General features: G+C 64.9%; 45 protein-coding genes (2 of these 45 only partly in view). 15 read left to right on the plus strand and 30 right to left on the minus strand.

The window, feature by feature from the left end; translation table 11 throughout:
• The 3 genes from ABX298_RS13450 to ABX298_RS13460 all read right to left on the minus strand — a co-directional run.
• A protein-coding gene (locus ABX298_RS13450) for an ethanolamine ammonia-lyase subunit EutB (protein ID WP_367393214.1) crosses the window boundary here: on the minus strand, window positions 1-770 show its 5' portion. The gene continues 625 nt to the left of window position 1, outside the view; the window shows 770 of its 1,395 coding nt (coding positions 1-770); the start codon lies at window positions 768-770; its stop codon lies off the left edge, out of view.
• A 46-nt stretch (window positions 771-816) separates the two neighbouring features.
• Window positions 817-2,265: an ethanolamine permease gene (gene eat, locus ABX298_RS13455; RefSeq protein ID WP_013970695.1), complete on the minus strand. Its 1,449-nt coding sequence runs from the start codon at window positions 2,263-2,265 to the stop codon at window positions 817-819.
• 234 nt (window positions 2,266-2,499) lie between these two features.
• On the minus strand, window positions 2,500-4,020 hold the full coding sequence (locus tag ABX298_RS13460) for an aldehyde dehydrogenase family protein (RefSeq protein ID WP_025337551.1): 1,521 nt from the start codon (window positions 4,018-4,020) through the stop codon (window positions 2,500-2,502).
• Window positions 4,021-4,275: 255 nt separating this feature from the next.
• Between ABX298_RS13460 and ABX298_RS13465 the strand changes: the two genes are divergently transcribed.
• From ABX298_RS13465 to ABX298_RS13480, 4 genes are all read left to right on the plus strand, one after another.
• Window positions 4,276-6,345, plus strand: a complete 2,070-nt coding sequence (locus ABX298_RS13465; RefSeq protein WP_317410096.1) for a sigma-54-dependent Fis family transcriptional regulator — start codon at window positions 4,276-4,278, stop codon at window positions 6,343-6,345.
• A gap of 66 nt (window positions 6,346-6,411) precedes the next feature.
• Complete coding sequence (mpl, locus tag ABX298_RS13470) at window positions 6,412-7,761, plus strand: UDP-N-acetylmuramate:L-alanyl-gamma-D-glutamyl-meso-diaminopimelate ligase (RefSeq protein ID WP_075044477.1); 1,350 nt, start codon at window positions 6,412-6,414, stop codon at window positions 7,759-7,761.
• Window positions 7,758-8,387 carry a flavin prenyltransferase UbiX gene (ubiX, locus tag ABX298_RS13475; protein WP_013970698.1) on the plus strand — a complete coding sequence of 210 codons (630 nt, stop codon included), beginning with the start codon at window positions 7,758-7,760 and terminating at the stop codon, window positions 8,385-8,387. Before mpl ends, ubiX begins: the two co-directional genes overlap by 4 nt.
• Window positions 8,384-8,671: a YceK/YidQ family lipoprotein gene (locus ABX298_RS13480; protein ID WP_025337554.1), complete on the plus strand. Its 288-nt coding sequence runs from the start codon at window positions 8,384-8,386 to the stop codon at window positions 8,669-8,671. Before ubiX ends, ABX298_RS13480 begins: the two co-directional genes overlap by 4 nt.
• Window positions 8,672-8,781: 110 nt before the next feature.
• Here the strand turns inward: ABX298_RS13480 and ABX298_RS13485 are convergent, their stop codons facing one another.
• The 7 genes from ABX298_RS13485 to ABX298_RS13515 form a co-directional block, all read right to left on the minus strand.
• Entirely contained in the window at window positions 8,782-9,426 is a 645-nt protein-coding gene (locus tag ABX298_RS13485) for an oxidoreductase (RefSeq protein WP_367393215.1), read from the minus strand.
• A gap of 27 nt (window positions 9,427-9,453) precedes the next feature.
• Window positions 9,454-11,187 (minus strand): C13 family peptidase, encoded by a 1,734-nt coding sequence (locus ABX298_RS13490; protein WP_367393216.1) that lies wholly within the window; start codon window positions 11,185-11,187, stop codon window positions 9,454-9,456.
• Window positions 11,188-11,891: 704 nt separating this feature from the next.
• Window positions 11,892-12,956: a 2,3-butanediol dehydrogenase gene (locus tag ABX298_RS13495; RefSeq protein WP_286101856.1), complete on the minus strand. Its 1,065-nt coding sequence runs from the start codon at window positions 12,954-12,956 to the stop codon at window positions 11,892-11,894.
• A 52-nt stretch (window positions 12,957-13,008) separates the two neighbouring features.
• Complete coding sequence (locus tag ABX298_RS13500; protein ID WP_075044483.1) at window positions 13,009-14,115, minus strand: acetoin dehydrogenase dihydrolipoyllysine-residue acetyltransferase subunit; 1,107 nt, start codon at window positions 14,113-14,115, stop codon at window positions 13,009-13,011.
• The gene (locus tag ABX298_RS13505; RefSeq protein WP_013970705.1) at window positions 14,112-15,134 is read right to left on the minus strand and encodes an alpha-ketoacid dehydrogenase subunit beta; all 1,023 of its coding nucleotides are present in this window, start codon (window positions 15,132-15,134) and stop codon (window positions 14,112-14,114) included. The genes ABX298_RS13500 and ABX298_RS13505 overlap by 4 nt, the downstream gene beginning before the upstream one ends.
• 33 nt (window positions 15,135-15,167) lie before the next feature.
• Complete coding sequence (locus ABX298_RS13510) at window positions 15,168-16,145, minus strand: thiamine pyrophosphate-dependent dehydrogenase E1 component subunit alpha (RefSeq protein ID WP_085592049.1); 978 nt, start codon at window positions 16,143-16,145, stop codon at window positions 15,168-15,170.
• 22 nt (window positions 16,146-16,167) lie between these two features.
• The gene (locus tag ABX298_RS13515; protein ID WP_286100966.1) at window positions 16,168-17,223 is read right to left on the minus strand and encodes an ATP-NAD kinase family protein; all 1,056 of its coding nucleotides are present in this window, start codon (window positions 17,221-17,223) and stop codon (window positions 16,168-16,170) included.
• 283 nt (window positions 17,224-17,506) lie between these two features.
• Between ABX298_RS13515 and ABX298_RS13520 the strand changes: the two genes are divergently transcribed.
• Window positions 17,507-19,360, plus strand: coding sequence for a sigma-54-dependent Fis family transcriptional regulator (locus ABX298_RS13520; RefSeq protein WP_367393217.1), 1,854 nt, complete (start codon window positions 17,507-17,509; stop codon window positions 19,358-19,360).
• 173 nt (window positions 19,361-19,533) lie between these two features.
• Here the strand turns inward: ABX298_RS13520 and accC are convergent, their stop codons facing one another.
• The 6 genes from accC to ABX298_RS13550 all read right to left on the minus strand — a co-directional run bounded on the left by accC (window position 19,534) and on the right by ABX298_RS13550 (window position 27,754).
• On the minus strand, window positions 19,534-20,889 hold the full coding sequence (accC, locus tag ABX298_RS13525) for an acetyl-CoA carboxylase biotin carboxylase subunit (RefSeq protein ID WP_003257054.1): 1,356 nt from the start codon (window positions 20,887-20,889) through the stop codon (window positions 19,534-19,536).
• A gap of 17 nt (window positions 20,890-20,906) precedes the next feature.
• Window positions 20,907-21,368 (minus strand): acetyl-CoA carboxylase biotin carboxyl carrier protein, encoded by a 462-nt coding sequence (gene accB / locus ABX298_RS13530; protein WP_075044486.1) that lies wholly within the window; start codon window positions 21,366-21,368, stop codon window positions 20,907-20,909.
• A gap of 100 nt (window positions 21,369-21,468) precedes the next feature.
• Window positions 21,469-21,924, minus strand: coding sequence for a type II 3-dehydroquinate dehydratase (gene aroQ / locus ABX298_RS13535; protein ID WP_367393218.1), 456 nt, complete (start codon window positions 21,922-21,924; stop codon window positions 21,469-21,471).
• 179 nt (window positions 21,925-22,103) lie between these two features.
• The gene (locus ABX298_RS13540; protein WP_367393219.1) at window positions 22,104-23,876 is read right to left on the minus strand and encodes a protein-disulfide reductase DsbD; all 1,773 of its coding nucleotides are present in this window, start codon (window positions 23,874-23,876) and stop codon (window positions 22,104-22,106) included.
• A gap of 313 nt (window positions 23,877-24,189) precedes the next feature.
• On the minus strand, window positions 24,190-26,151 hold the full coding sequence (locus ABX298_RS13545) for a methyl-accepting chemotaxis protein (protein ID WP_317410198.1): 1,962 nt from the start codon (window positions 26,149-26,151) through the stop codon (window positions 24,190-24,192).
• Window positions 26,152-26,395: 244 nt separating this feature from the next.
• A complete protein-coding gene (locus ABX298_RS13550) occupies window positions 26,396-27,754 on the minus strand; it encodes a diguanylate cyclase (protein WP_367393220.1) in 1,359 nt (452 codons plus the stop codon).
• A 248-nt stretch (window positions 27,755-28,002) separates the two neighbouring features.
• On the opposite strand from ABX298_RS13550, the gene ABX298_RS13555 reads away from it, so the two are divergent.
• From ABX298_RS13555 to ABX298_RS13575, 5 genes are all read left to right on the plus strand, one after another.
• Entirely contained in the window at window positions 28,003-29,070 is a 1,068-nt protein-coding gene (locus ABX298_RS13555) for a DUF2333 family protein (RefSeq protein WP_013970713.1), read from the plus strand.
• Window positions 29,071-29,072: 2 nt separating this feature from the next.
• Window positions 29,073-29,609 (plus strand): NUDIX hydrolase, encoded by a 537-nt coding sequence (locus ABX298_RS13560; protein WP_367393221.1) that lies wholly within the window; start codon window positions 29,073-29,075, stop codon window positions 29,607-29,609.
• Between the two features lie 288 nt (window positions 29,610-29,897).
• On the plus strand, window positions 29,898-30,269 hold the full coding sequence (locus ABX298_RS13565) for a translation initiation factor Sui1 (protein WP_003257057.1): 372 nt from the start codon (window positions 29,898-29,900) through the stop codon (window positions 30,267-30,269).
• Window positions 30,270-30,421: 152 nt separating this feature from the next.
• Window positions 30,422-32,335, plus strand: a complete 1,914-nt coding sequence (gene speA, locus ABX298_RS13570; protein ID WP_025337567.1) for an arginine decarboxylase — start codon at window positions 30,422-30,424, stop codon at window positions 32,333-32,335.
• Between the two features lie 150 nt (window positions 32,336-32,485).
• Window positions 32,486-32,941, plus strand: a complete 456-nt coding sequence (locus ABX298_RS13575; protein WP_023662678.1) for a transposase — start codon at window positions 32,486-32,488, stop codon at window positions 32,939-32,941.
• A gap of 93 nt (window positions 32,942-33,034) precedes the next feature.
• Here ABX298_RS13575 and ABX298_RS13580 read toward each other — a convergent pair whose 3' ends face one another.
• Window positions 33,035-34,372, minus strand: coding sequence for an MATE family efflux transporter (locus tag ABX298_RS13580; RefSeq protein ID WP_367393222.1), 1,338 nt, complete (start codon window positions 34,370-34,372; stop codon window positions 33,035-33,037).
• A 248-nt stretch (window positions 34,373-34,620) separates the two neighbouring features.
• Here ABX298_RS13580 and ABX298_RS13585 point away from each other — a divergent pair, with 248 nt between their 5' ends.
• The gene (locus ABX298_RS13585; RefSeq protein ID WP_367393223.1) at window positions 34,621-39,522 is read left to right on the plus strand and encodes an alpha-2-macroglobulin; all 4,902 of its coding nucleotides are present in this window, start codon (window positions 34,621-34,623) and stop codon (window positions 39,520-39,522) included.
• A gap of 133 nt (window positions 39,523-39,655) precedes the next feature.
• Here ABX298_RS13585 and ABX298_RS13590 read toward each other — a convergent pair whose 3' ends face one another.
• Window positions 39,656-39,949 (minus strand): hypothetical protein, encoded by a 294-nt coding sequence (locus ABX298_RS13590; protein WP_025337571.1) that lies wholly within the window; start codon window positions 39,947-39,949, stop codon window positions 39,656-39,658.
• A 77-nt stretch (window positions 39,950-40,026) separates the two neighbouring features.
• On the opposite strand from ABX298_RS13590, the gene pbpC reads away from it, so the two are divergent.
• Window positions 40,027-42,381, plus strand: a complete 2,355-nt coding sequence (gene pbpC / locus ABX298_RS13595; protein ID WP_367393224.1) for a peptidoglycan glycosyltransferase PbpC — start codon at window positions 40,027-40,029, stop codon at window positions 42,379-42,381.
• A 213-nt stretch (window positions 42,382-42,594) separates the two neighbouring features.
• Window positions 42,595-44,259, plus strand: a complete 1,665-nt coding sequence (locus ABX298_RS13600; protein ID WP_367393225.1) for a ShlB/FhaC/HecB family hemolysin secretion/activation protein — start codon at window positions 42,595-42,597, stop codon at window positions 44,257-44,259.
• Window positions 44,260-44,394: 135 nt separating this feature from the next.
• On the opposite strand, the gene ABX298_RS13605 is transcribed toward ABX298_RS13600, so the two are convergent.
• The 8 genes from ABX298_RS13605 to ABX298_RS13640 form a co-directional block, all read right to left on the minus strand.
• Entirely contained in the window at window positions 44,395-45,171 is a 777-nt protein-coding gene (locus ABX298_RS13605) for a response regulator transcription factor (protein WP_286100977.1), read from the minus strand.
• A gap of 119 nt (window positions 45,172-45,290) precedes the next feature.
• Entirely contained in the window at window positions 45,291-45,761 is a 471-nt protein-coding gene (locus ABX298_RS13610; protein WP_075044498.1) for a prepilin peptidase, read from the minus strand.
• A gap of 279 nt (window positions 45,762-46,040) precedes the next feature.
• Window positions 46,041-46,610 carry a DUF4136 domain-containing protein gene (locus tag ABX298_RS13615; RefSeq protein ID WP_075044499.1) on the minus strand — a complete coding sequence of 190 codons (570 nt, stop codon included), beginning with the start codon at window positions 46,608-46,610 and terminating at the stop codon, window positions 46,041-46,043.
• A gap of 19 nt (window positions 46,611-46,629) precedes the next feature.
• Window positions 46,630-47,265 carry a DUF4136 domain-containing protein gene (locus ABX298_RS13620; RefSeq protein WP_367393226.1) on the minus strand — a complete coding sequence of 212 codons (636 nt, stop codon included), beginning with the start codon at window positions 47,263-47,265 and terminating at the stop codon, window positions 46,630-46,632.
• A gap of 21 nt (window positions 47,266-47,286) precedes the next feature.
• Complete coding sequence (locus ABX298_RS13625) at window positions 47,287-48,036, minus strand: methyltransferase domain-containing protein (protein ID WP_015268825.1); 750 nt, start codon at window positions 48,034-48,036, stop codon at window positions 47,287-47,289.
• Window positions 48,033-48,338 carry a MazG-like family protein gene (locus tag ABX298_RS13630; protein ID WP_013970728.1) on the minus strand — a complete coding sequence of 102 codons (306 nt, stop codon included), beginning with the start codon at window positions 48,336-48,338 and terminating at the stop codon, window positions 48,033-48,035. The genes ABX298_RS13625 and ABX298_RS13630 overlap by 4 nt, the downstream gene beginning before the upstream one ends.
• Window positions 48,339-48,495: 157 nt before the next feature.
• Window positions 48,496-49,347 (minus strand): MaoC family dehydratase, encoded by an 852-nt coding sequence (locus ABX298_RS13635; RefSeq protein WP_367393227.1) that lies wholly within the window; start codon window positions 49,345-49,347, stop codon window positions 48,496-48,498.
• A 2-nt stretch (window positions 49,348-49,349) separates the two neighbouring features.
• Window positions 49,350-50,702 carry a 3-oxoacyl-ACP reductase gene (locus ABX298_RS13640; RefSeq protein ID WP_367393228.1) on the minus strand — a complete coding sequence of 451 codons (1,353 nt, stop codon included), beginning with the start codon at window positions 50,700-50,702 and terminating at the stop codon, window positions 49,350-49,352.
• Window positions 50,703-50,820: 118 nt separating this feature from the next.
• Between ABX298_RS13640 and ABX298_RS13645 the strand changes: the two genes are divergently transcribed.
• Window positions 50,821-52,098, plus strand: coding sequence for an acetyl-CoA C-acetyltransferase (locus ABX298_RS13645; RefSeq protein WP_317410212.1), 1,278 nt, complete (start codon window positions 50,821-50,823; stop codon window positions 52,096-52,098).
• A gap of 164 nt (window positions 52,099-52,262) precedes the next feature.
• Here the strand turns inward: ABX298_RS13645 and ABX298_RS13650 are convergent, their stop codons facing one another.
• Window positions 52,263-53,213 (minus strand): transposase, encoded by a 951-nt coding sequence (locus tag ABX298_RS13650; RefSeq protein ID WP_096010017.1) that lies wholly within the window; start codon window positions 53,211-53,213, stop codon window positions 52,263-52,265.
• A 391-nt stretch (window positions 53,214-53,604) separates the two neighbouring features.
• Between ABX298_RS13650 and ABX298_RS13655 the strand changes: the two genes are divergently transcribed.
• Complete coding sequence (locus ABX298_RS13655) at window positions 53,605-54,384, plus strand: helix-turn-helix transcriptional regulator (protein WP_075044504.1); 780 nt, start codon at window positions 53,605-53,607, stop codon at window positions 54,382-54,384.
• A 126-nt stretch (window positions 54,385-54,510) separates the two neighbouring features.
• Here ABX298_RS13655 and ABX298_RS13660 read toward each other — a convergent pair whose 3' ends face one another.
• The 3 genes from ABX298_RS13660 to ABX298_RS13670 form a co-directional block, all read right to left on the minus strand.
• On the minus strand, window positions 54,511-56,454 hold the full coding sequence (locus ABX298_RS13660) for a methyl-accepting chemotaxis protein (protein ID WP_367393229.1): 1,944 nt from the start codon (window positions 56,452-56,454) through the stop codon (window positions 54,511-54,513).
• A 168-nt stretch (window positions 56,455-56,622) separates the two neighbouring features.
• Window positions 56,623-57,033 (minus strand): Cu(I)-responsive transcriptional regulator, encoded by a 411-nt coding sequence (gene cueR, locus ABX298_RS13665; protein ID WP_085593413.1) that lies wholly within the window; start codon window positions 57,031-57,033, stop codon window positions 56,623-56,625.
• Window positions 57,030-57,671, minus strand: partial view of a heavy metal translocating P-type ATPase gene (locus tag ABX298_RS13670; RefSeq protein ID WP_367393230.1) — the end only. 1,758 nt of this gene lie beyond the right edge of the window; only the last 642 of its 2,400 coding nucleotides appear in the window; the start codon falls outside the window, past its right edge; it ends in the stop codon at window positions 57,030-57,032. Before ABX298_RS13670 ends, cueR begins: the two co-directional genes overlap by 4 nt.

Raw genomic sequence — 57,671 nt, forward strand, 5'->3', positions numbered from 1 at the left:
GCGTTGGCCGCCTCGGTGCCGGCGATGGACTGGAACACCAGGTCCAGTGGCACGCCACGGTTGATCGCCTCGATCGAGGTGGTGACGTGGGTCAGCACGCAGGCCTGGGTGGGGATGTCGTAGCGCTGGATGATGGCGTCGAGCATTTCCAGCAGGGCGCAGATCGAGGCGATGCTGTCGGTGGCCGGGTTGATGCCGATCATGGCGTCGCCGTTACCGTACAGCAGGCCGTCGAGAATGCTGGCGGCGATGCCGGCCGGCTCGTCGGTGGGGTGGTTGGGCTGCAGCCGGGTCGACAGGCGCCCGCGCAGGCCCATGGTGCCACGGAACCGGGTGACCACGCGGATCTTCTGTGCCACCAGCACCAGGTCCTGCACGCGCATGATCTTCGACACCGCGGCGGCCATTTCCGGCGTCAGCCCGGGTGCCAGGTTGCGCAGGCTGTCCTCGTTGGCCTCTTCGCTCAGCAGCCAGTCGCGCAGGCCACCCACGGTCAGGTGGCTGACCGGGGCGAAGGCCTGGGCATCGTGGGTGTCGATGATCAGGCGTGTTACCTCATCATCTTCGTAAGGGATCAGCGCTTCGTTGAGGAAATGCGTCAGCGGGATATTGGCCAGGGCCATCTGCGCGGCGACCCGTTCGCCGTCATTGCTGGCCGCGACGCCCGCCAGGTAGTCCCCCGAGCGGGCGGGGCTGGCCTTGGCCATCACTTCCTTGAGGCTGTCGAAGCGGTAGACCAGGTGGCCGACCGTGTGTACGAAACTTGCCATACAGACTCTCCAGAGCCGCGGGTTGCCCCGCGGCGGGTGGCGGCGATCAGTGCAAGGCCTCTTCGGCCTTCTGGATCGCGGCGAATTCCTCTTCCGGTGTACCCGCGACCAGGTGGTGGCGGCTGTAGAAAGCAAAGTAGGCAATTAATACCGCATAGATCACTGCGGCGCCAATCACCACCCGTGGGTCGACCAGGAAACCGGCGACCACGGCGATGCAGGCCAGTACCAGTGCCAGGCCCGAGGTGAAGATGCCACCGGGGGTGCGGTATGGGCGCTCCATCTTCGGCCGGCGGATGCGCAGGGTGATGTGCGCGGCCATCATCAGCACGTACGACAGGGTAGCGCCGAACACCGCCACCAGGATCAGCAGGTCACCCTGGCCGGTCAGCGACAGGGCAAAGCCGATGATCCCGGGGATGATCAAGGCCAGTACCGGGGCCTTGCTCTTGTTGGTTTCCGACAGCTTGCGCGGCAGGTAACCGGCGCGGGACAGGGCGAAGATCTGCCGGGAGTAGGCGTAGATGATCGAGAAGAAGCTGGCGATCAGCCCGGCCAGGCCGACCAGGTTGACGAAGCCGCCCATCCAGGTGCTGCCGCCGTAGGCTTTGGACAAGGCTTCTACCAGCGGGTTGCCGGACGCTTTCAGTGCTTCGGAGCCTGCGCCGCCCGGGCCGACCACCAGGATCAGCAGGGCGAAGGCCAGCAGCACCAGCATGGCGCCGATCAGGCCGCGTGGCAGGTCACGCTTGGGGTTCTTGGTTTCTTCGGCAGCCAGCGGCACGCCCTCTACGGCGAGGAAGAACCAGATGGCATAGGGGATGGCCGCCCACACGCCGACATAGCCGAACGGCAGGAAGCTGCTGGCGCCCACGGCGTCCGTTTTGGCGATGTCGAACAGGTTGGCTGCATCAAAATGGGGCACCATGCTCACCAGGAACACGGCCAGGGCGATGGCGGCGATGGCGGTGATGATGAACATCAGCTTCAACGCCTCACCCACGCCAAAGATGTGGATGCCGATGAACACGATGTAGAACGCCAGGTAGATCATCCAGCCGCCGATGCCGAACAGTGACTGGCAGTAGGCGCCGATGAACACCGCGATGGCGGCGGGGGCGATGGCGTACTCGATGAGGATCGCCGTCCCGGTGAGGAAGCCGCCCCAGGGGCCGAAGGCGCTGCGGGCAAAGCCGTAGCCGCCGCCTGCGGTGGGGATCATCGACGACAGTTCGGCCAGCGAGAAGCACATGCACAGGTACATGGTGGCCATCAGCAGGGTGGCGAGGAACATGCCGCCCCAGCCGCCCTGGGCCAGGCCGAAGTTCCAGCCGGCATAGTCGCCGGAGATGACGTAGGCCACGCCCAGGCCGACCAGCAGGACCCAGCCGGCGGCACCTTTTTTCAGTTCACGTTGCTGGAAATAGTCCGAGCCGACTTTTTCGAAGTCGACGGAAGAGCCTGCCGGCGAGCCGGCGGAATGATCGCTTGGCATAGATTCACCTGTTGTTTTTCTTGGTGGCCGGACGGGTTCCGGGCCGATGGTGATGGGTACTGCAGGAAGCGAGCCAGAGCGGTTGGTGCTCTGGATATTGTGTTTGCAGGTCCGGCCTCATCGCCGGCAAGCCGGCTCCCACAGGTACTGCACAGGTCTGGAATCCCCTGCGATCCCTGTGGGAGCTGGCTTGCCGGCGATGGGCTGCAAAGCAGCCCCGAGGCCATCCCAGGTTTAGAAGAAGCCCAACGGATTGATGTCGTAGCTCACCAGCAGGTTCTTGGTCTGCTGATAGTGGTCGAGCATCATCTTGTGGGTCTCACGCCCGACCCCCGACTTCTTGTAGCCACCGAACGCGGCATGCGCCGGGTACAGGTGGTAGCAGTTGGTCCACACGCGCCCGGCCTTGATCCCACGGCCCATGCGGTAGGCACGGTTGATGTCGCGGGTCCACACGCCGGCACCCAGGCCGAACTCGGTGTCGTTGGCGATTGCCAGGGCTTCGGCTTCGTCCTTGAAGGTGGTGACGCTGACCACCGGGCCGAAGATTTCTTCCTGGAACACGCGCATCTTGTTGTTGCCCTTGAGCAGGGTCGGCTGGATGTAGTAACCGGTGGCCAGCGAGCCTTCCAGTTTCTCGACCTTGCCGCCGGTCAGCAACTCGGCGCCTTCCTTCTGGGCGATGTCGAGGTACGACAGGATCTTCTCGAACTGCTGTTGCGAGGCCTGGGCGCCGACCATGGTGTCGGTGTCCAGCGGGTCGCCGCGCTTGATCTGCAGCACCTTCTTCATCACCACTTCCATGAACTGCGGGTAGATCGACTCCTGTACCAGTGCCCGTGACGGGCAGGTGCATACCTCGCCCTGGTTGAAGAACGCCAGCACCATGCCTTCGGCCGCCTTCTCGATGAAGCTTGGCTCGGCTTGCATGATGTCTTCGAAATACACGTTCGGCGACTTGCCGCCGAGTTCGACGGTGGACGGGATGATGTTCTCGGCGGCGCACTTCATGATGTGCGAGCCGACCGGAGTCGAGCCGGTGAAAGCGATCTTGGCGATGCGCTTGCTGGTGGCCAGTGCTTCACCGGCTTCGCGGCCAAAGCCTTGCACCACGTTGAGCACGCCTTTTGGCAGCAGGTCACCGATCACTTCCAGCAGCACGGTGATGCCCAGCGGGGTCTGTTCGGCCGGCTTGAGCACCACGCAGTTGCCGGCGGCCAGTGCCGGGGCGAGTTTCCAGGCGGCCATCAGGATCGGGAAGTTCCACGGGATGATCTGCCCGACCACGCCCAGTGGCTCATGGATGTGATAGGCCACGGTGCCTTCGTTGATTTCCGCGGCGCCGCCTTCCTGGGCGCGGATGCAGCCAGCGAAGTAGCGGAAGTGGTCGACCGCCAGCGGAATGTCGGCATTGAGGGTTTCGCGGATCGGCTTGCCGTTGTCCCAGGTTTCGGTAATGGCCAGCAGTTCGAGGTTCTGCTCGATACGGTCGGCGATCTTCAGCAGAACGTTGGAGCGGTCCTGCACTGAAGTGCGGCCCCAGGCGTCGGCCGCAGCGTGGGCGGCATCCAGGGCTTTATCGATGTCTTCGGCAGTGGAGCGAGGGAATTCAGCGATCAGCTTGCCATTCACCGGGGAGGTATTTTCGAAGTACTGCCCCTTTACCGGAGGAACGAACTCACCACCGATGTAGTTGCCGTAGCGGCTCTTGAAGGAAACCTTCGCGCCTTCGGTACCGGGATGTGCGTAACGCATGGTGTGTCTCCTGGCTATTGTGTTTGTTAGGGAGTTGGAAAGCGTAGAGCAAAGGTTGGGCCAGCGTTTCGAGCACCAGGCAAATCAATGACTTGGCTCGGTTCTTTGGGCCTGGCCCACGGTCGCTGTGCCAGCGCCGGTACGCGCGGGGGTGACACTTTGTGCCATTTGCGACACGTAACCGGAGGGTGCATTGCAAAGCCTTCCCGGGTGGAGGATGCTGGCGGGACTCTCTATCTGCGGAGAACTACAACAATGCAGAGCAATCATTTCAGTCGCCATGCCCAGCAAGTCCATACCGTCGCCCATGGTGGGGCCGGGGAGGGCGGCAGTGACCCGTCCATCGCCCGCTCCTGGCTGCGCTGCCTGGAGGACTACCACCTCGACCCGTCGGTGATCGAGGCCCCGGTGGTGCTCGAGCATGGGCGCCTGCTGGAAAGCCGCGAGCGCCTGCGCCAGGTGCTGCAGATTGCCGACCATGAAATGAACAGCCTGCACCAGCAGCTTTCCGGGGCCGGTCATGCGGTGCTGCTGACCGATGCCCGTGGGGTGATCCTCAATTGTGTCAGCGCGCCGACCGAGCGGCGCAGCTTCGAGCGCGCCGGCCTGTGGTTGGGCGCTGACTGGAGCGAGGCGCGCGAGGGCACCAACGGCATCGGCACCTGCCTGGTCGAACGCCAGGCGCTGACCATTCACCAGAACGAGCACTTCCGTGGTCGCCACACCGGCCTGACCTGCTCGGCCAGCCCGGTGTTCGACCCGCATGGCGAGCTGCTGGCAGTGCTGGATGTGTCTTCGGCGCGGCCCGACGTTTCCCGCCAGAGCCAGTTCCACACCATGGCCCTGGTCAACCTGTCGGCGAAGATGATCGAAAGCTGCTACTTCCTGCGCCATTTCGAACAGCAATGGCTGCTGCGTTTTCACCTGCAGGCCGAGTCGGTCGGCCTGTTCAGCGAAGGCCTGCTGGCGTTCGACGGTGACGGGCGCATCTGCGCCGCCAACCAGAGCGCGCTGAACCTGCTGGGCACGGTGCGTGGTGGCGTGCTGGGCAAACCGCTGGAGCGCTTTTTCGCTTGCAGCCACGACGAACTGTTCAGCCGCGCCACGCCCGGTGGCAGCACGGCCTGGCCGCTGCATACCCTGGACGGGCGCCAGGTGTTCGCCAGCCTGCGTGGCCAGGCGCGCGCACCGGTGTGGTCGGTGCCGGCTGCCCAGCCGCGACCCGCACGGGAAGTGGAACCGCTTATCTGCCTGCTCGACCCGGCCTTGCAGAACGACTTCCGCCGCAGCGTGCGGGTGTTCGAGCGCGATGTGCCGCTGTTGCTGCGCGGCGAGACCGGCTGTGGCAAGGAGGCCTTTGCCCAGGCCGTGCACCAGGCCAGCGAGCGGCGCGGCAAGCCGTTCGTTGCCATCAACTGCGCCTCGATCCCGGAGAGCCTGATCGAGAGCGAACTGTTCGGCTACCGCGGCGGCAGCTTTACCGGTGCGCGCAAGGAAGGCATGCGCGGCAAGCTGCTGCAGGCCGATGGCGGCACCTTGCTGCTGGACGAGATTGGCGACATGCCACTGGCCCTGCAAACCCGCCTGCTGCGCGTGCTGGAGGAGCGCCAGGTGGTGCCGATCGGTGGCGAGCCGCAGGCGGTCGACGTGCGCATTGTCAGCGCTACCCACCGTGACCTGCTGGAACGGGTGGAGCAGGGCAGTTTCCGCGAGGACCTGTATTACCGGCTGAATGGCCTGGAAGTGGCATTGCCTGCGGTGCGCGAGCGCAGTGACAAGGCGCAGTTGCTGGACTTTCTGCTGCGTCAGGAGGCGCAGGGAGAACCGATCGATATCGAGCCCAGGGCGCGGCAGGCACTGCTCGACTTCGCCTGGCCGGGCAACGTGCGGCAGATGCGCAACGTGCTGCGTACCCTGGTGGCACTTTGCGAAGACTCCCGGATCGTGTTCCCTGATCTCCCCGCCATTGTTCGCGAGGGCTTCGCCCTCGATCGCCGGCAAGCCAGCTCCCACCTCGATCGCGGTGGCTTCAGGCCATGTGCAATCCCTGTGGGAGCCGGCTTGCCGGCGATAGGGCCAGGGCAGGTAGCACAAGACAGTTGCTCCCTCAGGGTGAATGGGGCTTTCGAAGCTGGTGCTGTACCTGTGGGAGCTGGCTTGCCGGCGATAGGGCCTGCCGCGTTGGAGGATGCCGAGCGCCATGCGCTGCTGGCGACCTTGGAGGCAAAACACTGGCACCTCACCCGTGTCGCCGAGCACTTGGGCATCAGCCGCAATACCTTGTATCGAAAACTGCGCAAACACGGCATCACCAGGGCCGACTGAGCGAAACATCTGGTGCGATTTGTCGCGCCCTGGGCTACCCTGCCTCGATGTTTTGCGAGGTCGACCATGCATATTCACATTCTCGGTATTTGCGGCACTTTCATGGGCTCGCTGGCGGTGCTGGCCAAGGAACTTGGCCACCGCGTCACCGGCTCGGACGCCAACGTCTATCCCCCGATGAGCACCCAGCTCGAAGCTCAGGGCATCGAGCTGACCCAAGGCTATGACCCGGCCCAGCTGGATCCGGCACCAGACCTGGTGGTCATCGGCAATGCCATGTCGCGTGGCAACCCGGCGGTGGAATACGTGCTGAACAAGGGCCTGCCCTATGTTTCCGGCCCGCAGTGGCTGGCCGACCACGTGTTGCAGGGCCGCTGGGTGCTGGCCGTTGCCGGTACCCACGGCAAGACCACGACCAGCAGCATGCTGGCCTGGGTGCTGGAACATGCCGGCATGAGCCCGGGCTTCCTGATTGGCGGTGTGCCGCAGAACTTTTCGGTGTCGGCGCGCCTGGGCGATACGCCGTTCTTCGTGGTCGAAGCCGACGAATACGACAGCGCCTTCTTCGACAAGCGCTCGAAGTTCGTCCACTACCACCCGCGCACGGCGATCCTCAACAACCTTGAGTTCGACCATGCGGACATTTTCCCCGACCTGGCCTCGATCGAGCGGCAGTTCCACCACCTGGTGCGCACCATCCCTAGCGAAGGCCTGGTCATCCACCCCACCACCGAGCTGGCGCTGGAACGGGTGATCGGCATGGGTTGCTGGACCCCGGTGCAGACCACCGGTGAAGGTGGCCAGTGGCAAGCCCGTCTGCTCAGCCCCGACGGCTCGCGCTTCGAAGTGCTGTTCGACGGCGAAGCGCAGGGCGTGGTGGACTGGGCGCTGACTGGCCAGCACAACGTCGCCAACGCCCTGGCTACCCTGGCAGCGGCGCGCCATGTAGGCGTGGTGCCAGCCATGGGCATCGAAGGCCTGAGCGCCTTCAAGAGCGTCAAGCGGCGCATGGAGAAGGTTGCCGAAGTGCAGGGCGTGACCATCTACGATGACTTCGCCCACCACCCGACCGCCATCGCCACCACCCTCGACGGCCTGCGCAAGCGCGTCGGCGAGGCCCCGGTGATCGCCGTGATCGAGCCGCGCTCCAACTCGATGAAGCTCGGTGCCCACCGTGACGGCCTGCCGGAAAGCGTCAACGACGCCGACCAGGTGATCTGGTACGCCCCGGCCAACCTTGGCTGGGACCTGGCTGCCACCGCCGCGCAATGCAAAGTGCCCAGCGTGGTGGCCGACAGCCTCGAAGCGATCATCGAGCGGGTCAAGGGCCAGGCCCGCCCAGGCACCCATGTAGTGATCATGAGCAACGGCGGCTTCGGTGGCCTGCACGGCAAGCTGGCCGAGGCACTCAAGTGAGCGGGCCGGAACGCATCACCCTGGCCATGACGGGCGCCTCTGGCGCCCAGTATGGCCTGCGCCTGCTCGACTGCCTGGTGCGTGAGGATCGCGAGGTGCACTTCCTGATCTCCAAGGCCGCGCAACTGGTGATGGCTACCGAGACGGACGTGGTGCTGCCGGCCAAGCCACAGGCGATGCAGGCCTTTCTCACCGAATATACCGGCGCTGCCGACGGGCAGATTCGCGTGTATGGCAAGGAGGACTGGATGTCGCCGGTGGCCTCGGGCTCCGGCGCCCCGGCGGCAATGGTTGTGGTGCCTTGTTCCACTGGCACCTTGTCGGCGATTGCCACTGGTGCCTGCAACAACCTGATCGAACGTGCTGCCGACGTTACCCTCAAGGAGCGTCGCCAGCTGATCCTGGTGCCGCGCGAGGCGCCGTTCTCCACCATCCACCTGGAGAACATGCTCAAACTGTCGCAGATGGGCGCGGTGATCCTGCCGGCGGCGCCGGGCTTTTATCACCAGCCGCAGACCATCGACGACCTGGTCGACTTCGTGGTGGCGCGCATTCTCAACCTGCTGAACATTCCCCAGGACATGTTGCCGCGCTGGGGTGAGCACCACTTCGGGGTGGATGATTGAAGCGAGCGCTGGCGGGTTTGCTGGCGCTGGTGCTGCTTGGTGGCTGCGCCACGGTGCGCACTCTGGATGCAAACAAGCCCGGGGCACCGGTGGTGTATGCCGGTACCCGGTTGGACTTGTATGTGATCAATGGCGGGTGCTGCCCGCGGGATCATTACGGGGCTGATGCGCCGGCGTATCCCGGGCTGGACCTGCCGGGGAGCATGTTGCTCGATACCCTGTTGCTGCCGTTGTCTTTGCTGACAGCGGCCGGTGTAGGCTTCCAGGCCACCGGCGGCCTGTAAGGGCCCTTTCGCGGGTAAACCCGCTCCCACAGGTACTGCACCAGGTCTGAAATCGATGCAAATCCTTGTGGGAGCGGGTTTACCCGCGAAGAGGCCCTGGCAGGTAAAGCCTAATTCTTGCCCAACCTGCGCAACTCATCCGACTCCACAATCCGCACCCCGTCCTCTTCCTCCAGCGCCAGCCGCCACAGCGCCCGGGCCAAGGTACAAGCCTCGATCCCCCGATACTTCCCGGGTATCAGCTTGGCAAACGGCGAAGCCAACTGTTCGCTGAGCCGCGGCTCGACCCGCTCGCCCAGCAGCAACGATGGCCGCACGATGGTCAGCTGCGGCCAATCCTGGGCCTTGAGTGCCTCTTCCATCTCGCCCTTGACCCGGTTGTAGAAAACCGTCGATTTCGGGTCGGCGCCCAACGCACTGACCACCAGCAGATGCCGTGCGCCCAACTCCCGGGCGCGCTTGCTGAACGCCACCACCATGTCCAGGTCCACCGCGCGGAAGGCCGATTCGGAACCGGCCTGCTTCAGCGTGGTGCCCAGGCAGCAGTAGGCGATATCGACCCGCCCGGCCAGCTGTGGAAGGAACACCGCCGGGTCGCCTACCGGGTTTTCCAGGTGCGGGTGTTCGGCCAGTGGCCGGCGGGTTGGCGCCAGTACGCGGGTGATGGTGGGCTCGTTGAGCAGGCGGTCTAGCAGGTGTTCACCTGTCAGACCCGTGGCACCGGCAAGCAGGACATGCTGAGGCGTCAAATACATGATGTCTCTCCCTTGTTACACACAAGCTTAGTGGTTGCGTGGCGTTTGCGCCTGTTCCCCCACGTTGGCCTGTGTGGCGTTACGCAATGCTTCTTCGGCCTGTTGCCTGCGCAGGTGCTGCCAGTGCTCAAGCACATTCGGCGGCGCCCACAGCTGCGGTTCGGAGGCCTCGAAACCTTCCCTTTGTTCTCTTTCGGCAACGCTGGCGCGCGCCAGTTCAAACGCCTGTTTCAGGTCGTCGGTCTGGTTCAGCGCTTCGGCGAACAGGGCATCGCCGAAGTAGGTGAAATCGGCTTCTTCCGAGCAACCGAAGGACACGCGGTCGGCCCGGGCAGCGGTCATGATCAGCGTGCGCTCATCCTTGAGCGGGGCGATATAGCCCCCTGAATAGCACGCGGATATGACAATGACCTTGTCGCGGTCCTTCAGCGGTGCCAGGGCGCTGGCGAGTTCGTCGGCGGACAGGTCGGCCAACTGCAGGCGCGGCTGGTCGAACACCAGCTGGTGGTCGTGGCTGCCATGGCTGGTGAGGTAGATGAACACCAGGTCTTCGGGGCCGCTGCGCTCGGCCAGGGTTCGGGCGGCGCGGGTAAGGTTTTCACGCGTGGCCATGGGGCGGGTGGTCATGTGATCGCGGTGGTTGACCAAGGTCACCTGGCCACGGGCGCCAAAGCGCACCTTGAGCATGTTGCTGACGTAGTCGGCTTCGCGCATGAACACGCTCTGCTGGCCATCGCCGCCCACCACCAGGCTGTACAGCTGGACTGCTGGCGCCGACCGCGGTACCCGGGCCAGCGCTTCGTCCAGCAAACGGCCCTGGTTGAGCAGCGCCAGGTCCAGCGGGTCGGGCAACAGTTTGCCGTTCTGGTCCCGTACGCGCACGCCGTTGCTCCAGGTGCCGCTTTCGACCTTGCCGTTGGTCATGATCAGCCGACCCTGGCCGTGGTAGGCATCGTTGAGGAAGCCACCGATGTACTTGCTGCCGTCGGCCAGTTGCAGGCTGCCCTGGCCCGACAGGCGCCAGTCGGCGAAGGTGCCCTTGTAGTGGCTGCCATCGCTGCCCAGCAGTTCGCCTTCGCCGACCAGCGAGCCGTCCTTGAATTCGCCGATCCACACATCACCATCGGCATTTTCGTAGCGGCCACGGCCTTCCAGGCGGTTGTCCTTGAACTCACCGATGTACTGCTCGCCGTCGACGCTGTCGTAGGTGCCGCTGCCTTCCAGCTGGCCGTTGATGAAGTGGCCGCTGAACTGGTTGCCGCTGGCATCGCTGCGCACCCCGGCACCGTTGGGCTTGCCCTTGGCGAACAGGCCCTGGTAGCGGCTGCCGTCGGCCAGTTCCAGCTCGCCGGCGCCTTCGTACAGGTCGTCCTTGAACTGGCCGCGGTAGGTCTGGTCGGCTTGCTTGAGGGTGCCTTCGCCGTCGCGGCGGCCGTGGCTGAAAGTGCCGGCATAGTGGCTGCCCGGGGTGTTCAGCTCACCCAGCCCCTGGAACAGCCCTGCGGCGAACTGGCCGCGGTACACCTCGCCGTTGCGGCCGTGCCATTCGCCCTGGCCGTGCCATTGGCCGTCCTTGAAGGTACCGGCGTACCAGCTGCCGTTGGGGTAGTCGATCCGTCCCTCGCCTTGCAGCAGGCCATCGACCACCTGCCCCCGGTACCGCCCACCGTCAGGCAGGCGCGCGTCCGGCGGGAGCAGCGATTCGCCATCGCCGCAGGCGGCGAGCAGCAGGACCAGGGTGACGGGGAGCAGTGAACGCATGGCGAGAACCGGGCAATAGGTCTGCCGAGTATGACGCAGAATGGGATCCTGAAACAGCGAAGGCATGTGCTGGCGCAGCTCTCGAGCCTGCACTGCATCCAAAGCTGGCACGGAACCTGTGGAAGCGGGCGTGCCCGCGAACACCGGCGAAGCCGGTGCCAGGCACCGTGTGGTCTTCTTCGCGGGTGAACCCGCTCCCACAGGTATTGCGGTGAATTTCAGCTTTGCGCAATACCTGTGGGAGCGGCTTTAGCCGCGAACACCGGCGAAGCCGGTGCCAGGCACCGCGTCGCCTGCTTCGCGGGTGAACCCGCTCCCACAGGTATTGCGGTGACCTTCAGCTTTGCGCAATACCTGTGGGAGCGGCTTTAGCCGCGAACACCGGCGAAGCCGGTGCCATGTACCGTGTGGCTTTCTTCGCGGGTGAACCCGCTCCCACAGGTATTGCGGTGACCTTCAGCTTTGCGTAATACCTGTGGGAGCGGCTTTAGCCGCGAACACCGGCGAAGCCGGTGCCAGGCACCGTGTGGTCTTCTTCGCGGGTGAACCCGCTCCCACAGGTATTGCGGTGACTTTCCAGTTTGCGTAATACCTGTGGGAGCGGCTTTAGCCGCGAACACCGGCGAAGCCGGTGCCAGGCACCGCGTCGCCTGCTTCGCGGGCACGCCCGCTCCCACAGGTTCCGTGTTGCCTTTGAGGTGCAATCAGCGCACGCCCGGCGAAACGATGATCTTCACGTTCTCCTCCTTGTTGTTGACCAACTCCTCGAAGCCCAGCTCGACAATCTGCTCCAGCCCGATCCGCCCGGTCACCAGCGGGCGAATGTCCAGCCTGCCGTCAGCGATGAAGGCAATCACATCGGCAAACTCGCCGTTGTACGCCAACGCTCCCAGCACCTGCTTTTCGGTGGACACCAGTTCGAAGAAGTTGAACTCGCTAGGCTCCTCGAATATCCCCACCAATACGCACTTGCCCGCCTTGCGGATGGTGTCGATAGCCAGCTTGGCCGTGTGCTTGTTGCCGATGCATTCAAAACTCACATCCGCCCCCAGCCCGGCCGTCAGCTTGCGGATTTCCGCCAGGGCGTCGCACTGGCTGGGGTCCAGCACCACGCTGGCGCCAACCTCTTTGGCCTTGGCCTTGCGTGCCGAGGACATTTCCAGGGCGATCACCTGCGCCGCGCCAGCCGCCTTGGCACACATGATGGTGCACAGGCCGATGGTGCCGGCGCCGACCACCACCACCGTCTGACCAAGCAGACTGCCGGCCTTCTTTACCGCATGCATGCCCACCGCCAGCGGTTCGATCAGCGCCCCGGCCTCTGCCGGGAAACCCTGCGGCAGCCGGTACAGCAGGTTGGCGGGCACGTTGACCAGTTCGGCAAAGGCGCCGTTGTTCATCAGGCCGGTGAAGGCCAGGCGCTCGCAGATGTTGTACAGGCCGTGGGTGCAGTAGTAGCAGGTGCCGCAATGCTGGCAGGCGTCCGCAGCCACCGGGTCACCGATGGCAAAACCTTCCACGCCTTCACCCAGCTTGGCGATCTGGCCGCAGAACTCGTGGCCGAGGATGCACTGGCCCTGGATGCCGGTCAGCGGGTGTGGTGCCTCCACCGGGATGAATACCGGGCCGGCGACGTATTCGTGCAGGTCGGAGCCGCAGATGCCGCACCAGTCCACCTTGATCTGTACCCAGCCGGGCGCAGGGTCGGCCGGCAGGGGCACCTGTTCGACGCGAATATCATTGCGGCCATGCCAAACGGCGGCACGCATGTGGGTGTGGCTCAGGTCATTCATTGTTGTTCTCCAGGCTCACGGAAAGGGCTTAGTGCTTGCGCAGGAACGCGAGCAGTTGCTGGTTGACCTGTTCGGCCGCCTCCATCTGCACCATGTGCCCAGCCTCGGGCAGCACCAGCACTTCAGCCTCCAGCCCTTCGGCATGGCTGGCCGGGATGATCGCGTCCTTGCCGCCCCACACCACCAGGGCCGGGTGCTGCCCCAGTACCCCGCGCAGGTCGTGGCGCTGCCGGTCGCCGTCGGCGATGGCGGATGCCAACAGGCGCAACGCGTCGTCCACCCCTTCCAGGCGCTTGAACTTGAGCATGTCCTCCAGCATCTGCCGGGTGACCAGTGCCGGGTCGGCAAACAGCTGCACCATCTGCGGCTTGAGGGCATTGCGGTTGGTGGCAGCGACGAAGCCTTGCAGGTACTGCCCGTTGATCGCCTCGCCCAGCCCGGCACTGGCCACCAGGGTCAGGCTGGCCACCCGTTGCGGCGCCAGGCGCGCCACGTTCAGGCTGACCGCGCCGCCCATGGAGTGGCCGGCCAGGTGGGCCTTGGCGATGTCCAGGTGGTCGAGCAGGGCCAGCACGGTTTCGCTCAACTCATCCAGGTCGCCCCGTTGCAGGGCCTTGGCCGACTCGCCATGGCCCGGCAGGTCGAGGGCGATCACCCGTCGCTCGGCAGCCAGCGCCGGGTGGTTGAACAGCCAGTTGTTGAGGTCGCCGCCAAAACCGTGCACCAACACCAGTGGCGTGCCGCCTTCGCCCAGCTCGAACCAGCGCAGCAGGCGGCCCCCCACTTGCGCCTTCTGCGGGGCCGGCCCCTGGGCCTGGTCGGCGCCACCCTCGGCGACGAACTCGGCCTGGAAGCGCTGCACCACGGCATCGATTTCAGCTTCTTCGGCTTCGCCTTCCACCACCACCGCCAGCAGGGCACCGACCGGCAGGGTTTCATCAGGCCTGGCCACCTGGCGGCGCAACACTCCGCTGAACGGGGCTTCGACGCTGCTGCTGATCTTGTCGGTCTCGACGTCCAGCACCTCGTCGCCCTTGTTGATTTCGTCACCTTCCTGTTTCAGCCAGGTGTCCACCCGGCCCTCGGTCATCGACAGGCCCCACTTGGGCATGGTCAGGGTATGGATCTGGCTCATGCGGCACTCCTTGCGGCTTCGATCACTTTGCGTACCGCAGCCTCGATCTTCGCCGCGTCAGGGATGTACAGGTCTTCCAATGCATCGGAGAACGGCACGGGAGTATGCGGGGCGGTGACCATTTCGATCGGGCCCTTGAGCGCGCCGAAGGCCTTCTGTGCCACCAGCGCGCTGATGTCGGTGGCCATGGAGCAACGCGGGTTGGCTTCGTCGATCACCACCAGGCGGCCGGTCTTTTCCACGCTTTCCAGGATGCTGTCCTCGTCCAGCGGGCTGGTGGTGCGCAGGTCCAGCACCTCGCAGTCGATACCCTGGCGGGCCAGGTTGTTGGCTGCTTCCAGCGCCACATGCACCATGCGGCCATAGGTGACCAGGGTCACGTCGTCACCATCGCGCAGGAAGTTGGCTTCGCCAAACGGCACGGTGTAGACCTCTTCCGGCACCTCGCCTTGCATGCTGTAGAGCAGCTTGTGCTCGCAGAAGATCACCGGGTCGTTGTCGCGGATCGCCTGAATCAACAGGCCCTTGGCATCGTACGGCGAGGACGGGCAGACCACCTTCAGGCCGGGAATGTGCGTCCACAGCGAGGTGAGCATCTGCGAGTGCTGGGCCGCCGCGCGCAGGCCGGCGCCGTACATGGTGCGCATCACCAGCGGGGTGACCGCCTTGCCGCCGAACATGTAGCGGAACTTGGCGGCCTGGTTGAGGATCTGGTCCAGGCAGCAGCCGGCGAAGTCGACGAACATCAGCTCGCACACCGGGCGCAGGCCCTGGGTGGCAGCACCGACGGCGGCGCCGACGTAGCCGATTTCCGACAGCGGCGCGTCGAGCACGCGCCCCGGGAACTGATGGTAAAGACCCTTGGTCACGCCCAGCACGCCACCCCAGGCGTCATCCTCGCCGGGGGCACCGGCGCCGCCGGCAACGTCTTCGCCAATGATGAACACCGTGTTGTCGCGGCGCATTTCCTGGGCCAGGGCTTCGTTGATGGCCTGCTGGTAGCTGATCTTTCTTGCCATGGTGATTCTCCTGTTGTTCTTGTAATCCGCGGCTCAGGGGTAGGCGACGTAGACGTCGGTGAGCAGGTCGGCGGGCTGTGGCTTGGGATCGGACTTGGCGCGGCGCACGGCGTCTTCGATCAGGTCCTCGACGCGAGCGTCGATGGCGTCCAGTTGCGCAGCCGTGAGCAGGCCGGCGCGGGTGGTCTTGTTGCGGAACTGCATGAGGCAGTCGCGGGATTCGCGCAGGTTCTTCACTTCGTCCGGGGCGCGGTAGGTTTGTGCATCGCCTTCGAAATGGCCGTAGTAGCGGCTGAGCTTGACCTCGATCAGCGATGGGCCTTGCCCGGAGCGTGCACGTTCGATGGCAGCACCGGCGGCCTCGTACACGGCAAAGAAATCGAAACCGTCGATGGTGACACCGGGCATGCCGAACCCGGCGGCGCGGTCGGCGATATGGTCGCAGGCAACCGACCAGGTCGAGGCGGTGGCTTCGGCGTAGCCGTTGTTCTCGGCCACGAAGATGCACGGCAGGTTCATGATCGAGGCCATGTTCATGGCTTCGAACACGGCGCCTTCGTTGGAAGCACCATCGCCGAAGAAGGCCACCGACACATCGTCGCTGCCCTTGATCTTGGCCGCCAGCCCGGCCCCGGCTACCAGCGGTGCACCGGCACCGACGATGCCGTTGGCGCCGAGCATGCCTTTTTCCAGGTCGGCGATATGCATCGAACCGCCCTTGCCACCGCACACGCCGGTCTTCTTGCCGTAGATTTCGGCCATCATGCCGTACACATCCACGCCCTTGGCGATGCAGTGGCCATGACCGCGGTGGGTCGAGGCGATGCAGTCGCTGTCGCGCAGGTGGGCCATGACCCCGGCCGCGGAAGCCTCTTCGCCGGCATACAGGTGGACGAAGCCGGGGATCTCGCCGGTGGCGAACTCCACGTGCAGGCGTTCTTCGAAGGCGCGGATGGTGCGCATCACTTCATAGGCATGCAGCAATTGTTCGGTACTGAGTTGATTGGACATCTTGTTGTTCTCCAGGGTTGTCTCAACACGGGTTTGCAGGGTGCAACCGGTGGCCGCGCGGTACGGCCAGCAGGTGATGGCGGGCGGCATGCGCCAGCACGGCCTCGACATCCACGCTCAACGGGCCTTGGTGATCGAGGGTGATGGTTGGGGTGTCGTGCTCGGCGAATTCGATTTCGCGCTCGCCGTCCAATGCCAGGGTGCCGCTGGCCAGGCTCAGGCGATGGGCTACGCCGGGCGTCAGTGGGCCGCTGGCGGTGATGCCGCAGCCTTGCAGCAGGCCGGGTGCCAGTGGTGCGAGCAGCGCCTGCTCGGCGCCGGGGTTCAGGCGTACCCAGGCGCCGTGCGGGTGCTGGCGCGAGACTGGGCACCACAGGCCGCACAGGGCCGAGAGGCCAATGGCATGGGGTTCAGCGAAACAGGCGAAGACTTCACAAAGGTCCTCGCTGCGGCTCAGTGCCCGAGCGCCGATGAAGCGCTGGGGCGACACCGCCACCTCCACCAGGGCCCATTCGGCAAGCTGTTGTTCGGGCACCTTCACCAGCAGGCGCTTGTTGCGGCGCAGGCCGATGCTGGCCGGTACCCGGCCGCTGGCAAGCAGGCCGCCGGCCAGGCCGGCGCTGGTGGCTTCGCGCAGTTCGGGGAAGGCATTGTTGGTGCCGGTGGACAAGGTCAGCAGCGGTACGTCACCGGCCTCGGCAGCAACTGCCTTGTGGGTGCCGTCGCCGCCGAGCACGGCGATCATCGCCACACCGCGTTCGACCATGCGGCGGGTGGCCAGGCGGGTATCGGCAACGGTCTGGGTCAGCGGCAGGTCGAGTATTTCGATGGCCGGCCAGTGCTGGTCACGGGCGACCGGGCCCTGGCTGGCCTTGAGCACGGCGGCGGCAATGCCGGTCATGTCGCTGGGCAGCAGCACCTGGCCGATGCCGGTGGCACCGAAGGCGGCCAGCAGGCGCTGGATCGCCGAAGCCTTGTCGGTGCTCGAATAGAGCCCGGCGTTGGCGGTCAGGCGGCGCAGGTCGCGGCCAGAGGCAGGGTTGGCAATGATCCCGACGGTCGGGGCGGGTAGCGGCATGGCGCACCTCGTATTCTTGTTTGCCAGGGCTGGAGCAAGCGCGGTGCCAGCTTCTTCTGAGTTGGCTGAAGTGCCTGAAGTAGAGCGGCTTCATTGCGCTTCTGCAGGTGCTGATGGTTCTGCTGGCGAGACGCCCGGTGCCAGTGCGGGCCCGACGTTGCCGAGACGCTGAGACGCTGCGTCTCAAGCGGGCCGGTAATCACGCAGTGCTTGTCGGGGCATGCCCGGAAGCGCTTAATGGCCGGACAACGATAAAAACAGCAACGAGAACCGGAGGGCCTGAATGCTTGCCGCGAACTCCCGAGCCCATGTCGACTGCGTCAGCAGGGTGCTGAAGAATGCCGACCGCCTGCCGCAGGCGCCGGTGCCACCGCTGATCCTCGATTCATGGCGCCGTTCCATGGAGCTGTACCGCCTCGACCCCGGGTCCCAGCAGGGGCCGCGCATCCTGTCCCAAAGCCTGCTCAACGAATGCCGCGAGCGCGCCGAACTGTTCCTGCGTATCGCCAGCGATGCCGTGGCCCGCCTGCATGAGCGGGTGCGCGGTGCCGACTACTGCGTGCTGCTCACCGACGCCTTGGGGCGCACCATCGATTACCGGGTCGAGTCGGCCATCCGCAACGACTGCCGCAAGGCCGGGCTGTACCTGGGCACCTGCTGGTCGGAGGGCGAGGAGGGCACCTGCGGTGTGGCGGCGGTGTTGACCAGCAAGGCGCCGGTCACGGTGCACAAGCGCGACCACTTCCGCGCTGCGTTCATTGGCCTGACCTGTACGGCGGCACCGGTGTTCGACCCGTTGGGCGAGTTGCTGGGCGTGGTGGATGTCTCGGCCTTGCAGTCGCCGGACGACCGCCGCAGCCAGCACCTGATCCGCCAACTGGTCGAGCAGACTGCCCGCGAGATCGAAAATGCCTTCTTCATGCACAGTGCCCAGGGCCATTGGGTGATGCGTGCCCATGGCACGCCGGGCTATGTGGAAAGCCAGCCCGACTACCTGCTGGCCTGGGATGGCGATGGCCGCCTGCAGGCGATCAACAGCCTGGCGCGCCAGCGGCTGGTGGAGCAATTGGGGCGTTTGCCCGAGCACATTGGCGAGCTGTTCGACATGGACCAGCTGCGCCGCGTGAACGCATCGTCCGCTCAACGCCTGCCGGGCCTGGGTGGGCTGTACGGCCGGGTCAGCGCACCCCGCCAGCGCCAGCGTGCGCAGCCGTTGCGCCAGGCCCAGGACGCCCGCATCGAGCAGCATCTGCGCCTGGCCACGCGGGTCAAGGACTGCAACCTGGCGGTGCTTGTGCAAGGCGAGACGGGGGCCGGCAAAGAGGTATTCGCCCGCCAGCTGCATCAGCAAAGCCTGCGTCGCGATGGCCCGTTCGTCACCCTGAACTGCGCGGCGATTCCGGAAAGCCTGATCGAGAGCGAGCTGTTCGGCTATGTGGCCGGGGCCTTCACCGGGGCTTCCAGCAAAGGCATGCAGGGGCTGTTGCAGCAGGCCGATGGCGGCACGCTGTTCCTCGACGAAATAGGCGACATGCCGCTGAACCTGCAAACCCGGTTGCTGCGCGTGCTGGCCGAGGGTGAAGTGGCGCCGCTGGGCGCGGCGCGGCGGGAGCGGGTGGATATCCAGGTGATTTGCGCGACCCACCGTGATTTGGCAGCGATGGTGGAGGATGGGCGTTTTCGTGAGGACCTGTACTTCCGCCTGGCCAATGCCCGCTTCGAGTTGCCGCCGCTGCGCGAGCGTGAGGACCGCTTGGGGTTGATTCACCAGTTGCTGGCCGAGGAGGCCGAGGCCTGCGGGGTCGAGGTGGTGTTGGCGGATGATGCGCTGCAGGCGCTGCTGGTTTACCGCTGGCCGGGGAACTTGCGCCAGCTGCGGCAGGTGTTGCGCTATGCCTGTGCGGTAAGCGAGGGCGGGCGGGTACAGGTGCAGGACCTGCCGCAGGAAGTACGCGGCGAGGTGGTCGCTTCGGCAGAAAGCAGCATGTCTTGTCCGGCCCGGCAGTTGCTGCTGGATGCGCTGATCCGCCATCGCTGGAAGCCGGCCGATGCGGCGCGGGCTTTGGGGATATCGCGGGCGACCTTGTACCGGCGGGTGCATGAGCACCACATCGAGATGCCGCGCATGAAGGGGTAGGGCCCGGGGGCTGCTTTGCAGCCCAATCGCCGGCAAGCCAGCTCCCACCTCGACCGCATAGACCTCAAGCCGTGTGCAATCCCTGTGGGAGCTGGCTTGCCGGCGATGAGGCCCTGACAGGCAATAAAAAACCCCGGCACAAGTCCGGGGTTTCGGTACATCACACTACGCGATCACTCCTGGCTAGCCAGTTTGTGCTCGAGGTAGTGAATGTTGACGCCGCCTTTGCAGAAACCTTCATCACGCACCAGGTCGCGGTGCAGCGGGATGTTGGTCTTGATGCCGTCGACGACGATCTCGTCCAGGGCATTGCGCATGCGCGCCATGGCTTCGTCGCGGTCCTTGCCGTAGGTGATCAGCTTGCCGATCAGCGAGTCGTAGTTCGGCGGAACCGAGTAACCGCTGTACAGGTGCGAATCCACACGCACGCCGTTGCCGCCCGGGGCGTGGAAGTGCTTCACCTTGCCTGGGCTCGGGATGAACTTCTTCGGGTCTTCGGCGTTGATACGGCATTCCAGCGCATGGCCACGGATGACCACGTCCTCCTGGCGGAACGACAGCTTGTTGCCAGCGGCGATGCTCAGCATCTCCTTGACGATGTCGATACCGGTCACCATCTCCGACACCGGGTGCTCAACCTGCACGCGGGTGTTCATCTCGATGAAGTAGAAGCGGCCGTTCTCGTACAGGAACTCGAAAGTACCCGCACCACGGTAGCCGATCTCGATGCACGCATCGACGCAGCGCTTGAACACTTCCTGACGGGCTTTCTCGTCGATGCCCGGGGCTGGCGCTTCTTCCAGTACCTTCTGGTGACGGCGCTGCAGCGAGCAGTCACGGTCGCCCAGATGGATGGCGTTGCCCTGGCCGTCGGACAGTACCTGTACTTCCACGTGACGTGGGTTGGTCAGGAACTTCTCCAGGTAGACCATCGGGTTGCCGAAGGCTGCACCGGCTTCGGTACGGGTGAGCTTGGCCGAGGAAATCAGGTCCTCTTCCTTGTGCACCACGCGCATGCCGCGACCACCACCGCCACCGGCGGCCTTGATGATCACCGGGTAGCCGACGTCACGAGCAATCGCCAGGGCGACTTCTTCATCTTCCGGCAGCGGGCCATCGGAGCCCGGCACGGTCGGTACGCCCGACTTGATCATCGCGTCCTTGGCCGAAACCTTGTCGCCCATCAGGCGAATGGTGTCGGCTTTCGGGCCGATGAAGGCGAAACCGGATTTTTCCACCTGCTCGGCGAAGTCGGCGTTTTCCGCCAGGAAGCCGTAGCCCGGGTGGATCGCGGTGGCGCCGGTCACTTCGGCGGCAGCGATGATCGCCGGGATATGCAGGTAGGAATCCTTGGACGATGCAGGGCCGATGCAGACCGACTCGTCTGCCAGGCCCAGGTGCATCAGTTCACGGTCGGCAGTGGAGTGCACGGCGACGGTCTTGATGCCCAGCTCTTTGCAGGCACGCAGGATCCGCAGGGCAATTTCCCCGCGGTTGGCGATCAGGACTTTTTCGAGCTTCCCAGACATCGTTGGCTCTCCGCGATTCAAACGACGGTGAACAGCGGCTGGTCGAACTCAACCGGCTGGCCGTCTTCTACCAGGATGGCGTCGATGACACCGCCAACATCGGCTTCGATGTGGTTCATCATCTTCATGGCTTCGACGATGCACAGGGTGTCGCCTTTCTTCACGCTCTGGCCAACTTCAGCGAAGTTCGGCGAGGTCGGCGAAGGCTTGCGGTAGAAGGTACCTACCATCGGCGAGCGGATCACGGTGCCTTTCAGGGCCGGGGCAGCGGCAGCGGCTTCAGCGGCCGGAGCGGCAGCGGCGACCGGGGCAGCAACAGGGGCAGCGGCTACCGGAGCCGGTGCGAAGTACTGCTGGGCAGCTGGGGTCTTGCTGTGACGGCTGATACGGACCGACTCTTCGCCTTCCTTGATCTCCAGTTCGTCGATGCCAGACTCTTCCAGCAGCTCGATCAGTTTCTTGACTTTACGGATATCCATTAATCATCAACTCCCAAAGGTTCGGTCAGGGGGCGAAATACAAAAAAACGTATCTGAAACGTTTCTCTCGAACCCTGGCCCACTGAGGCCAGGGTTTTCATCATTTGGGCTGTGCGTTGGCAGCCAGTTGTTCCAGCGCGGACTCCAGGGCCAGGCGATAACCGCTGGCGCCCAGGCCGCAGATCACCCCTACGGCAACATCGGAAAAGTAGGAGTGGTGGCGGAACGGTTCGCGTTTGTGCACGTTGGACAAGTGCACTTCGATGAATGGGATGCTCACCGCAAGCAATGCGTCACGTAATGCGACGCTTGTGTGGGTGAAAGCAGCCGGATTGATCAGGATGAAGTCCACACCCTCGTTGCGTGCGGCGTGAATGCGGTCGATCAGTTCGTATTCGGCGTTGCTCTGCAGGTACTGCAGATGGTGGCCTGCGGCGCGGGCACGTTGCTCCAGGTCCTGGTTGATCTGGGCCAGGGACACGGCGCCGTAGTGGCCAGGCTCGCGGGTACCGAGCAGGTTGAGGTTGGGGCCGTGGAGCACCAGTAGCGTTGCCATCTGCGGATTCCTTGGATTTGTAGGGCAATTCGACACAGCGCGGCGAGTGTGCCGTAAAGCGACGGCAAGTGTCCAGTTCCCGGCAATAGCCAGCACGATGTCCGAGGTTCGCGCGAAGTATGTGACCAAATAATTAAATTCGGTCACTGATTTCAGGATTTTTCACAGCTCGCGGGAAGTTATAGACCGACTTTGCCGCGCACGCGTCTCAGAATTTGCGCGAATTCACCGGCATTTATCTCGCCAATGACCCGATCAGCGGTTATTTCGCTACCTTTCGCGGCAAAGAACAACAGGGCGGGAGGGCCGAACAGCTGGTAGCGGTCGAGCAGGCTGCGTTGTTCGGCATTGCTTTCGGTGATGTCGAAACGCAGCAGCTTGAAGCCAGCCAGTTGCGCTTGCACCTGTGGGGCGGTGAGCACCTCGCGCTCGATCACCTTGCAGCTGATGCACCAGTCGGCGTACCAGTCCAGCAGTACCGGCTGGCCGGCCGCCTTGGCCTGGGCCAGGGCTGCGTCCAGTGCGGCGGGGGTAGTGATGGTCTGCCAGCTATCCGCCTGCACCGCCGCCCCGTTGCCGGTGGCCACAAGGGTTGCCGGCGGCAGCGGGCGCAGTGGGTCGCCGTGGCCGCTGAGGGCGCCGTACCAGCAGGCCAGGGCGTACACCAGCAGGGCCAGGCCGAGCAATTGGGCCAGGCGCTGGCGCGCGGTCTTGACGACAAATTCGAGGGCACCGAGGAACAGCGCCACGCCAGCGGCGAGGAAACCGACCAGCAGCAAGGTCAGCGGGCCTGGCAGCACACGGCTGAGCAAACCGATGGCCAAGCCCAGCAGCAGGACGCCGATGGCGTTCTTCACCGAGTTCAGCCAAGGGCCGCTTTTCGGCAGCCAGGCCGCGCCACCGGTAGCCACCAGCAGCAATGGTGCGCCCATGCCCAGGCCCAGGGCGAACAGCTTGAGTGCGCCGCCCAGGGCATCGCCGCTGGCGCTGATGTACAGCAACGCACCGGCCAGCGGCGCCGACACACAGGGCGAAACCAGCAGGCTGGAGAGTACGCCCAGTATTGCCGCGCCCAGCAGCGAGCCGCCCCGGGTGTGGCTGGCGACATTGTTCAGGCGGTTGCTCAGGGCTTGCGGCAGTTTCAGTTCGAACAGGCCGAACATGGCCAGGGCGAACACCACGAAGAACAGCGCGAAGGGCACCAGCACCCAGGCCGACTGCAGGCGCGCCTGCAGGTTCAGGCCGGCGCCGAACAACCCCATCAGGGCGCCGAGCACCGCGAAGCTGGCTGCCATCGGCAGCACGTAGGCCAGCGACAGCGCCAGCCCGCGCAGGCCGCCGGCCTGGCCACGCAGCACCACGCCGGAGAGGATCGGCAGCATCGGCAGCACGCAGGGGGTGAACGTCAGGCCCACCCCGGCGAGGAAGAACAGCAGCAGCGACTTCCAGGTCCAGGCGTGTTCAGCGCTGGCCGGGGTGCTTGCGCCGCCTTCGCCATCGATACTCAGGCGTGCGGTTTCCGGGGGGTAGCACAGGCCTTTGTCAGCGCAGCCCTGGTAGCCCACCAGCAGGGTGAAGGCACGCGGGTCGTTGCGCGGCAGCTCGATATCGAGCACGCCGTGGTATACCTCGACATCACCGAAGAACTCATCGTGCTTGGCCTCGCCCTTGGGGATGTTTGGTGTGCCCAGGGCAATGTCGGCCGGTTCGGTGCGGAACTGGAAGCGGTGGCGATAGAGGTAGTAGCCGTCGGTAGCGACGAAGCGCAGCTTGATGGTTTGCGCATCGGCCTGGACCAGGCTGAGCTTGAAGGCCTCGTGTACCGGCAGGAAGTCGGCGTTGTTGGCCAGCGAAGCTGCGCCGAGGGTGGCGCTGGGGCGGTTGTCGAGCAGGCCCGTGGCGAAGGCAGGGCTGGCCAGCAGCAGGAACAGCAGGAAAAACAGGCGGCGCATGGCGGACTCGCGAGGTGGAACGTGCTGGGCATGATAGCGGAGTTGGTGCAGGTTGGGGCCATGCGGGTGGCGGGGGCGACACATGGCCGCTGGCTCATGTGCTGCCTGTGCCGGCCTCTTCGCGTGTAAACCCGCTCCCACAGGACCTGCTCCAACCTCGAGGCATATGCTGTACCTGTGGGAGCGGCCTTGTGTCGCGAAAGGGCCGCAACGCGGTCCCGGCAATATCAGCTGGGAGGCACAGATACTGGGGGCGCTTCGCACCCCTTTCGCGACACAAGGCCGCTCCCACAAAGGTACAGCGTATGCCTTCTCAGACTCTGAAGGCCCGCACCGCCCGGTTCAGTTCACCGCCCAGGCTCAGCAACTGCTCGCCTTGCTCGCGCCCCTCGCCAATGCGCTGCAGGTTGTCCTCACCCAGCTCATGGATCCGCTCGCTGTGGTCGCGAATTTCGCTCACGGCACCACTCTGCTGCGCCGTGACATCGGCAATCCGCACCGCAGTGTCCGAAATGGTGCGAATGGCACAGACAATCTCGTCCAGCGCCCCATCCGCCGCCTGCGCCTGGTTGGCCGTGGCCTCGGCATGCTCAAGCTGCGCACGCATCCCGGCCACCGAACTTCTGGCTGCCTGCTGCAAGCGGTCGATCAGTGCCTGAATCTCGCCGGTCGCACCGGTGGTGCGCTGTGCCAGCGAACGCACCTCATCGGCTACCACGGCGAAACCACGGCCCATCTCACCGGCGCGGGCCGCTTCGATCGCGGCATTTAGCGCCAGCAGGTTGGTCTGCTCGGCAATCGAGCGGATCACCGTCAGCACGCCACCGATGGTGGCCGACTCCTCCGCCAGTTGCTCGATCATGCGGGCGTTGCCCTGCACCTCGTCGACCAGCTCACGCAAGCCTGACAGGCTCTGGCCGATCACCGCCTGGCCCTGCTCCACTGCACGCCCGGCATCGCGGCTGGCGTCGGCTGCGGCACTGGCGTCGCCGGCCACTTGCTGGATGGTTGCTTCCAGCTCACCCAAGGCATCGCGGATCTGCCCGGTGTCGCCGGCCTGGCGTTCGGCGCCGTCATGCAGGGCGGCGCTCATGCCGGCCAGGGCGTGGCTGCTGCCAGCCACCTGCTCGGCGTTGTGGCGGATGGTGCCGACCAGCTCCACCAGGTACTGGCGCAGGCGGTTGAGCGATTCCTGGATGTCGCGCAGTTCGCGGTTGGTCCTGCCCAGGGCGATGGCCTCGGCGAAGTCACCCTCGGCCCAGCGCGACAGGGCAGGGGCCAGGCCGGTCAAAGTGCGCGCCAGGCGGCGTTGCAAGGTGTCGATCAGCAGGGCGATAAGCAGGATCAGGCCGATCATCAGGCCCTGGATGATGCGCACTTCGCCGGCAATTTTCCCATGCTGACCGCGTACCTCGGGCTCCAGTGCCGCAATGGCCTGTTGCACGGCCTCCAGGCGTTGGCCGGTGCTGGCCGCCAGGGCGACGCGGCGCTCGATCTGTTCGCGGGTGCGCTGCAGTTCCGCCGGGTAGCGGCCGAGCAGGCTCTGCAGTTCGCGCTTGAGGCCGACGGCAATGTCTTCCTGCTGGGCGCTGGCCTGGGTTTCCAGGCCCATCATCGCGGCGAAGTCGTCGGCACCGGATTCGGCGCTACGGGTTACGCCCAGCAAGGGCAAGGCGTCGATCGCCTGGGCCTGGGCACGGATCAGTTGCAGTTCGCGCTCCACTTCGTCGGCCAGCTCCGGGCGGCCGCTGCTGACCAACTTGTCCCGGGCCAGCGACAGGCGACCGAGGTGCACGGTGGCGTCGAGCAGTGGCACCAGGTAGCGGTTGGCGTCGGCGCTGCCGCTGTCGCGGGCGTAGCCGGCCAGTTGTTCGAAGTTGGCGCCCAGTTCCCGCTCGGCCTGCAGCAGCAGGGCTTGCGGGTCACCAGCCAGCTTGCCGGCGGCCAGCAGCTCCTCGGCGGTAAAGGCTTGCAGGCTGTCCAGGCTGGGGCGCAGTTTGTCGGCCAGTTCGCTGGGCCACTCGGCCAGCGCGGCCTGCAGCTGCTGGTTGGCCTCCATCGCCGCGGCGTGGCGCAGGGCATCGCCACTGCCCAGGTACGCCTGGATGTTGCGGGCCGCCTGGTTCTGGAACTGCTGGGACAGGCCCAGGTAGCGCTCCATCAACTGGTAGGGGCGCTCAAGGGCCCGCTGCGACCACCAAAGGGTGGCGCCCAGGGCGATACACACGGTTACCAGCAACAGGGTGTTGAAATTGGTCAGCCACTTCAGGCGCATAGCCGCGAGCTTCCTGCGGGGGAGGGAGAGGTCGGTGGCTGAAGTTATTGCGATCTTGTGACGGGGTGATGACGACAGGGGGGGCGCCATAAAAAAAGTGGCACAGTGCCTGTATCTGTATTGCCTGTACTGGCCTATTCGCGGGCTCGCCCGCTCCCACAGGATATCTACCAGACCTGAATGCAGCGTAATCCCTGTGGGAGCGGGCAAGCCCGCGAAGAGGCCGGTACAGGCGATGAAGAACTCAGGGCTCTACACGCACCACGCAATTACGCCCGGCATGCTTGGCCCGATACAGCGCCTCGTCCGCTGCACTGGCCATGGTCAGCGCATCCAGCCCCTCATCCATTTGCACCACCCCGGCACTGAAGGTGCACTGCAAGTCCCGTGGCTGCGCCGGGTAGAGAATCTCGGCAAAGCGCCGGCGGATTTCGTCCAGCACCTTGTGCGCCGCGTCCAGCGCGGTATTGGGCATGACAATGGCGAACTCTTCACCACCGTAACGGCCAATGAAATCGGTCTTGCGCAAGCGCTGCTTGAGAAACAGCGCCAGGCTCTTGATCACCCGGTCGCCCATGGGGTGGCCGTGGCGGTCGTTGATCTTCTTGAAGTGGTCGATGTCGAGCATGGCAAAGCTCAACGGCTGCTGCTCGCGACGGGCGCGGAAGCTGCAGTCTTCCAGCAGTTGCAGGATGTGGGTGTGGTTGTACAACCCGGTCAGGCTGTCGCGCACCATGCGCGCCTTCAGGTGCCGGGCGCGGGCGGCGCGGTTGCGCACGGTGGTGATCAGGTGGCGTGAGCGAAACGGCTTGGTCAGGAAGTCATCACCGCCTTCGCTCATGGCATCCAGCTGCTTGTCCAGGTCGTCCTCGGCAGACAGGTAGATGATCGGCACGCTCACATAGCGGTCGCTGTGGCGGATCACCTTGGCCAGCTCAGGGCCGGTGCAGGTCGGCATGTACAGGTCGAGGATGATCAGGTCGGGCTGGAAGTCGGCCAGCTCGGCCATGGTGCGGATCGGGTCGGTCAGGCTGCGGGTGATCATGCCGGCACTGGCCAGCACGCGCTCGGTGTACAGCGCCTGGGTGCGCGAGTCGTCGATGATCAGCACGCGCAATGGGTCATGCTGAGTGGCATTGGTCAGCAGTTCGACCTTTTCCAGCAGGCTGGAGGCTTCCAGGGTGCCGGTGAGGAAGTCCTGGCCACCGGCGCGCACGGCGGCCAGGCGGGTCGGGGTGTCGGTTTCGTGGTGGCTGAAGAACAGCAGCGGTATATGCCGGGCCAGCCCCTGCTGCACCTGGGCAGCCAGCAGCAGGCCTTGGCCGGCACCGTTGAAGTCGACATCCAGGATGATGGCCGAGGGCGGGTATTCGCCGATCGAGGCCTGAAACGCCGCGGCGCTGGGCAGCGCCTGCACCACCAGGCCAAAGAATTCCAGTTGCTGGGCCAGGCGCTGGGCACGTTCGTGGTCCTGCAGCAGGATATACACCGGCTTGCGCAGGGGCGGCAGCAGCACCTGGTCGAGCGGGTCGTCCTTGCGCAGGCCGCTACGCGTCAGCTGTTGGGCGGGGCACAGCGGGCTCGGCTCGGCTGCTTGGCTCATGTCCTGGCTACTTGTAGGTTGGGGTGTGCAGGGGCGATGATGGCTCTATGCTAGCAGTTCTTTTCAGGTGCGTGAGTGCGCTGCATCAACAAAGCGGTCAGAACGAATATTCAGTTGCTGACCGATTGGTCGCTTATGCGTAAGGCGGTGTCTGCTTTATAGTGCTGCCACGCGGGCTTGCCGTGGCACCCTGGCGCAGGCCTGTGGTCCAAGCCCCTGAACCGTCGTGACTGATTAAGGACAAAGCCATGCTGGACTGGAAAAACCGCGAGGCCAAAGCCGAGCCCCGCGAGCGTGTCGACGGCCGTGGCGCCGCCGCCCGTAGCTACCTTGGCGGCCTCTGGAGCCGTGCCCTGGGGACCCTGATCGGGTTGTACCTGCTGGTGTGTATCGGCCTGGGCTGGTACTGGAGCCAGGAGCCGGAGCTGTTCCCGGTGCAGCAGAACGCCCAGGCCGCAGCCGAGCGTACCGGCCAGCAGATGGTGGTGGGCTACACCACTATCGAAACCCTCAAGACCGTGGCCGGCACCTTGCTGAACAAGCCCGGTGGCTACATTTCCAACGACCGCTTCCCGCCAGGGCTGTGGATGGACAACATGCCGAGCTGGGAATATGGCGTGCTGGTCCAGGTGCGCGACCTGTCCCGTGCCCTGCGCAAGGACTTCGCCCGTTCGCAGTCGCAGTCGACCGAAGACGCCGACCTGGCCAAGGCCGAGCCGCGTTTCAACTTCGACAACAAGAGCTGGATCCTGCCATCGAGCGAGTCGGAGTTCGAAGAGGGCATCAAGTCGCTGACCCGCTACCAGACCCGTCTGGCTGCCGGCGACAAGGGCGCAATCTTCTACACCCGTGCCGACAACCTGAACAACTGGCTGGGTGACGTGGCCACCCGCCTGGGCTCGCTGTCGCAGCGCCTGTCGGCCAGCGTTGGCCGGGTCAAGCTCAACACCACGCTGAAGACCGAGTCGCTGGTCGCCGGCCAGGCACCGCAGGTGGACGAGGAGCTGGTGGAAACCCCATGGCTGCAGATCGACAACGTGTTCTACGAAGCCCGTGGCCAGGCCTGGGCGCTGTCGCACCTGCTGCGCGCCATCGAGGTGGACTTTGCCGACGTGCTGGCGAAGAAGAACGCCACGGTCAGCGTGCGCCAGATCATCCGTGAGCTGGAAGCCTCGCAGGAAGCCCTGTGGAGCCCGATGGTGCTCAACGGCAGCGGCTTCGGCATGTGGGCCAACCACTCGCTGGTCATGGCCAACTACATTTCCCGGGCCAACGCGGCGGTCATCGACCTGCGTCAGCTGCTGTCGCAGGGTTGACGATGGCGATCAGCCCGAACGAGGCCGCCCACCGGGCGGCTTCCGACCGAGAACTGGTCACCTGGGTGGACGAAGCCGACCAGGTGCTGGGTGCCTTGCCCCGCGCCGAACTGCGCGAGCGCGGCCTGATTGGGCGTTGCACGTTCATTCTGCTGTTCAACAGTGCCGGTGAACTGTGCGTGCACCGGCGCACCCTGAGCAAGGCGCTGTACCCGGGGTACTGGGATGTGGCGGCAGGCGGCATGGTGACGGCCGGGGAGTCGTATGCCGATTCGGCGGCGCGGGAGCTGGCCGAGGAGCTGGGGATCGACGGTCTGGAGCTGCGTTTTCATGAGCGGTTCTACTTTGACCAGCCGGATAACCACTTGTGGTGTGCGGTGTATTCGGCGGTGTCGGATGCGCCGTTGCGGTTACAGCCGGAAGAGGTGATCGAGGCGCGCTTCATTGGCCTGGAGCAGGCTGAGCAAGAAAGCCTGACCAAGCCGTATTGCCCGGACTCGTTGGCGGCGTTGCAGCGCTACAAAGCCAGCCTCAAATAGATGCGTGGCCCATGCCGGCCCCTTCGCGGGTAAACCCGCTCCCACAGGGATTTCACAGGTCGTGAAACCTGCGCAGTACCTGTGGGAGCGGGTTTACCCGCGAAGGGGTCGCAAAACATTCGCAAAATGCCGCATTCCAGTACTTAGCAACAGCCGGATTTATCGTTACACTGCGCGCCCTTTTCGGGCTGCCGCAGGTCTTGCGGCAGTAGCGCCGCCCCTGCCAGAGTGGGGCTTCGCGGTCGGCTCCCGTCGACCAGTTTTTGTCCTCAGCACAGAGGAACAAAAGTGGCCAAGAAAGCTTCTTCCTTCGCCGCCCTTGGCGGTCTCGTTTACTCCACCGACACCGGTCGGCACTGCCCCGACTGTAGCCAGCCGGTGGATGCCTGTACCTGCAAGCAGCAGGTCATCCCCGAAGGCGATGGCATTGCCCGTGTGCGCCGCGAAAGCAAGGGCCGCGGCGGCAAGACCGTGACCACCGTCACCGGCGTGCCGCTGCCGCTCGATCAGCTCAAGGAGCTGGCCTCTACCCTCAAGCGCCGCTGCGGTACCGGTGGCGCTTTGAAGGATGGGGTCATCGAAATCCAGGGCGACCATGTCGAACTGCTGATCGGTGAGCTGACCAAGCAAGGCTTCAAGGCGAAAAAGTCCGGCGGCTGATGCGGCCACGCGATTTTTTGCCCAGTGCTTTCTAAACTCGTTGCCGTGACCAGGGTCTACCCGAGGGCACGGACGAATCGTCATTTTTGGCTTTTACACTGCGCCCGCCTCCTTGCGGGGCAGTGTCTTCGACTTATCTATAGGGGACTTGAATGTCCGTACGACGCACACGCAAAGACGATGGTAGCCAATGGACCGTGGCCGACAGCCGCAGTGTTTATGGTATCCGCCATTGGGGCGCTGGTTATTTCGCCATCAATGAAGCCGGGCGCGTCGAAGTACGCCCCAACGGCCCCAAAAGCGCACCGATCGACCTGTTCGAACAGGTCGACGAATTGCGCCAGAGCGGCCTGTCGCTGCCATTGCTGGTGCGCTTCCCCGACATTCTGCAAGACCGCGTGCGCCAGCTGACCGGCGCCTTCGATGCCAACATCGCGCGCCTGGAATACCAGAGCAAGTACACCGCGCTGTACCCGATCAAGGTCAACCAGCAGGAAGCGGTGGTGGAAAACATCATCGCCACGCAGAACGTTTCCATTGGCCTGGAAGCCGGCTCCAAGCCCGAGCTGCTGGCAGTGCTGGCGTTGGCGCCGAAGGGCGGCACCATCGTCTGCAACGGCTACAAGGACCGCGAGTTCATCCGTCTGGCGCTGATGGGCCAGAAGCTCGGCCACAACGTGTTCATCGTCATCGAGAAAGAGTCGGAAGTGGCCCTGGTGATCGATGAGGCTGCCGAGCTCAAGGTCAAGCCGCAGGTCGGCCTGCGCGTGCGCCTGTCGTCGCTGGCCTCGAGCAAGTGGGCCGACACCGGTGGCGAGAAGTCCAAGTTCGGCTTGTCCGCCGCCCAGCTGATCTCGGTGGTGCAGCGCTTCCGCGATGCCGGCCTGGACCAGGGTATCCGCCTGCTGCACTTCCACATGGGGTCGCAGATCGCCAACCTGGCCGACTACCAGCACGGCTTCAAGGAAGCCATCCGTTACTACGGTGAGCTGCGTGCGCTGGGCCTGCCGGTCGACCATATCGACGTTGGCGGTGGTTTGGGCGTGGATTACGACGGTACCCACTCGCGCAATGCCAGCTCGATCAACTACGACATGGACGACTACGCCGGCGTGGTGGTGGGCATGCTCAAGGAGTTCTGCGACGCGCAGGGCCTGCCGCACCCGCACATCTTCTCCGAGAGCGGCCGTTCGCTGACCGCGCACCACGCCATGCTGGTGATCCAGGTGACCGACGTCGAGAAGCACAACGACGACGTGCCGACCATCGAGAACAAGGAAGCCCTGCCCGAGACCGTGCAGTGGCTGGTCGACCTGCTCGGCCCGACCGACATCGAGATGGTGACCGAGACCTACTGGCGCGCCACCCACTACATGGGTGACGTGGCCGCGCAGTATGCCGATGGCAAGATCAGCCTGGCCGAGAAGGCCCTGGCCGAGCAGTGCTACTTTGCCGTGTGCCGCCGCCTGCACAACTCGCTGAAAGCCCGCCAGCGCTCGCACCGCCAGGTGCTGGACGAGCTGAACGACAAGCTGGCCGACAAGTACATCTGCAACTTCTCGGTGTTCCAGAGCCTGCCGGACACCTGGGCCATCGGCCAGGTACTGCCGATCATCCCGCTGCACCGCCTGGACGAAGAGCCGATGCGTCGTGCCGTGCTGCAGGACCTGACCTGTGACTCCGACGGCAAGATCAACCAGTACGTCGACGAGCAGAGCATCGAGACCAGCATGCCGGTGCATGCGGTGAAGGAGGGCGAGGACTACCTGCTGGGTGTGTTCCTGGTCGGTGCCTACCAGGAAATCCTCGGTGACATGCACAACCTGTTCGGTGACACCGACTCGGTGAACATCTACCAGAACGCCGACGGTAGCGTGTACCACGCCGGTATCGAGACCCACGACACCATCGAAGACATGCTGCGCTATGTGCACCTGTCGCCGGAGGAGTTGATGACGCACTACCGTGACAAGGTGGCCAGCGCCAAGATCACTGCGCGGGAGCGGACCCAGTTCCTGGATGCCCTGCGCCTTGGTCTGACCCGGTCTTCGTACCTGTCGTCGTGATTGCCAGGCCGCTCCCGCTTTTTTGTGGGAGCGGCCTTGCGTCGCGATATGAGGGCGAAGCCCTCACAGCGTCATACCTGGTAATGGTCCAGTCCTCGCCTATCGCATCAGCGCCGCTACCTTTGAATGCAATGTTCAAAGGAGGACGACATGGAAAGTCCCGGCTCCCATCGTTTACGTAGTGGCCGAGTGTCCGAACCAGGGCGTCTCTACCTGCTCACCACGACCACTCGCAACCGAACACCGTTGTTCAAAGACTTCTTGTTCGCCAGAACAGTTATCCAGCAATTGCGGCTCAGCGAAGAGCGCAAGGCGTGTCGATCTCTGGCGTGGGTCTTGATGCCGGATCATCTTCACTGGCTTCTCGAGCTTGGGCCGTCGAGCCTGGGTAGGCTGATGTGCGAGTTCAAGTCCAGAAGCAGTTGTGCGCTGTACAAGGTGGGGGCTGAAAGGCGGCATATCTGGCAGACCAGCTTTCATGATCGGGCTTTGCGCCGCGAGGAGGATGTGAGGGCAGTGGCGCGCTACATCATCGCCAATCCCATTCGGGCTGGCCTGGTGCGGCGGGCTGGTGATTATCCACATTGGGATTGTGTGTGGCTGTGAATCCGCAGGTGAGGGCTTCGCCCTCATTTCGCGACACAAGGCCGCTCCCACAAAGTCCTGCGTACGCCGATCAATGTGGGAGCGGCCCCGGCATTACTGAACCCAAAGCCCTTTTTCCTGCAACCGCCACCCCACCCACCCCAACGTCACCGCCCGCAACGCCATGAACCCGAGAAACGCCAACCACAACCCATGGTTGCCAAACCCACCCATGAGCACTCCCAAAGGCAGCGCAATCACCACCGACACCAACATCGCATTACGCATCTCCCGCGCCCGTGTCGCGCCAATGAACAAGCCATCCAGCAAATAGCTCCACACCGCAATCAACGGCAGCAATGCCAGGTACGGCAGGTACGGATAAGCCGCTGCCCGCACACTTTCGATGTCGGTCTGCAAATCGATGAACAGGTGCCCGCCCAGCAGGAACAACCCGGCAAACCCGAGGCTGGTGATCAGCGACCAGCCACAGGCCACCACCAGCGAGCGGCGCAATGTGTCGCGGTCGCGGGCGCCAATGGCATGGCCGCACAGTGCCTCCACCGCATGCGCCAACCCGTCGAGCGCATAGGCAGTCAGCAGCAGGCCATTGAGCAGCAGGGCATTGGCCGCCACGGTGGCTTCGCCCAGGCGTGCGCCCTGCACGGTTATCAGCAGGAACACCAGTTGCAGCGCCAGGCTGCGCAGGAAGATGTCGCGGTTCACCGCCAGCAGTGGCCGCCAGGCCTGCCAGCGCTTGAGCGCCGCCCACACGATCTGCCCCGGGTAGGCACGCAGGGCCGGGCGGGTCAGGGCCAGGCCGAGCAGGGCGGCGCTCCACTCGGCAATCACCGACGCCCGCGCCGAGCCCAGCACGCCCCAATTCAGGCCAAGCACGAACCACAGGTTCAAGGCGATGTTCAGCAGGTTGGTGGTCAGCAGGATGGCCAGCGGCGCCCGCGCGTTCTGGGTGCCGAGGAACCAGCCGACCAGGGCGTAGCTGGCCAGTGCCGCGGGCAGGCCGAGCAGGCGGGTATGGAAGAAGTCTTCGGTGGCTTGCTGCAGGGCCGCACTAGGTTGGATCGCCTGCAGCGCCAGCTGGCTGAAGGGCAGGGCCAGCAGGCCGATCAGCAGGGCGAAGCCGACCGCCAGCAGCAGCCCTTGTACCAGCACCTGGCGCAGCGCTGCACCGTCGCCACGCCCGGCGGCCTGGGCGGCGAAGCCGGTAGAGCCCATGCGCAGGAAGCCCATCAGGCCGACCATGAAGGTGAACAGCGTGGCGCCCACGGCTACGGCACCCAACTGGTGGGCGTGGGGGAGGTGGCCGATGACCGTGCTGTCGACCAGGGCTACCAGCGGCACGGAGATGTTGGACAGGATCATCGGCGCGGCCAGGGCCCAGACCTTGTGGTGGGTGGGGCGGTGCTGCCAGTCGGTGGTCAGTGAGGTCATCGGGTGTCCTGGGGAATCCTGGGGCTGCTGCGCAGCCCTTTCGCGACACAAGGCCGCTCCCACAAGAATCGTGTAAACCGGAAGCCTGTGCAGTACCTGTGGGAGCGGCCTTGCGTCGCGAAAGGGGCGCAAAGCGCCCCCGCTTTTCTAAATTGCCAGCAGTGTACCGGCCATGCAGTCAATTCGCGCGACCATAGTTGCGCTATAGTTGCTGCCCTCACGTACACGCTGCCTAAGAGTTCTACTCCATGTTCAACAAAGGATTGTTGCTGGCCTGCGCGCTGGCCTTGCTCAGTGCCTGTGACTCTTCGACGCCGGACAAGCCGGCGCCATCCGAAAAGCCGGCGGCCACAGCACCCGCTGCCACCCCGGCACCCCAACGCGAAGACCCGGCCGTACTCGCCAAACGCTACGAGGGCCGCGAGCTGACGGTGCTGGATGTTTCCGAAGTGCAGCTCGATGGCGCCGCGACGCTGTCGATCAGCTTCTCCGCGCCGCTGGATGCCAAGCAGGACTTCGCCAGCAAAGTGCACCTGGTCGACACCGTCAAAGGCAAGCTGGACGGCGCCTGGGAGCTCTCCGACAACCAGATGGAGCTGCGCCTGCGCCACCTGGAGCCGCAGCGCAAGCTGGTGCTGACCGTCGATAAGGGCCTGCTGGCGGTCAATGGCAAGCAACTGGACAGCGAGTCGATCAGCCGCCTGGAAACCCGCGACATGCAGCCGACCATCGGCTTCGCCAGCCGCGGTTCGCTGCTGCCCACTCGCCTGGCCGAGGGCCTGCCGGTGATAGCCCTCAACGTCGACAAGGTCGATGTCGAGTTCTTCCGCGTGAAGCCGGACATGCTCTCGACCTTCCTGGTCAACTGGGGGCGCAACAGCAGCCTTTACTACTACCAGTCCAAGGAAACCCTGGACATGGCCGAGCTGGTCTACAGCGGCCGCTTCGACCTCAACCCCGCACGCAACACCCGCGAGACCGTGCTGCTGCCGATCGCCGGCATCAAGCCGCTGCAGGAGCCAGGCGTGTACCTGGCGGTGATGCGAGCCTCGGGCACCTACGACTACTCGCAACCAGCGACCCTGTTCACCCTCAGCGACATCGGTGTGTCCGCGCATCGCTACCGCGACCGCCTCGATGTGTTCGCCCAGGCCCTGGAAGGTGGCAAGGCGATGAACGGCGTCAACCTGGAAATCCATGACGACAAGGGCAAGCTGCTGGCTCAGGCCAGCACCGATAGCGATGGCCACGCCCAGCTGCCGATCACGCCCAAGGCCGACACCCTGATCGCCACCCAGGGTGTGCACACCACCCTGCTGCGCTTGAGCAGCGCGGCGCTGGACCTGGCCGAGTTCGACATCACCGGCCCGCAGGCCAACCCGCTGCAGTTTTTCATCTTTGGCCCGCGTGACCTGTATCGCCCCGGTGAAACGGTGTTGCTCAACGGCCTGCTGCGCGACCAGGACGGCAAGCCGGTCAAGGCGCAGCCAGTGAGCGTGGAAGTGCGTCGCCCGGATGAGCAGGTCAGCCGCAAGTTCGTCTGGGAAGCCGACGGCAATGGCCTGTACCAGTACCAGCTGCAGCTGGCCAGCGAGGCCCCGACCGGGCGCTGGCAACTGCTGCTCGACCTGGGTGGCGGGCGCAAGCAGGTGTATGAGTTCCTCGTCGAAGACTTCCTGCCCGAGCGCCTGGCGCTGGAACTCAAGGGCAGCAGCAAACCGTTGTCTCCGGATCAGGATGCGCGCATCCAGGTCAATGGCCGTTACCTCTACGGCGCCCCGGCTGCCGGCAACCGCCTGAGCGGCCAGGCCTATGTTCGCCCGCTGCGCGAGGCGGTACCGGCGCTGCCTGGCTACCAGTTCGGCTCGGTCACCGAAACCGAGCTGAACCAGGATCTTGAGCTGGACGAAGTCACCCTCGACCAGGCCGGCAAGGCCGTGGTCGATATCGAAAGCCGCTGGGCCGAAGCCCGCTCGCCGCTGCAACTGACCGTGCAGGCCAGCCTGCAGGAGTCCGGTGGCCGGCCGATCACCCGGCGCCTGGAACAACCCATCTGGCCGGCCGAGCGCCTGCCAGGCCTGCGTGGCCTGTTCGACGGTGAGGAAACCGACAGTGACGGGCCGGTGGAGTTCGAGTTCCTGGTGGCCGACCGCAACGGCAAGAAGCTGGCGGCCAACGACCTCAAGGTGCGGCTGGTACGCGAGCGCCGCGACTACTACTGGAACTACTCGCAGAGCGATGGCTGGAGCTACGCCTACAACGAGAAATTCCTCACCCAGAGCGAAGAGACCGTCAGCGTCAAGGCCGGCTCCACCGCCAAGCTGAGCTTCCAGGTGGAATGGGGCCCGTACCGTGTCGAGGTGGAGGACCCGGAGACGGGCCTGGTGTCCAGCGCGCGCTTCTGGGCTGGCTACCGCGCCCAGGACAACGCCGAAGGCGGCGCGGTGCGACCGGACCAGGTCAAGCTGGCACTGGACAAACCGGCCTACGCCGACGGCGCTACCGCCAAGGTCACCGTCACCCCGCCCGCAGCCGGCAGTGGCTACCTGATGATCGAGTCCAGCGATGGCCCGCTGTGGTGGCAGGAGATCGACGTGCCCGCCGAGGGCAAGACGTTCGACGTGCAGCTGGACAAGCAGTGGGCCCGCCACGACCTGTACATCAGCGCGCTGGTGATCCGCCCGGGTGAGCGCAAGGCCAACGCCACGCCGAAACGCGCGGTGGGCGTGCTGCACCTGCCGCTGAACCGCGCCGAGCGCAAGCTGGCGGTGAGCCTGCAGGCACCGGAGAAAATGCGCCCGAAACAGCCGCTGACCGTGAAGGTCAAGGCTGCAAATGCCGATGGCAGCGTGCCGAAACAGGTGCATGTGCTGTTGTCGGCGGTGGATGTGGGCATCCTCAACATCACCGACTTCAAGACCCCCGACCCGTTCGCCAGCCTGTTCGGGCGCAAGGCCTATGGTGCTGACCAGCTGGATATCTACGGCCAGTTGATCGAAGCCGGCCAGGGTCGCCTGGCCAGCCTGGCATTTGGTGGTGACGCGGCGATGGCCAAGGGTGGCAAGCGCCCCAACACCACGGTGACCATCGTCGCCCAGCAGAGCCTGCCGGTGACCCTGGACGACAAGGGCGAGGGCCAGGCCACGGTCGATATCCCCGACTTCAATGGCGAACTGCGGCTGATGGCCCAGGCCTGGACCGAGGAACAGTTCGGCATGGCCGAAGGCAAGACCGTGGTCGCTGCGCCGCTGATCGCCGAGCTCTCGGCACCGCGGTTCCTGGCCGGTGGCGACCGCACCAGCCTGGCGCTGGACCTGGCCAACCTGTCGGGCCGTGCCCAGCAGCTGAACGTTGAAATCAGCACCGAAGGGCAGCTGAGCCTGGTGGCCAACGCCGTGCAGAACGTTGCCCTGGCTGAAGGCCAGCGCTCGACGCTGATGATCCCGGTACAGGCCCAGGGAGGCCTGGGGCAGGGCAAGGTGCATGTGCGGGTCACTGGCCTGCAGCTGCCGAACGAGCCGACCGGCGCGTTCGAGCGCGAGTGGACGCTGGGCGTGCGCCCGGCCTACCCGGCGATGCTCAAGCACTACCGCGTGGCCTTGAAGGACCAGCCATGGACCCTGCCTGAAGCAGACCTGGCCGCCTTCGAACCCGCCGGGCTTGAAGCCAGCCTGGCATTGTCGAGCCGGCCACCGCTGAACCTGGCCGAGCAGATCCGTGCCCTCGAAGCCTACCCCTACGGTTGCCTGGAGCAGACCACCAGCGGCCTGTACCCGTCGCTGTATGCCGATGCCGACAGCCTCAAGCGCCTGGGCATCAAGGGTGAGCCAGCCGATGTGCGCAAGCGCAAGATCGAGATGGGTATCGAGCACCTGCTGGGCATGCAGCGCTACAACGGCAGCTTCGGCCTGTGGAGCTCGGACAGCGAAGAAGAATACTGGCTGACCGCCTATGTCACCGACTTCCTGCTGCGCGCCCGTGACCAAGGCTATGGTGTGCCGGCCGAAGCGCTGAAGAAGGCCAGCGAGCGCCTGCTGCGTTACCTGCAGGAGCGCAACCTGATCGAAGTCGACTACAGCGAGAACGCCGAACACACCCGCTTCGCCGTGCAGGCCTATGCGGCATTGGTGCTGTCGCGCAGCCAGCAGGCGCCGCTGGGTGCCCTGCGTGGCCTGTTCGAACGCCGCGCCGACGCCCGCTCTGGCCTGCCACTGGTGCAACTGGCGGTGGCGCTGGACAAGATGGGCGACAAGCCGCGTGCCGAGCAGGCCCTGCAGGCAGGCCTGGGCATCAGCCGCGGTAAAGGCTGGATGGCCGACTATGGTAGCGCCCTGCGCGACCAGGCGCTGATCCTGGCGCTGCTGCAGGAAAGCAACCTGGCCAGCCGCCAGGTCGACCAGCGCCTGTTCGCCCTGTCGGATGAGCTGGCGGCCAACCGCTGGCTGTCGACCCAGGAGCGCAATGCGCTGTTCCTGGCCGGCCGTGGCCTGCTGGGCAAGCCGGAAGGCCAGTGGCAGGCGCGCCTGGACAGCGCGGGCGAAGTGCGCGAGTTCAACAATGCCGACTCCGGCATGAAGCTCGAAGGCCCGTTGCTGGCTTCGCCATTGAGTGTGCAGAACCAAGGCAGCGAAACGCTGTACCAGCAACTGACCTTGTCGGGTTACCCACGCCAGGCGCCTGCGGCCGGTGGCAACGGCATGCAGATCCGCCGTGAGTACCTGGGCATGAACGGCCAGCCGTTGGACCTGCACAACCTGCGCAGCGGCGACCTGGTGCTGGTGCACCTGGCGCTCAAGGCTGAAGACCGAGTGCCGGATGCGCTGGTGGTGGATTTGCTGCCGGCAGGCCTGGAACTGGAGAACCAGAACCTGGCGCAGAGTGCCGCCAGCCTGGACAACGCCAGCAGTGCGGTGAAGGAATGGCGCGAGTCGATGCAGAACGCCAGCGTGGTGCACCAGGAGTATCGCGATGACCGTTATGTCGCTGCGCTCAAGCTGGACAGCTACGGCACCACCCACCTGCTGTACCTGGCTCGGGCAGTGACCCCGGGCACCTACCGCGTGCCGCCGCCGCAGGTCGAATCGATGTACCGGCCAAACCTGCAGGCCGTGGGGGATGGGCAAGGGGAGATGACCGTAAAAGCCCGCTAGAATTGTATCGCCTTTACCGGCCTCATCGCCGGCAAGCCAGCTCCCACAGGATGGAGCATGGCTTGAGGGCGACGCGGTCGAGGTGGGAGCTGGCTTGCCGGCGATTGGGCCGCAACGCGGCCCCCGGCCTTGTTCAGTGAATCACCCAGCTCATCACCCACAACCCCAACAGCAGCCAGATGATCCCGAGGATGATCGAGGCGCGCATGAACGCGCGGATTGCCGAGTACAGCAGCACCAGCCCGATGATCAGGGCGAGGATGCTGAGCAGCGAGGTCTCCATGCCCAAGGTGCGCGCCAGGCCATCGATGAAATTGCCACCGGCACTGGCCAGCAGGTTGAACAGCCCGCTCAATGCGTCGACGATGAAGCGGATCAACGACCCCAGCGCCTGGCCCAGCCACTCGAAAAAACCTTCTACATGCATAGTTGCTTCCTGATGAACGAATCGGCGATGTTGCCGTTCCCAAGCCTTTGGCCATCACCTGGCCAGGTCGGTTCCCGATGCCAAGCTTAACGCGGCCGCGTACCCGTGCGGGCAGGCTGTTGCGCACCACGGTGATCGGCATGCTGGTGCTGTTCGGCCTGTTGTGGCTGGCCGACCGCCTCTGGCCGCTGCCCATGCCCGGCGACGACCTGGCCCGCGTGGTGCTGGCCGAGGACGGCACGCCGTTGTGGCGCTTTGCCGATGCCGATGGCGTGTGGCGCTACCCGGTCAGCCCCGACGAGGTTTCGCCGCTGTATCTGCAAGCGCTGCTGACCTACGAGGACCGCTGGTTCTACAGCCACCCCGGGGTCAACCCGTTGGCCCTGGCCCGCGCTGCCTGGCTGAACCTGCGTGGCGGGCGTGTGGTGTCGGGCGGCAGCACGCTGTCGATGCAGGTCGCGCGCCTGCTCGACCCGCATGAGCGCACCCTGGCCGGCAAACTGCGCCAGCTGTGGCGCACGGCGCAGCTGGAATGGCATTTGTCCAAGCGCGAAATCCTGCAGATCTACCTGGACCGCGCGCCTTTCGGCGGCACCCTGCAGGGCGTCGCGGCCGCCAGTTGGGCATACCTGGGCAAGTCGCCCATGCACCTGACCCCGGCCGAAGCGGCGCTGCTGGCCGTGCTGCCCCAGGCGCCCAGCCGCCTGCGCCCGGACCGTCACCCCGAGCGTGCCCAGCGCGCCCGGGACAAGGTGCTGCAACGCCTGGCCGAATACCAGGTGTGGCCGGCCCAGCAAATCCGTGAGGCTGCCGAAGAACCGCTGGTGCTGGCGCCACGTCAGGAGCCGGCCCTGGCGCCGCTGCTGGCCCGGCGCCTGAACAGCGCCGATAGCCCGCCGCTGATCCGCACCACGCTCGACGCCGCGCTGCAGCGTCGCCTCGAAGACCTGCTGCTGGGCTGGCGCGCACGGCTGCCGGAGCGCACCTCCGCCGCCATCCTGGTGGTCGATGCGCAGACCATGGCGGTGCGTGCCTACCTGGGCTCGATCGACCTGGCCGACGAGCGCCGCTTCGGGCATGTCGACATGGTGCGTTCGTTGCGCTCGCCGGGCTCCACCCTCAAGCCGTTCCTCTACGGCATGGCGCTGGATGACGGCCTGATCCATTCCGAGTCGTTGCTGCAGGATGTGCCGCGACGCTATGGCGACTATCGCCCCGGCAACTTCTCCATGGGTTTCAGCGGGCCGGTGTCGGCCAGTTCGGCGCTGGCGCTGTCGCTCAACCTGCCGGCGGTGCAGCTGCTGGAGGCCTACGGCCCGAAACGCTTTGCCGCGCAACTGCGCATGGCGGGCATGCCGCTGATACTGCCGCCCCTGGCCGAGCCCAACCTGTCGTTGATCCTGGGTGGCGCGGGCAGCCGCCTGGAGGACCTGGTGGGTGGCTACGCTGCGCTGGCGCGGGGTGGCAACAGTGCGCGGGTGCGCCTGCAACCGCAGGATCCGTTGCTGGAACGGCGCCTGCTGTCACCAGGGGCTGCGTGGATCATCCGGCGTATCCTCAGCGGCCAGGCGCGCCCCGACCGCGACCCGCATGCCGAGCTGGTGCAACGCCCGCAACTGGCCTGGAAAACCGGCACCAGCTACGGCTTTCGCGATGCCTGGTCGATCGGCGTGGGCCCGCGCTACCTGATCGGCGTATGGATCGGCCGCCCCGATGGCACACCGGTACCCGGCCAATTCGGGCTGGCTTCGGCGGCGCCGCTGATGCTGCAGGTGCACGACCTGCTGAGCAACCGTGACAGCCAGCGTGGCATCGGCGTGCCGGTGGAGCGGGTGCCGGCCAATGTCGGCGTGGCGGCGATCTGTTGGCCGCTGGGCCAGCCGATGAACAAACAGGACCGCAACTGCCGGCGTCAGCGTTTCGCCTGGACCCTCGACGGCACTACCCCGCCAACCCTGCAGGCCGCCGACCAGCCACTCGGCCTGGGCCTGCGCGAAAGCGTATGGGTCAACGACCAGGGGCTGCGCGTCGATGGCAGTTGCCCGGGCGCCAAGGCCCGCGAGATCGCCCTATGGCCCGCCCCGCTGGAGCCTTGGCTGCCACGTGTGGAGCGGCGTGCGGCGCGCCTGCCGGCCATCGACCCAGCCTGCCCGCCGCAGGTGCCAGCCAGCGCGCCACCGCTTTCGATCGTGGGCGTGCGCCCGGGCGACAACCTGCGCCGCCCGGCCACCAGCAGCGAACCGTTGCAACTGTATGTGTCGGCGCTGGGCGGCGGCGGGCGGCGCTGGTGGTTCCTCAACGGCCAGCCATTGGGCGAAACCCAGGGGCAGGACAGCCTGCTGGTGCGCTTCCAACAGATAGGCCAGGCGGAAATCAGCACGCTGGATGAAAGCGGCGAGACGGCGCGCGTGGCGTTCCAGGTCAGCGAGTAGCCGTTCGACGAGGGCCGAGGCAGCACCTACGCTTGCAAATAACGGGTGTGACCGGCTGGCGCCCCTGATGCCTGTCAGTCAAGCAATTTGGGGCCGCTTTGCAGCCCTTCGCGGGCACGCCCGCTCCCACAGTTCAGGAAATGCGCGATCTCGGTGGGAGCGGGCGCGCCCGCGAAGGGCTGCAACGCAGCCCCAGGGAACATGGAGCGCCCTATGCGTCCTCTGGCCGTGCCCCTGTTGTTGCTGCCTTGGGCGCTTGCGGCCCATGCCGAACCATTGCCGGGTTTTCTCGACAGCCATGAGTACGAACGTCGCCTGCCCGGCGCCAACCTGCCAATAGACGCCTACCGCCCGGTCAGCGCTCACCTGCAGCTGGCCGGGGTGGAGAGTGACAGCCCCGCGTGGGCGCCTGCGGATACCCCGCTGGTGCTGCATAAAGTGCGCTTCGAAGGCGGCACGGTGTTCCCCTTGAGCGACCTGCGCGAACACTACCAACCGCTGATCGGGCGCCAGACCACGTTGGGCGAGCTGCAGCAGTACACCGCGCGCCTGACCCAGCGCTATCGGCAGGAAGGCTACCTGTTGTCGTACGCCTACCTGCCGCCGCAGGAGGTGGCCGATGGCCGGGTCAATGTGGTGCTGGTCGAAGGCTATATCCGTGATTACCGCGTGGACGGCGATATCGGCCCGGCCGGCGCCTATCTGCACCAACTGCTGGAGCGCCTTGCAACCGAGCGCCCGCTGACCCGGGAAACGCTGGAGCGCTACCTGGGCCTGGCCGAGCGCCTGCCGGGGGTGACGATAGAGCCGCAGCTGGCCGTGGCGCAAACCGCTGATGGTGCTGCGCGGTTGACCGTGCATGCGCAGCGCAAGCCGTTCAGCGCTGCGGTTACCGTTGCTGATGGCAACCGCGACGATGCACAGGCGCTGATGACGGCAACCAGCCACGCCCAGACTCGCTTTGCCGAACAGATCGAGGCCAGCCTGTTGCTGCCGCCGGGGGATGACCAGGTGCATTACCAGCGCCTGGCCTACAGCCAGTACCTGGACGCGGGCGGCAGTCAGCTGCTGCTGTCGGCTTCGCGCTATCGCAGCGAGCCCGGCACGCGGATTCGTCTGGACGATGGCCGTGGCATCACCCGCAAGCGCGACAGCGATCGCTATGCGATCGGCCTGCGCCAGCCGGTGATCGTCAGGCCGGATGAATGGATGGTGGTGCAGGGGCAGGTGTATTCGGTCAGTGAGCACTTCGAGGACCGGGTGGATGGGTTGCCATCGGCACGGGACTACGACACCTACGTGCGTGCGATGTCATTCGAGGGCGACTGGCGCAAGGTGGAAGAGGGCCGTTTGCGTATCGTCAGCGCCGGGGTCTATCAGGGCCTGGATTACCTGGGGGCGCGCAGCGATGCCGACTACGATCTGGATTTTCTGCGGTTGCGGCTTTCCGGTTTGCAGAGCGACAGGCTGCTCGGTAACTGGCAGGGGGTGGTGTCCGGGGCGCTGTACTGGAGTGATGACCGCTTGCCCGACAGCGAGCGTGCGGGGTTTGGCGGGCAGAGTTTCGGCCGTGGCTACCCGCGCGACCAGGCGGACGGGGACAAGGGCTGGGGTGTGGCTTACGAGGTGAATTACAGCATGCACGCCAACTGGCTGGCGTTGCTGCAGCCCTATGTGGTGTTGGATACGGCGCAGGCCTGGCATAACCGGGGGCCTGTGGAGGATGCCCACCTGGCTTCGGCGGCGCTTGGTGTGCGGTTGGGCGATGGGCGCTTGTTCAATGTGGCGCTGGAGCTGGCCAAGCCTTTGGCGGATGTGGCATTGGACAGCCTGAACCGTGGGCCTCGGCTGACTTTGACGCTTGGCGTTCAAATGTAAGGGGGCGCGCTGCGCCCCAATCGCGACACAAGGCCGCTCCCACAAGTCCACCGCCATCCTGAAGGTTGTGAAGTCCCTGTAGGAGCGGCCTTGTGTCGCGATTGGGCTGCGAAGCAGCCCCCGGGAATCAATTACTCAATGGGTAGTAAACCGCTGATGCACCGGCGACGAACTGGGTGTCAGTGCCAGGGCCAGCTGGGTGCGGTTGTGCATGTGGGTCAGGCGCAGCACCTGCGACACATACAGCTTCACGGTGTTCTCGGTAATGCCCAGCTCACAGGCGATCTGGTAGTTGGTCTTGCCCTTGCCCACCAGGCGGGCCACCTCCAGCTGGCGTGGCGACAGCTTCTCGAACGCCGCTGGCAGCTCGCTTTCGCTTTCTTCCACATCCGTGGCACGTCGATGAGTACCCTGGCCCCGGGCCTTTTCCAAATCCTGGTAGAGCTCGTCAATCGATTCGGCCAGATCCTGCAGGCGCTGATTCAATCCGCCGAGGTCGTGGAAGTTGCGCTGGCGTTCCAGCAATGCCTCTTCCTGCCGACGTACGCCTTCAAGCAGTTCATCGAGTTCCACCGGCTTCTGGTAGTAATCGGCAAAGCCTTCGCGCAGCGCGCGGATCACATCCTGTTTCTCGGCACGCCCGGTCAACATGATGGCTTCGAACATGCGCTGGCTGCCGTCGACCTGCTTAAGGGTGCGCATCAGTTCAACGCCATCCCGTCCCGGCATGTGCAGGTCGCAGATAAGCAGACCGATGGCTGGGTCTGCCATATAGCGCTCGATGGCTTCGTCAGCAGAATGGGCCGGTACGCAAACATAGCCCTTGGTTTCGAGGAATTCACAGAGTTGTTCGACAATGACCGGTTGGTCATCCACCACCAAAACCTTCAACTCACTCACTTGTCTGGACACGATCCACTCCCTGTTCGTATACGGCCCTGCTCCCGGGCCAGACGCTCTGGCAGTTTAAAAATAGTCGCACCAAGCGAATATGTACAAGTTTTGTACAAGGTGTCGGGCCACAGGCAAGCTCATTGGACCCATACCGCTGTCAACAGAAAGCCGGCCAGCACATAGGGGACGAACGCCTGCTTGTCACCCATTTCTTCGGTCAGGGCCTGCAAACGCTTTTTCACCTTTGGGTTGAGCAAGGTCCACAGGCGCCGGCGGGTGAGCAGCCACAGCAGCACGCTGACACCGGCGCCGATGAAGGTGCCAAGCACGTATTGCGGGCTGGTGGCCAGGGCCAGGGCGCCCATCAGCTTGACGTCATCGGCGCCGAAACGGCCGAGCATGTAACCGGGCAGCGTCAGCAGCATGACGATGGCCAGCGCCCAGCCTGCATCGCTGGCATCGGCACCGATCCAGCTGTGGCCGGTGGCGAACAGCCAGGCCAGGGCGCAGGTAGCCACGCCAAGGGTGAGCATGTTGGATATCTGGCGTTGACGCACGTCCTGTTCGGAGCACAAGGCAAGCCACAGCAGGAGAACAATGCTTTGCATTGGCAGGTCGCCCTTCCCAAATGTTGAACACATCTACCCGGTCAGTCAGGTTTCCTTAAGTGAAGATAGACGGGAACCTGTGGGGAGTGGAGCGGGAGAAAGAAAAAGGCGTGGCCGGGATGGATTTTGTCGCTGTTGAAACAGGCCTCGCAGGCGACTCTTGTGGGAGCGGGTTCACCCGCGAACACCGGCAAAGCCGGTGCCATGCACCGCGTTGTTTTCTTCGCGGGTAAACCCGCTCCCACAGGGGCTGCGGCGCCTGCATAACCGCGTTCGGTGTTACTTCTTGCTCCCCGGCGGGTAGTTGGCCAACACCTTGGTCACGGTGTTCTGGATCGCGCTGTTGCGTTCCTCGGGGCTTGGCGGGTAGTTGTTCATGATCTGCTCGGCACTGCCGCGCCACACCAGCTTGCTGTCACGCCCATCGAAGAGGTCGATCTGGATGGTGGCGACCTTGTAGTCGACGCTGCGGGTTTCGTTGTACATCGGCCCACCCCAATAGCCGCCCCAGTAGCCCCCCCAGCCACCGCCGTAGTTGGTGGTGATCTGTTGCTGGCGCTGCTCGACGATCAGGTACGCACGCACTGTCAGGTCTGGCCGTGCGCCACTTTGCACCGGGCGCAGGCCGCGCTGGTCAAGTTGATTTGCGACTGCCTGGCGAATGCGCTGCTCGGTCAGGTCGCTCTTGATTCGTGGGTCGTCCGGGCGGTACTGCAGGCCCGGTTCCTGCCATGCCCAGCTGCGGTAGGCTGCAAAGTCACGGCTGGCATCGAAATCCTGCTGGACGTTATTGCTGGAGCAGGCGGCGAGCAATAACGCGAATGACAGTAGAACGAGACGGCGCAACATGATGGTTCTCCGTTGGATATCAACTGGGAGGATAGCCGTTGAGCGCCTTGTGCACAGAATCGCGCAGGGCGCTTTCGCGTTCACGCGGCGAGTCCTTGTCGCTGCCGCTTTCGGCGCTGGCACTCCATACCGGCTGGCCGCTGCGGGCGTCGTACAGGTCGATACGCACCACCATCACTTGCACCTCGTAGGTGCGCACGATGGGCACGCTGGCATAGCCACCATAGCCATGGCGGTAGCCGCCATAACCGACACCACCGTAGGGGTACGGGCCGTAGTAAGGGTCGTAGGCATCGTAGTCATGTACCTGGCGCAAGCGCTTTTCCAGGCGTATGTCGGCGCTGACCAGCAAGTCGCCGGGGCCGCCCCGGGCGGGACGCAGGCCATGCTGGTCCAGCGCGCCGCTGACGGCATCGGCCAGTTGCCCCGGGTCGGTATCGACCGAGCCACTGGGCAACTGGCCGTCGCGCCAACTCCAGCTACGGTAGTGCCCGTAATCACGGGCCGGTGTCGGGTAGGCACTGGCATCGAAGGTGCTGGCCGCCTGGGCAGGCGCCGGTGGTAACGGGCGGCTGCTGGCCACATAGGGGTTGCTGCCCTGGCAGCCAGCCAGGGCAAGCGGCAGCACGGCCAGGCATAACAGACGGTACGGCATGTATTCCTCCCGGCGGGCAGGTCAGCGGGGGCGGCAGACCCAGTGCAGGTAGCGGCCGAGCCCGGCGAAGCTGGGGTGTCTACGGTAGGCCAGTTCCATTTCCAGCAGGTCGAGCAGCTCGGCCTTGCCTTGGAATTCCTTGGGCATGTAGTCGTGGAACACCCGCACGCCACTTTCGCTTTCAACCTGCCACATAGGATCAAGTTGCGCCCTGAGTTCGCGTGGATCAAGCGGTTTTTGCGGGGTCAGGCTCTGCTTTTCACCTTCCAGCCGGTTGCTGCGCAACTTGCGGAAATGGCCCTTGAGCAGGTTGCGATAGACCAGGGCGTCGCGGTTGTAGAAGGCCAGCGACAGCCACCCGGAAGGGGCCGTGAGCTGGTGCAGCACCGGCAGGATGCTTTCGGGCTCGGCCAGCCATTCGAGTACGGCGTGGCATAGCACCAGGTCGTAGGGTTCGGTCAGCTGGCCAAGCAGGTCTTGCCAGGGGGCCTGGATGAAGGTGGCCGGTTGGCCGGCTTCGGCAAAGCGCGCCCGTGCGCCGTCGAGCATGGGCGCGGCGGGTTCGGCCAGGGTCAGCTGGTGGCCGCGCTGGGCCAGCCACAAGGCCATGTGACCCAACCCGGCACCGATGTCGAGGATGCGCAGCGGGCGGTCGGGCAGGGCTTCGGCCAGGTCGGCCTGCAGCACGGCCAGGCGGATGGCGCCCTTGGCGCCGCCGTAGATCTTCTCGGCAAAGCGGGTGGCCAGCTCATCGAAATGACGGTCGTTCATCGGGCGAAGCGCCTCTCGCTGTCGGCCAGCTTGGCTCGCACCACCTGGTCCATGTCCAGGCCCAGTTCGCTGCACAGCAGCAACAGGTACAGCACCACATCGCCGATTTCCTGGCCGGCATGGGCCAGCTTGTCGGCGGGCAGCTGGCGCGATTGGTCTTCGCTCAGCCACTGGAAGATTTCCACCAGCTCGGCCATTTCGACGCTGGCGGCCATGGCCAGGTTCTTCGGGCTGTGGAAGCCACGCCAGTCGTTGTTGTCGCGGATCTGGTGCAGGCGTTGGGTGAGTTCTTGCAGGTTCATCGGGGGTCTCCTAATGCTGCATAGCTTCTGCGCAGGCCCGATGCAAAGCAAGGGGGCCGCTATGCGGCCCAGTCGCCGGCAAGCCAGCTCCCACAGGATAATTACCGGCCCAAGCCTGCGCGCCCCCTGTGGGAGCTGGCTTGCCGGCGATGAGGGCTTAAAGCCGGTCCCAGCGCCCGACCATATGCAGAACCCCTCCATGCCCATCCAGCCGCAGCTCTCCCGCAGCCCCCGCCTCACTGGCACCGAGCACCACCTCCGACGGCAACCGCACCGGTTTGCGGAAATCCACCTCGAAGGCATAGCCACTGTGCGGCAGGTGCCCGCGCAGTGCCGCCAGGGCCATGGCCTTGCTCCACATGCCATGGGCAATGGCCGTGGGGAAGCCGAACAGCCGCGCACTGGCTGCGCTGAGGTGGATCGGGTTGTAGTCCCCACAGACCTTGGCATAACGCCGGCCGATATCGCTGTCGGCGTACCAGCGGGTCGCCTCTGGCAACGCTTGCGGCTCGTTTTCGGCAGGCTCACCTGCCTCGCTTTCCAGCTTCAGCCCGCGCACCAGCATGCGGCTGGTCTCGCGCCAGAGCAGGCCGATGCCGTCTTCGGCTTCGGTGACCAGGTCGAAGGTGCCGCCCTTGGCATGCGCTTGCAGATTGCCTGCATGCACCGCAAAGCGCAGCCCTTCGATACCGCCCAGTGGGCGCAGCACCTCGATGCGGTTGTGCAGGTGCACCAGCCCGAGCAGCGGGAAGGGGAAGTTTGGTGCGGTCATCAACTGCAACTGCAGCGTGAACGCCAAGACATGTGGATAAGTACCCGGCAGGCGGCCATCGTCGGTGAAGTGGCACAGCCGACGATAAGCGGCCAGGTTGCTCGGCTGGACGCGAATGAAGCAGCGCAGGCCGTCGTCCGGCAGCTGGTCGCCGCTGATGCTGCGCTTGCTGGCCGCGCGCAGGTACAGGCTGGCGCGCGAAGCCGGGCTGTGCAGGTCGTGCCAGTGTCGGCTCATGTTCAGGCCCCCATCAAGGCCTGGCCGCATACCCGCAGCACCTGGCCGTTGACTGCGCCGGAGCCCGGCTGGCTGAGCCAGGCGATGGCTTCGGCGACATCCTGCGGGCGGCCGCCCTGGCCAAGCGAACTCAAGCGTCGCCCGGCCTCGCGCAGGCCCATGGGCATGGCGGCGGTCATGTGGGTTTCGATGAAACCGGGTGCCACGGCATTGATGCTGCCGCCGCGCTCGGCGAGCCGGGGCGCCCACGCCTGGGCCAGGCCGATCAGCCCGGCCTTGCTCGTGGCATAGTTGGCCTGCCCGCGGTTGCCGGCGATGCCGCTGACCGAGGCCAGCAGGGTGATGCGCGCGTTTTCACCCAGGGCGCCGTTGTCGTACAGCGCCTGGGTCAGCACCTGCGGTGCCTTGAGGTTGACCGCCAGCACCGCGTCCCAGTATTCCGGGGTCATGTTGGCCAGGGTCTTGTCGCGGGTGATACCGGCGTTGTGCACCACGATGTCGATGCCGTCGGGCAGGGCAGCAAGCAGTTGCGTTGCCGCGTCGCCGGCGCAGATGTCCAGGGGCAGCGCCTTGCCGCCCAGGCGTGCGGCCAGGGCGTCGAGGTCCTGGCTGGCTTGCGGCACATCCAGCAGCAGTACGTCGGCACCGTCCCGGGCCAGGGTTTCGGCAATGGCGGCGCCGATGCCGCGCGCGGCACCGGTTACCAGGGCGCGGCGCCCAGCCAGCGGCCGGGTCCAGTCCTCGACCTGGCTGGCGCAGGCATGCAGGCGCAGCACCTGGCCGGAGATGAAGGCGCTTTTGGGCGAGAGGAAGAAGCGCAGGGCACCTTCCAGCTGGTCTTCCGCGCCGGGCCCGACATACAGCAACTGCGCGGTCGCACCGTTGCGCAGCTCCTTGGCCAGCGAGCGGCTGAAGCCTTCCAGGGCCCGTTGGGCAATGCTGGCCAACGGGTCGTCGAGGCTATCTGGTGCGCGGCCCAGCACCACCACATGGGCGCACGGCGCCAGGCTGCGCAGCAGTGGCTGGAAAAATTCGCGCAACTGCTTCAACGCGTCGCTGTCGGACAGGTGACTGGCATCGAATACCACGGCCTTGATCTTCGGCCCCAGGCCAGCCACCCATTCTTCGGCCTGGAGGTTGTCGGTATTGAAGCTGTAAAGCGTGTCGGTCAGGCGCGGGGCAATGGCTTCGACCTGGCTCGCCAGTGGCCCGCCACCCAGTACCAGGGCACCTTCGACCGGGCGCAGGCGGCCGGCCTGCCAGCGCTCCAGCGGCGCCGGGCGTGGCAGGCCAATGGCATCCACAAGACGGCGGCCGAGGTTGGAGTTGGCAAAGCCGAGGTAGCGATCGCTCATGAGTGGGTCTCCCGGAAGGCAAGCTTGAAAGTGTGGACCAACTTTGTGGCAAGGTCGTTCGAATGCGGTAAAAACACCTAGGCTGTACGGATCAAATTGTTTCAGGAGGAACAAGCGCATGCGTTCACTTCGCCGGGTCGCGATCCTGGGCGGCAACCGAATTCCCTTCGCCCGCTCCAATGGCGCCTACGCCACGGCCAGCAACCAGGCGATGCTCACCGTCGCCCTCGAAGGGCTGATCGAACGCTACCGCTTGCATGGGTTGCGCATGGGGGAAGTGGTGGCCGGTGCGGTGCTCAAGCACTCGCGTGACATGAACCTGACCCGTGAGTGCGTGCTGGGCTCGCGGCTGTCGCCGCAGACGCCGGCCTACGACATCCAGCAAGCCTGCGGCACCGGGCTGGAGGCAGCGCTGCTGGTGGCCAACAAGATTGCCCTAGGGCAGATCGACTGCGGGATTGCCGGCGGCGTGGACACCACCTCCGATGCGCCGATTGCGGTAAACGAAGGCCTGCGCCACATCTTGCTGCAGGCCAACCGTGGCAAAAGCCTGGGCGAGCGGCTAAAGCCATTCCTCAAGCTGCGCCCTCACCACCTGAAACCCGAATTGCCGCGCAACGGCGAGCCGCGCACCGGGTTGTCGATGGGCGAGCATTGCGAACGCATGGCCCAGGCCTGGCGCATTGGCCGTGCCGAACAGGACGAGCTGGCGCTGCTCAGCCACCAGGCGCTGGCTGCCGCGTACGCCGAAGGTTGGCAGGATGACCTGCTGACGCCGTTTTTGTCGTTGACCCGTGATAACAACCTGCGCCCCGACCTGACCCTGGAGCAACTGGCCAGGCTCAAGCCGGCCTTCGATCGCAGCGGGCAGGGCACGCTGACGGCGGGCAATTCCACACCGCTGACCGATGGTGCTTCGCTGGTGTTGCTGGGCAGCGAGGAATGGGCCGAGCAGCAGGGGCTGTCGGTTCTGGCCTATCTGGTCGATGGCGAAACCGCTGCGGTGGATTTCGTCACTGGTCGCGAAGGCTTGCTGATGGCGCCGGTGTATGCGGTGTCGCGGCTGCTGGCGCGCAATGGCCTGACGCTGCAGGACTTTGACTATTACGAGATTCACGAAGCCTTTGCTGCCCAGGTGCTGTGCACGCTCAAGGCCTGGGAAGATGCCGATTATTGCCGTGAGCGGTTGGGGCTGGATGCGCCGCTCGGGGCAATCGACCGCAGCAAGCTCAACGTCAAGGGCAGTTCGCTGGCGGCCGGGCACCCGTTTGCCGCGACCGGGGGGCGGATATTGGCCAACCTGGCCAAGTTGCTGGCGAGGGCGGGGAAGGGGCGGGGGTTGATTTCGATCTGTGCGGCGGGTGGGCAGGGGGTGACCGTCATCGTCGAGCGCTGAAGCCACGCCTTGTGGGAGCAACTGTCTTGCTCAATTTCAAAAAGCTGGCGCGATCCCTGTGGGAGCGGGCTTGCCCGCGAACACGGGCGAAGCCCGTGCCATCCACCACGGTGTTGGCTTCGCGGGCAAGCCCGCTTCCAGGCGGCTCACGCTGCGTTCTGGATTTACGTTGTACTTTCAGGCTGCGGTAGCACTAGATCGAGCCATGATGTACCCGTTCTGAGCATGGCATTTAACCGCACGATGAACGTTCTCATGCAGGCTACGATAGCGACTTTGGGAAGTTTTCCGCGCTCCCGCAGTGACTGATAACGAGCCTTGAGTGCTGGATTGTATTTCATCGCCACAAGGCATGCCATGTACAGCGATCGCCTGACCGCAAATCGCCCGCCAGAGATAGAGCGCTTGCCCATGAATTTCCCGCTGTCGTGGTTGAAGGGCGCCACCCCAACCAGGGAGGCAATTTCTCTGGATTCAACCCGACCTAGCTCCGGCAGCAGCGCTATTAGTTTGCCCGCTGTCACCATCCCAATGCCTTTCACTTTGATCAGCTGGGCAACCCGTTCGTCGTTCAGCATCGCGATTTGCTGTTCGATCTCACACTCAACCCGTTTGATCTGCGCCTTGAAGTGTTTCAGGTTGGCATTCAGGTAGTTAGCAACTGCAGTCGATTGCACCTGCTTCAGGCGCCGCAGGTCGTCATCTCGCTGTTGAACCATCCGATCACGTTGCTGAAGCAACTCTCGCAGAAGCGCTCGTTCGGGGCTGACTCGCAGAGAGGGTTGATCTGGAATGACTTCGGCATAGTGCGCCAGAACCTCGGCGTCGATGGCGTCAGTCTTGGCCTTGATGCCTAAAGAGTCAGCGAATGACCTGGCTCGCCTGGGATTGACGCGTATGACCTTGTAGCCAGCGTCCTGTAGAAAACACATGACATCTCGCTCGTAGCCACCCGTCGCCTCTAACAGGACGCGCTTGATACTGAGCTTGCGAAGGCTCTCCAGTAGCGCCTCAAACCCTGTTGGATCATTGCTTAAATGCATTTTGATGCCCTGTGGCCGCACCGCAGCATCAAGGGAGAGACTGGAAACATCGATACCCAAGAAGGAAGCCATCACCAAAACCTCCTAAACTCAACACAGTGAGAGGACTTTGGCTTGGCCCACGCTTGTGATTCGAGATCAGAGCCGCATCCAACTGTTCGGGCTCTCGCCAAAGTGGAACGGTGAATGGCAGCTTTTGCTCCCACACGTGCTCAAGGCACCTACGGCATTCAGCTTGCCATTCACCGCTCTCACTCCAAATTCTAATCCCCCATCAAGACACAAGCGGCCTTGCGTCGCGAAAGGGGCGCGAAGCGGCCCCGGGGTTTCAGCGTCACAGCAAAAATTGTTGGGGCCGCTTTGCGGCCCTTTCGCGACACAAGGCTGCTCCCACAGAGACCGCGCCTGACTTGACCACGAATCAGCTGTTAGGCTTGTCTGGTCAGAACTACAAGAAACCGCCATGCCGATCATCGGACACCCCCGCGCCATACCGGCGCTGGACTACCTGCCCAGGCCACTCTATGCCCGTGCCGAAAGCCTCGGCGCCGGCTCCTGGACCACCCGCCACCAGCACGACTGGGTGCAGTTCTCCTACGCCATCAGCGGCGTTCTCGGGGTGTATACCCACGAAGGCAGCTACTTCGCCCCGCCCCAATGGGGCGTGTGGATACCAGCCGATGCCGAACACGAAGTGGTCACCTCTATGCAGGCCGAAATGCGCAGCCTTTACGTGCGCCGGGATGCCTGCCCGTGGGCACCGGAGCAATGCCGGGTACTGGAAGTGACCCCGCTGGCGCGCGAACTGATCAAGCAGTTCTGCCTGTTCCCGGCAGACTACCCGGAGGGTGACAGCGCCGAGGCGCGGCTGGTGGCGGTGCTGCTCGACCAGTTGCGCATGCTGCCCGAGGTCGGTTTTTCGCTGCCACTGCCACGGCACCCGGGGTTGCTGGCGCTGTGCAATGGTCTGATCGCTGCACCGGACCAGTCGCAGACCTTGCAGCAGTGGGCGCGAGAGCTGGGGTGCTCGGAGAAGACGCTGATGCGGCTGTTCCAGCGGGAGACGGGCTTGAGTTTTCGCAACTGGCGGCAGCGTATGCGGCTGTTGTCATCGCTAGCGTTGCTGGAGGCGGGGGAGAGTGTGACCGAGGCGGCGTTGGGGTGTGGGTATGACTCCACCTCGGCTTACATTGCGGCGTTCAAGCAATTGTTCGGTGCGACGCCGGGAGAATTGAGGCTTTAGTGATTGGTCGCCTGCGCCGGCCTCTTCGCGGGTGAACCCGCTCCCACAGGTACTGCACAGCTTGCAAAGCTGCGGTGATCCTGTGGGAGCGGGTTCACCCGCGAAGAGGCCGGCGCAGGCAACACATCAGGTACGGAACCTGCGCACCAGCGCATCCAGCTCATTGGACAACCCGGCCAGGCTCTCCGAATCCATCCGCGCCGCCTGGGCCAGTTCGGCCACCAGTTGCGCATCGCCGTGAATCTGGCTGATGTGCCGGTTGATGTCCTCGGCCACCTGGTGCTGCTCTTCGGCCGCCGTGGCAATCTGGGTGTTCATGTCGCGGATCACATCCACCGACTCGCGGATCTGCCCGAAGCTGTCACGGGCCAGGCCGATGCGGCTCACCGACTGCTGTGAAACCTCCAGGCTGGCGTGCATCTGTGCGGCCACTTCGGCAGTGCGGCTGGCCAGGTTGCCCAGCAGGCCGTCGATCTCGGCGGTGGAGTCGGCAGTGCGCTTGGCCAGCGCCCGCACCTCGTCGGCAACCACGGCAAAGCCACGGCCCTGCTCGCCGGCACGGGCCGCTTCGATGGCGGCGTTGAGCGCCAGCAGGTTGGTCTGCTCGGCAATCGAGCGGATGGTGCCGAGGATCGACTGGATGGCGTTGCTGTCACGTTCCAGCTGCTGGATCGACTGCGCCGACTGCTCGATCTCCTGGCTCAGGCGGTCGACGCTATGTACCGCGGCATCGATCTGCTGCTGGCCTTCGCGAGCCTGTTGCTGGCCACTGTCGGCCGACTGCGCCGCCTGGCTGCAGGAACGTGCCACTTCGTTGGCAGTGGCGACCATTTCGTGGAAGGCGGTAGAGACCATGTCCACCGCTTCGCGCTGGCGGCCTGCGGCTTCGGCCATGTCGCTGGAAACGCGGGTCGAGCTGCTGGAGGTGCTGAGGATCTTGCTGGCGGCAGCACCGATGTGCTGGATCAGGCTGCGAATGGCACCGAGGAACTGGTTGAACCAGCTGGCCAGTTGCGCGGTTTCGTCGCGGCCACGGATTTCCAGGTTGCGGGTCAGGTCGCCCTCGCCCTGGGCGATATCTTCCAGGCCGCTGGTGACGCTGTTGATCGGGCGTACGATCAGCTTGGCGAAGGTGGCACCGACCACGGCGAACAGCGCGGCCAGTACCAGGGCCACCACGCCGATCAGCCAGGTCAGGCGGGTGGTGGTCTGCATCACTTCGCTTTGTTCGATCAGGCCGATCAAGGTCCAGCCCAGCTGTTCGTCCGGGTAGATGTTGGCCATGTAGCGCACGCCATTCAGCTCCACTTCGGCCAGCCCCTTGCCGTGCTTGGCCAGCTCGGCGTAGCCGTCGCCAAAGCTCGCCAGTTGCTTGAAGTTGTGCTTGGCGTCACGAGGGTCGACCAGTACGTTGCCGTTGTTTTCCACCAGTAGCACGTAGCCGCTTTCGCCCAGCTTGATCTGCTGGACGATCTCGGTGAGGCCTTTGAGCGAGACGTCGACGTTGACCACGCCGCCGGGGTTGCCCAGCTGGTTGGCGACGGTGCGCACGGTGCTGACCAGCACGGCGTCGTCGGCAGCCCAGTAGTAGGCGCCGGTACGCAGGGTCTTGCCAGGGTTGGCCATGGCCAATTGGTACCAGGGGCGGGTGCGCGGGTCGTAATTGACGAACTTCTGCCCGGCCGGCCAGCCGATATAGCCACCGTCATTCACCCCGTAGGACAGGTACGCATAGCTGGGATGCGTGGTAGCCAGGCGGGTCATGAACTCCAGCAGCTTGCTGGCCTGGTCGCCCAGTTCATAGGACGGGGTTGCGCTCATGTACTTGTTCAGTTCGCTACCCGTGGCGGCGACCATCGGCTGCGCAGCCAGATACTCGACGTTCTGGTTGATGCCCTGGAAGAAGATGTTCATCGCGTTGCTGACCTGGCGGATTTCCCGGCTGCTGCCATCGAGGAATCCGTCGCGGGCTTCGCCACGCAGGTTGAGGACCACAAGGGTGGCCACAAGGACGATGGGCAAGCCGGCGATGACCGCGAATGCCCAGGTCAGTTTCTGTTTGATGCTCATCGACGCTCCCGGATTTTTTATTTTCGATACACGAGGCAGGTAACAATTGCATCGGCAGCATCCGGGTTTAATGTAGGGAAACGCCCGTATTTATTGGATAAAGTCGCAGTTGGTGACTATTCGGTCGTGTTTGGACGTATATGGCATACCAAGGGGTTGCGGGGTGGCTCAGTGACAGCAGCCGCCCGCAGCGCCATTGGCCAGGTCCTTGAGGATCGGGCAGTCCGGGCGCTCGTCTCCCTGGCAGTGCGAGACCAGTTCGCCAAGGGTGTCGCGCAGGCTCACCAGCTCTTCGATGCGCCGGTTCAGTTCAGCGATGTGCTGCGTGGCCAGCGCTTTCACATCGGCGCTGGCGCGCTGGCGGTCCTGCCACAAGGTCAGCAGCTTGCCGACCTCTTCGAGGGAAAAGCCCAGGTCGCGGGAGCGCTTGATGAAGGCCAGGCTGTGCAAGTCTTCCGCCTGGTACAGGCGGTAGCCGCTGTCGCTGCGCGTGGCGGGCTTGAGCAGGCCGATGGACTCGTAGTAACGGATCATCTTGGTGCTGAGCCCGCTGCGGCGGGCGGCCTGGCCGATGTTCATGGAGCCTCCTGGGTGTTGCTGGTGGGTTTCCACGCCTTGAGCCATAGCGCGTTGCTCACCACGCTGACGCTGGACAGGGCCATGGCGGCGCCGGCCAGTACCGGGTTGAGGTAACCCAGCGCGGCCAGCGGGATGCCGATCAGGTTATAGATGAACGCCCAGAACAGGTTCTGGCGGATCTTCGCATAGGTCTTGCGGCTGATCTCCAGGGCGGCCGGTACCAGGCGTGGGTCGCCGCGCATCAGGGTGATGCCGGCGGCCTGCATGGCCACGTCGGTACCGCCGCCCATGGCAATGCCGATATCGGCGGCGGCCAGCGCCGGCGCATCATTGATGCCATCACCGACCATGGCGACCACGCCATCCTGCTTGAGTGCAGCCACGGTCGCGGCCTTGTCGGCCGGCAGCACTTCGGCATGCACGTCGTCGATGCCCAGGGCATCGGCCACCACTTTGGCGCTGCCGCGGTTGTCGCCGGTCAGCAGGTGGCTGCTGATGTGTTGCGCGTGCAGAGTATCGATCGCCTGCGCGGCGCCGGGCTTGAGGCTGTCACCAAAGGCGAACAGGCCCAGCACCCGCGGCTGCGCGCCGCGTTCGATCAGCCATGACAGGGTGCGCCCCTCGGCTTCCCAGGCTTG

The sequence above is a fragment of the Pseudomonas sp. X4 genome (assembly GCF_040784925.1).
GTDB classification, from domain to species: domain Bacteria; phylum Pseudomonadota; class Gammaproteobacteria; order Pseudomonadales; family Pseudomonadaceae; genus Aquipseudomonas; species Aquipseudomonas putida_Z.

Coding starts and splice junctions, on each gene's coding strand:
- ABX298_RS13550 (WP_367393220.1), bottom strand. CDS start 27,754: ATGAGCCAAGCAGCCGAGCCGAGCCCGCTGTGCCCCGCCCAACAGCTG.
- ABX298_RS13465 (WP_317410096.1), top strand. CDS start 4,276: ATGCAGAGCAATCATTTCAGTCGCCATGCCCAGCAAGTCCATACCGTC.
- ABX298_RS13490 (WP_367393216.1), bottom strand. CDS start 11,187: ATGCGTTCACTGCTCCCCGTCACCCTGGTCCTGCTGCTCGCCGCCTGC.
- speA (WP_025337567.1), top strand. CDS start 30,422: ATGTCCGTACGACGCACACGCAAAGACGATGGTAGCCAATGGACCGTG.
- ABX298_RS13590 (WP_025337571.1), bottom strand. CDS start 39,949: ATGCATGTAGAAGGTTTTTTCGAGTGGCTGGGCCAGGCGCTGGGGTCG.
- ABX298_RS13660 (WP_367393229.1), bottom strand. CDS start 56,454: ATGAGCATCAAACAGAAACTGACCTGGGCATTCGCGGTCATCGCCGGC.
- cueR (WP_085593413.1), bottom strand. CDS start 57,033: ATGAACATCGGCCAGGCCGCCCGCCGCAGCGGGCTCAGCACCAAGATG.
- ABX298_RS13635 (WP_367393227.1), bottom strand. CDS start 49,347: ATGAGCCGACACTGGCACGACCTGCACAGCCCGGCTTCGCGCGCCAGC.
- ABX298_RS13500 (WP_075044483.1), bottom strand. CDS start 14,115: ATGAGCCAGATCCATACCCTGACCATGCCCAAGTGGGGCCTGTCGATG.
- ABX298_RS13520 (WP_367393217.1), top strand. CDS start 17,507: ATGCTTGCCGCGAACTCCCGAGCCCATGTCGACTGCGTCAGCAGGGTG.
- aroQ (WP_367393218.1), bottom strand. CDS start 21,924: ATGGCAACGCTACTGGTGCTCCACGGCCCCAACCTCAACCTGCTCGGT.
- ABX298_RS13575 (WP_023662678.1), top strand. CDS start 32,486: ATGGAAAGTCCCGGCTCCCATCGTTTACGTAGTGGCCGAGTGTCCGAA.
- ABX298_RS13485 (WP_367393215.1), bottom strand. CDS start 9,426: ATGTATTTGACGCCTCAGCATGTCCTGCTTGCCGGTGCCACGGGTCTG.
- ABX298_RS13510 (WP_085592049.1), bottom strand. CDS start 16,145: ATGTCCAATCAACTCAGTACCGAACAATTGCTGCATGCCTATGAAGTG.
- ABX298_RS13650 (WP_096010017.1), bottom strand. CDS start 53,213: ATGGCTTCCTTCTTGGGTATCGATGTTTCCAGTCTCTCCCTTGATGCT.
- accB (WP_075044486.1), bottom strand. CDS start 21,368: ATGGATATCCGTAAAGTCAAGAAACTGATCGAGCTGCTGGAAGAGTCT.
- ABX298_RS13600 (WP_367393225.1), top strand. CDS start 42,595: ATGCGTCCTCTGGCCGTGCCCCTGTTGTTGCTGCCTTGGGCGCTTGCG.
- accC (WP_003257054.1), bottom strand. CDS start 20,889: ATGTCTGGGAAGCTCGAAAAAGTCCTGATCGCCAACCGCGGGGAAATT.
- ABX298_RS13615 (WP_075044499.1), bottom strand. CDS start 46,610: ATGTTGCGCCGTCTCGTTCTACTGTCATTCGCGTTATTGCTCGCCGCC.
- ABX298_RS13640 (WP_367393228.1), bottom strand. CDS start 50,702: ATGAGCGATCGCTACCTCGGCTTTGCCAACTCCAACCTCGGCCGCCGT.
- ABX298_RS13580 (WP_367393222.1), bottom strand. CDS start 34,372: ATGACCTCACTGACCACCGACTGGCAGCACCGCCCCACCCACCACAAG.
- ABX298_RS13540 (WP_367393219.1), bottom strand. CDS start 23,876: ATGCGCCGCCTGTTTTTCCTGCTGTTCCTGCTGCTGGCCAGCCCTGCC.
- ABX298_RS13645 (WP_317410212.1), top strand. CDS start 50,821: ATGCGTTCACTTCGCCGGGTCGCGATCCTGGGCGGCAACCGAATTCCC.
- ABX298_RS13555 (WP_013970713.1), top strand. CDS start 28,003: ATGCTGGACTGGAAAAACCGCGAGGCCAAAGCCGAGCCCCGCGAGCGT.
- ABX298_RS13625 (WP_015268825.1), bottom strand. CDS start 48,036: ATGAACGACCGTCATTTCGATGAGCTGGCCACCCGCTTTGCCGAGAAG.
- ABX298_RS13655 (WP_075044504.1), top strand. CDS start 53,605: ATGCCGATCATCGGACACCCCCGCGCCATACCGGCGCTGGACTACCTG.
- mpl (WP_075044477.1), top strand. CDS start 6,412: ATGCATATTCACATTCTCGGTATTTGCGGCACTTTCATGGGCTCGCTG.
- ABX298_RS13515 (WP_286100966.1), bottom strand. CDS start 17,223: ATGCCGCTACCCGCCCCGACCGTCGGGATCATTGCCAACCCTGCCTCT.
- ABX298_RS13620 (WP_367393226.1), bottom strand. CDS start 47,265: ATGCCGTACCGTCTGTTATGCCTGGCCGTGCTGCCGCTTGCCCTGGCT.
- ABX298_RS13630 (WP_013970728.1), bottom strand. CDS start 48,338: ATGAACCTGCAAGAACTCACCCAACGCCTGCACCAGATCCGCGACAAC.
- pbpC (WP_367393224.1), top strand. CDS start 40,027: ATGCCAAGCTTAACGCGGCCGCGTACCCGTGCGGGCAGGCTGTTGCGC.
- ABX298_RS13495 (WP_286101856.1), bottom strand. CDS start 12,956: ATGCGTGCCGCCGTTTGGCATGGCCGCAATGATATTCGCGTCGAACAG.
- ABX298_RS13610 (WP_075044498.1), bottom strand. CDS start 45,761: ATGCAAAGCATTGTTCTCCTGCTGTGGCTTGCCTTGTGCTCCGAACAG.
- ABX298_RS13505 (WP_013970705.1), bottom strand. CDS start 15,134: ATGGCAAGAAAGATCAGCTACCAGCAGGCCATCAACGAAGCCCTGGCC.
- ABX298_RS13585 (WP_367393223.1), top strand. CDS start 34,621: ATGTTCAACAAAGGATTGTTGCTGGCCTGCGCGCTGGCCTTGCTCAGT.
- eat (WP_013970695.1), bottom strand. CDS start 2,265: ATGCCAAGCGATCATTCCGCCGGCTCGCCGGCAGGCTCTTCCGTCGAC.
- ABX298_RS13460 (WP_025337551.1), bottom strand. CDS start 4,020: ATGCGTTACGCACATCCCGGTACCGAAGGCGCGAAGGTTTCCTTCAAG.
- ABX298_RS13560 (WP_367393221.1), top strand. CDS start 29,073: ATGGCGATCAGCCCGAACGAGGCCGCCCACCGGGCGGCTTCCGACCGA.
- ABX298_RS13545 (WP_317410198.1), bottom strand. CDS start 26,151: ATGCGCCTGAAGTGGCTGACCAATTTCAACACCCTGTTGCTGGTAACC.